Source organism: Paraburkholderia sp. GAS32, from assembly GCF_050434225.1.
Taxonomy (GTDB): domain Bacteria; phylum Pseudomonadota; class Gammaproteobacteria; order Burkholderiales; family Burkholderiaceae; genus Paraburkholderia; species Paraburkholderia madseniana.
Genome location: NZ_JBNPVS010000050.1, coordinates 1 through 57,671 on the forward strand (window position 1 = coordinate 1; position 57,671 = coordinate 57,671).

55 protein-coding genes and 2 pseudogenes (1 of these 57 running past the window's edge) are annotated in these 57,671 nt (G+C 58.8%); 17 read left to right on the plus strand and 40 right to left on the minus strand.

The genetic code is table 11. From position 1 onward, the window contains the following. Positions 1-105 precede the first annotated feature (105 nt). The 9 genes from P3T25_RS39095 to P3T25_RS39135 form a co-directional block, all read right to left on the minus strand. Positions 106-243 (minus strand): hypothetical protein, encoded by a 138-nt coding sequence (locus tag P3T25_RS39095; RefSeq protein ID WP_429362609.1) that lies wholly within the window; start codon positions 241-243, stop codon positions 106-108. Positions 244-442: 199 nt separating this feature from the next. Continuing rightward, positions 443-1,504, minus strand: a complete 1,062-nt coding sequence (locus P3T25_RS39100; RefSeq protein WP_429362603.1) for a HoxN/HupN/NixA family nickel/cobalt transporter — start codon at positions 1,502-1,504, stop codon at positions 443-445. Between the two features lie 716 nt (positions 1,505-2,220). Continuing rightward, positions 2,221-3,945, minus strand: a complete 1,725-nt coding sequence (locus P3T25_RS39105) for a methyl-accepting chemotaxis protein (RefSeq protein WP_429362478.1) — start codon at positions 3,943-3,945, stop codon at positions 2,221-2,223. A gap of 96 nt (positions 3,946-4,041) precedes the next feature. After that, complete coding sequence (locus P3T25_RS39110; protein WP_429362480.1) at positions 4,042-4,368, minus strand: nitrile hydratase accessory protein; 327 nt, start codon at positions 4,366-4,368, stop codon at positions 4,042-4,044. Between the two features lie 9 nt (positions 4,369-4,377). Then, positions 4,378-5,016, minus strand: coding sequence for a nitrile hydratase subunit alpha (gene nthA, locus P3T25_RS39115; protein WP_429362482.1), 639 nt, complete (start codon positions 5,014-5,016; stop codon positions 4,378-4,380). Positions 5,017-5,033: 17 nt separating this feature from the next. Next, complete coding sequence (gene nthB / locus P3T25_RS39120) at positions 5,034-5,768, minus strand: nitrile hydratase subunit beta (protein WP_429362484.1); 735 nt, start codon at positions 5,766-5,768, stop codon at positions 5,034-5,036. 23 nt (positions 5,769-5,791) lie between these two features. After that, positions 5,792-6,793 carry a CobW family GTP-binding protein gene (locus tag P3T25_RS39125; protein WP_429362486.1) on the minus strand — a complete coding sequence of 334 codons (1,002 nt, stop codon included), beginning with the start codon at positions 6,791-6,793 and terminating at the stop codon, positions 5,792-5,794. Between the two features lie 41 nt (positions 6,794-6,834). Beyond that, positions 6,835-8,448, minus strand: coding sequence for an MFS transporter (locus P3T25_RS39130; RefSeq protein ID WP_429362488.1), 1,614 nt, complete (start codon positions 8,446-8,448; stop codon positions 6,835-6,837). A 30-nt stretch (positions 8,449-8,478) separates the two neighbouring features. Continuing rightward, complete coding sequence (locus tag P3T25_RS39135; protein WP_429362490.1) at positions 8,479-9,324, minus strand: alpha/beta fold hydrolase; 846 nt, start codon at positions 9,322-9,324, stop codon at positions 8,479-8,481. Between the two features lie 197 nt (positions 9,325-9,521). On the opposite strand from P3T25_RS39135, the gene P3T25_RS39140 reads away from it, so the two are divergent. Beyond that, positions 9,522-10,874: a sigma-54 interaction domain-containing protein gene (locus P3T25_RS39140; protein ID WP_429362492.1), complete on the plus strand. Its 1,353-nt coding sequence runs from the start codon at positions 9,522-9,524 to the stop codon at positions 10,872-10,874. Positions 10,875-11,573: 699 nt separating this feature from the next. Continuing rightward, positions 11,574-11,828, plus strand: a complete 255-nt coding sequence (locus P3T25_RS39145) for a 2Fe-2S iron-sulfur cluster-binding protein (protein ID WP_429362494.1) — start codon at positions 11,574-11,576, stop codon at positions 11,826-11,828. Between the two features lie 171 nt (positions 11,829-11,999). On the opposite strand, the gene P3T25_RS39150 is transcribed toward P3T25_RS39145, so the two are convergent. From P3T25_RS39150 to P3T25_RS39195, 10 genes are all read right to left on the minus strand, one after another. Further along, a complete protein-coding gene (locus P3T25_RS39150; RefSeq protein ID WP_429362496.1) occupies positions 12,000-12,950 on the minus strand; it encodes an NAD-dependent epimerase/dehydratase family protein in 951 nt (316 codons plus the stop codon). Next, the gene (locus P3T25_RS39155; protein WP_429362498.1) at positions 12,947-13,951 is read right to left on the minus strand and encodes a fumarylacetoacetate hydrolase family protein; all 1,005 of its coding nucleotides are present in this window, start codon (positions 13,949-13,951) and stop codon (positions 12,947-12,949) included. The genes P3T25_RS39150 and P3T25_RS39155 overlap by 4 nt, the downstream gene beginning before the upstream one ends. Next, a complete protein-coding gene (locus tag P3T25_RS39160; protein ID WP_429362500.1) occupies positions 13,948-14,544 on the minus strand; it encodes a cupin domain-containing protein in 597 nt (198 codons plus the stop codon). Before P3T25_RS39160 ends, P3T25_RS39155 begins: the two co-directional genes overlap by 4 nt. Next, entirely contained in the window at positions 14,541-15,344 is an 804-nt protein-coding gene (locus tag P3T25_RS39165; protein ID WP_429362502.1) for a cyclase family protein, read from the minus strand. Before P3T25_RS39165 ends, P3T25_RS39160 begins: the two co-directional genes overlap by 4 nt. Beyond that, entirely contained in the window at positions 15,341-16,546 is a 1,206-nt protein-coding gene (locus P3T25_RS39170) for an MFS transporter (RefSeq protein WP_429362504.1), read from the minus strand. The genes P3T25_RS39165 and P3T25_RS39170 overlap by 4 nt, the downstream gene beginning before the upstream one ends. 17 nt (positions 16,547-16,563) lie before the next feature. Next, positions 16,564-17,691, minus strand: coding sequence for an FAD-dependent oxidoreductase (locus tag P3T25_RS39175; protein ID WP_429362506.1), 1,128 nt, complete (start codon positions 17,689-17,691; stop codon positions 16,564-16,566). A 96-nt stretch (positions 17,692-17,787) separates the two neighbouring features. After that, positions 17,788-18,192, minus strand: coding sequence for a Rieske (2Fe-2S) protein (locus P3T25_RS39180; RefSeq protein ID WP_429362508.1), 405 nt, complete (start codon positions 18,190-18,192; stop codon positions 17,788-17,790). 14 nt (positions 18,193-18,206) lie between these two features. Further along, entirely contained in the window at positions 18,207-19,172 is a 966-nt protein-coding gene (locus P3T25_RS39185) for a VOC family protein (protein WP_429362510.1), read from the minus strand. Positions 19,173-19,200: 28 nt separating this feature from the next. After that, the gene (locus tag P3T25_RS39190; protein ID WP_429362512.1) at positions 19,201-20,361 is read right to left on the minus strand and encodes an alpha/beta hydrolase family protein; all 1,161 of its coding nucleotides are present in this window, start codon (positions 20,359-20,361) and stop codon (positions 19,201-19,203) included. Positions 20,362-20,381: 20 nt separating this feature from the next. Further along, entirely contained in the window at positions 20,382-21,269 is an 888-nt protein-coding gene (locus P3T25_RS39195; protein WP_429362605.1) for a SphA family protein, read from the minus strand. 349 nt (positions 21,270-21,618) lie between these two features. On the opposite strand from P3T25_RS39195, the gene P3T25_RS39200 reads away from it, so the two are divergent. From P3T25_RS39200 to P3T25_RS39225, 6 genes are all read left to right on the plus strand, one after another. Further along, positions 21,619-22,542 (plus strand): LysR family transcriptional regulator, encoded by a 924-nt coding sequence (locus P3T25_RS39200; RefSeq protein ID WP_429362514.1) that lies wholly within the window; start codon positions 21,619-21,621, stop codon positions 22,540-22,542. Further along, positions 22,539-23,504, plus strand: coding sequence for a LysR family transcriptional regulator (locus tag P3T25_RS39205; protein WP_429362516.1), 966 nt, complete (start codon positions 22,539-22,541; stop codon positions 23,502-23,504). The genes P3T25_RS39200 and P3T25_RS39205 overlap by 4 nt, the downstream gene beginning before the upstream one ends. Before the next feature lie 103 nt (positions 23,505-23,607). Continuing rightward, a complete protein-coding gene (locus P3T25_RS39210; RefSeq protein WP_429362518.1) occupies positions 23,608-24,618 on the plus strand; it encodes an ornithine cyclodeaminase family protein in 1,011 nt (336 codons plus the stop codon). A 29-nt stretch (positions 24,619-24,647) separates the two neighbouring features. Then, positions 24,648-25,667 carry a dihydrodipicolinate synthase family protein gene (locus P3T25_RS39215; protein ID WP_429362520.1) on the plus strand — a complete coding sequence of 340 codons (1,020 nt, stop codon included), beginning with the start codon at positions 24,648-24,650 and terminating at the stop codon, positions 25,665-25,667. Between the two features lie 11 nt (positions 25,668-25,678). Further along, entirely contained in the window at positions 25,679-27,148 is a 1,470-nt protein-coding gene (locus P3T25_RS39220; protein ID WP_429362522.1) for an NAD-dependent succinate-semialdehyde dehydrogenase, read from the plus strand. Between the two features lie 83 nt (positions 27,149-27,231). Next, positions 27,232-27,942 carry an EthD domain-containing protein gene (locus P3T25_RS39225; protein ID WP_429362524.1) on the plus strand — a complete coding sequence of 237 codons (711 nt, stop codon included), beginning with the start codon at positions 27,232-27,234 and terminating at the stop codon, positions 27,940-27,942. Positions 27,943-28,263: 321 nt separating this feature from the next. Here P3T25_RS39225 and P3T25_RS39230 read toward each other — a convergent pair. The 5 genes and pseudogenes from P3T25_RS39230 to P3T25_RS39250 form a co-directional block, all read right to left on the minus strand. Continuing rightward, positions 28,264-28,494: pseudogene (locus tag P3T25_RS39230) on the minus strand (DMT family transporter); the annotation flags it as partial. 482 nt (positions 28,495-28,976) lie between these two features. Further along, positions 28,977-29,756 (minus strand): aldolase, encoded by a 780-nt coding sequence (locus P3T25_RS39235; RefSeq protein ID WP_429362526.1) that lies wholly within the window; start codon positions 29,754-29,756, stop codon positions 28,977-28,979. A 184-nt stretch (positions 29,757-29,940) separates the two neighbouring features. Beyond that, complete coding sequence (locus tag P3T25_RS39240; protein ID WP_429362528.1) at positions 29,941-30,420, minus strand: transketolase-like TK C-terminal-containing protein; 480 nt, start codon at positions 30,418-30,420, stop codon at positions 29,941-29,943. A gap of 229 nt (positions 30,421-30,649) precedes the next feature. After that, on the minus strand, positions 30,650-31,528 hold the full coding sequence (locus P3T25_RS39245; RefSeq protein ID WP_429362530.1) for a LysR family transcriptional regulator: 879 nt from the start codon (positions 31,526-31,528) through the stop codon (positions 30,650-30,652). A 212-nt stretch (positions 31,529-31,740) separates the two neighbouring features. Further along, positions 31,741-32,502, minus strand: a complete 762-nt coding sequence (locus P3T25_RS39250; protein ID WP_429362532.1) for an aldolase — start codon at positions 32,500-32,502, stop codon at positions 31,741-31,743. A gap of 530 nt (positions 32,503-33,032) precedes the next feature. Here P3T25_RS39250 and P3T25_RS39255 point away from each other — a divergent pair. From P3T25_RS39255 to P3T25_RS39265, 3 genes are all read left to right on the plus strand, one after another. Next, on the plus strand, positions 33,033-34,238 hold the full coding sequence (locus tag P3T25_RS39255; protein WP_429362534.1) for a trans-sulfuration enzyme family protein: 1,206 nt from the start codon (positions 33,033-33,035) through the stop codon (positions 34,236-34,238). Positions 34,239-34,312: 74 nt separating this feature from the next. Then, the gene (locus P3T25_RS39260; protein ID WP_429362607.1) at positions 34,313-35,530 is read left to right on the plus strand and encodes an amidohydrolase; all 1,218 of its coding nucleotides are present in this window, start codon (positions 34,313-34,315) and stop codon (positions 35,528-35,530) included. A gap of 154 nt (positions 35,531-35,684) precedes the next feature. Continuing rightward, positions 35,685-36,980, plus strand: coding sequence for an MFS transporter (locus P3T25_RS39265; protein ID WP_429362536.1), 1,296 nt, complete (start codon positions 35,685-35,687; stop codon positions 36,978-36,980). 182 nt (positions 36,981-37,162) lie between these two features. Here the strand turns inward: P3T25_RS39265 and P3T25_RS39270 are convergent, their stop codons facing one another. After that, on the minus strand, positions 37,163-38,053 hold the full coding sequence (locus P3T25_RS39270; RefSeq protein ID WP_429362538.1) for a LysR family transcriptional regulator: 891 nt from the start codon (positions 38,051-38,053) through the stop codon (positions 37,163-37,165). Between the two features lie 106 nt (positions 38,054-38,159). Between P3T25_RS39270 and thrC the strand changes: the two genes are divergently transcribed. Continuing rightward, positions 38,160-39,578 (plus strand): threonine synthase, encoded by a 1,419-nt coding sequence (gene thrC / locus P3T25_RS39275; RefSeq protein ID WP_429362540.1) that lies wholly within the window; start codon positions 38,160-38,162, stop codon positions 39,576-39,578. Between the two features lie 74 nt (positions 39,579-39,652). Here the strand turns inward: thrC and P3T25_RS39280 are convergent, their stop codons facing one another. The 6 genes from P3T25_RS39280 to P3T25_RS39305 form a co-directional block, all read right to left on the minus strand. After that, complete coding sequence (locus P3T25_RS39280; RefSeq protein WP_429362542.1) at positions 39,653-40,183, minus strand: DinB family protein; 531 nt, start codon at positions 40,181-40,183, stop codon at positions 39,653-39,655. Positions 40,184-40,336: 153 nt separating this feature from the next. Beyond that, on the minus strand, positions 40,337-40,657 hold the full coding sequence (sugE, locus tag P3T25_RS39285) for a quaternary ammonium compound efflux SMR transporter SugE (RefSeq protein WP_429362544.1): 321 nt from the start codon (positions 40,655-40,657) through the stop codon (positions 40,337-40,339). Between the two features lie 139 nt (positions 40,658-40,796). Then, complete coding sequence (locus P3T25_RS39290; protein ID WP_429362546.1) at positions 40,797-42,023, minus strand: trans-sulfuration enzyme family protein; 1,227 nt, start codon at positions 42,021-42,023, stop codon at positions 40,797-40,799. Between the two features lie 549 nt (positions 42,024-42,572). Beyond that, complete coding sequence (locus P3T25_RS39295; RefSeq protein ID WP_429362548.1) at positions 42,573-43,988, minus strand: aldehyde dehydrogenase family protein; 1,416 nt, start codon at positions 43,986-43,988, stop codon at positions 42,573-42,575. After that, positions 43,985-45,133, minus strand: coding sequence for a homoserine dehydrogenase (locus tag P3T25_RS39300; RefSeq protein ID WP_429362550.1), 1,149 nt, complete (start codon positions 45,131-45,133; stop codon positions 43,985-43,987). Before P3T25_RS39300 ends, P3T25_RS39295 begins: the two co-directional genes overlap by 4 nt. Positions 45,134-45,148: 15 nt before the next feature. Continuing rightward, positions 45,149-45,634 carry an Lrp/AsnC family transcriptional regulator gene (locus tag P3T25_RS39305; protein ID WP_429362552.1) on the minus strand — a complete coding sequence of 162 codons (486 nt, stop codon included), beginning with the start codon at positions 45,632-45,634 and terminating at the stop codon, positions 45,149-45,151. A gap of 612 nt (positions 45,635-46,246) precedes the next feature. Here P3T25_RS39305 and P3T25_RS39310 point away from each other — a divergent pair. Together P3T25_RS39310 and P3T25_RS39315 are read left to right on the plus strand one after the other, a co-directional pair. Then, positions 46,247-46,925, plus strand: a pseudogene (locus P3T25_RS39310) (FMN-binding negative transcriptional regulator). A gap of 72 nt (positions 46,926-46,997) precedes the next feature. Next, positions 46,998-47,318 carry an antibiotic biosynthesis monooxygenase family protein gene (locus tag P3T25_RS39315; RefSeq protein ID WP_429362554.1) on the plus strand — a complete coding sequence of 107 codons (321 nt, stop codon included), beginning with the start codon at positions 46,998-47,000 and terminating at the stop codon, positions 47,316-47,318. A gap of 287 nt (positions 47,319-47,605) precedes the next feature. On the opposite strand, the gene P3T25_RS39320 is transcribed toward P3T25_RS39315, so the two are convergent. From P3T25_RS39320 to P3T25_RS39345, 6 genes are all read right to left on the minus strand, one after another. Then, positions 47,606-48,373 carry an ABC transporter ATP-binding protein gene (locus P3T25_RS39320; RefSeq protein ID WP_429362556.1) on the minus strand — a complete coding sequence of 256 codons (768 nt, stop codon included), beginning with the start codon at positions 48,371-48,373 and terminating at the stop codon, positions 47,606-47,608. 21 nt (positions 48,374-48,394) lie between these two features. Beyond that, positions 48,395-49,108, minus strand: a complete 714-nt coding sequence (locus tag P3T25_RS39325) for an ABC transporter permease (RefSeq protein ID WP_429362558.1) — start codon at positions 49,106-49,108, stop codon at positions 48,395-48,397. Further along, complete coding sequence (locus P3T25_RS39330) at positions 49,105-49,794, minus strand: ABC transporter permease (RefSeq protein WP_429362560.1); 690 nt, start codon at positions 49,792-49,794, stop codon at positions 49,105-49,107. The genes P3T25_RS39325 and P3T25_RS39330 overlap by 4 nt, the downstream gene beginning before the upstream one ends. Positions 49,795-49,856: 62 nt before the next feature. Then, entirely contained in the window at positions 49,857-50,639 is a 783-nt protein-coding gene (locus P3T25_RS39335; RefSeq protein WP_429362562.1) for an ABC transporter substrate-binding protein, read from the minus strand. Positions 50,640-51,154: 515 nt separating this feature from the next. Beyond that, positions 51,155-51,904, minus strand: a complete 750-nt coding sequence (locus P3T25_RS39340; RefSeq protein ID WP_429362564.1) for a B3/B4 domain-containing protein — start codon at positions 51,902-51,904, stop codon at positions 51,155-51,157. A gap of 89 nt (positions 51,905-51,993) precedes the next feature. Further along, positions 51,994-52,593, minus strand: coding sequence for a helix-turn-helix domain-containing protein (locus P3T25_RS39345; protein ID WP_429362566.1), 600 nt, complete (start codon positions 52,591-52,593; stop codon positions 51,994-51,996). 526 nt (positions 52,594-53,119) lie between these two features. Here P3T25_RS39345 and P3T25_RS39350 point away from each other — a divergent pair. The 3 genes from P3T25_RS39350 to dapA all read left to right on the plus strand — a co-directional run bounded on the left by P3T25_RS39350 (position 53,120) and on the right by dapA (position 55,564). After that, positions 53,120-53,827: a hypothetical protein gene (locus P3T25_RS39350; RefSeq protein WP_429362568.1), complete on the plus strand. Its 708-nt coding sequence runs from the start codon at positions 53,120-53,122 to the stop codon at positions 53,825-53,827. Then, positions 53,817-53,984, plus strand: a complete 168-nt coding sequence (locus tag P3T25_RS39355) for an EamA family transporter (protein WP_429362570.1) — start codon at positions 53,817-53,819, stop codon at positions 53,982-53,984. The genes P3T25_RS39350 and P3T25_RS39355 overlap by 11 nt, the downstream gene beginning before the upstream one ends. A 674-nt stretch (positions 53,985-54,658) precedes the next feature. Beyond that, entirely contained in the window at positions 54,659-55,564 is a 906-nt protein-coding gene (dapA, locus tag P3T25_RS39360) for a 4-hydroxy-tetrahydrodipicolinate synthase (RefSeq protein ID WP_429362572.1), read from the plus strand. Positions 55,565-56,095: 531 nt separating this feature from the next. Here the strand turns inward: dapA and P3T25_RS39365 are convergent. The 3 genes from P3T25_RS39365 to P3T25_RS39375 form a co-directional block, all read right to left on the minus strand. Next, on the minus strand, positions 56,096-56,338 hold the full coding sequence (locus P3T25_RS39365) for a hypothetical protein (protein ID WP_429362574.1): 243 nt from the start codon (positions 56,336-56,338) through the stop codon (positions 56,096-56,098). A gap of 303 nt (positions 56,339-56,641) precedes the next feature. Beyond that, positions 56,642-56,944, minus strand: coding sequence for a hypothetical protein (locus P3T25_RS39370; protein WP_429362576.1), 303 nt, complete (start codon positions 56,942-56,944; stop codon positions 56,642-56,644). A gap of 88 nt (positions 56,945-57,032) precedes the next feature. Further along, positions 57,033-57,671 carry the 3' portion of a GntR family transcriptional regulator gene (locus P3T25_RS39375; RefSeq protein ID WP_429362578.1) on the minus strand. 57 nt of this gene lie beyond the right edge of the window, so only the last 639 of its 696 coding nucleotides appear in the window; its start codon lies off the right edge, out of view — the gene reads right to left on this strand; it ends in the stop codon at positions 57,033-57,035.

Genomic DNA, 57,671 nt, shown 5'->3' on the forward strand with positions numbered 1-57,671 from the left:
AGCACGCTCGCGGACTTCAGCAGAAAATTTGTTCGACTTGTTCATAGCTCCATTTTCTCAAGAATTGGAGCCTCCACCAAATCCGGGGCGGTTCAGTTGTCCGTTCTACATGCTGTCGTGCTTCAGTTGTAGTCCGATGCTCGCCATGTTGATATCTCGTAATTTGAGTATCGCACCTGCAGGAATCTCGCCGTGTTCGAGATAACGCCACAGCGCCATTGCGAGACGCAGTGCGAACGCCACGATACTGATCAACGCTGTTACAAAGTCGCTCGAAATGTTCTTGCAACCACCCGCAACCCACGCCTCATCATCGGCGTACGCGTGTGGGAGTTAGCCGGGAGCCCCGCCGATGCGCACTATGCAGTGACGCTGTGCCCGAAACCGTATATGCCCCGAACGGGTGTCGCATCGATGATACGGGATTCGCGCCGTTGTTCGGTCAAACCTGGGAACCTCTCTCTGCCTCATCGAAGCGCCTCGTCCGATAAATCGCGATCGAGGTGATCCAGCTGAGAACAAAAATACCGATGATGATATAGCCGAGCATGCCAAAGTTAGCGTTGAGCAAGCCAATCGCGTTCCAGACCGGCCCTGTCAGACTGAACTGCTTGGCAAGCAGACCAAGCGCCTCGATGCCGCCAATAACGACGGCGACCACAATCGAAACGAGTGTGATGGTCATGTTGTAGTAGATCTTGCGCAGCGGCTTTTCGTATGCCCAGCCATAGGCGCCAAGCATCAGGTGTCCGTCCACGGTGTCAATCAGCGACATGCCGGCACTGAAAAGCACCGGAAACACCATAATCGCCCAAGGCGACAGGCCCTTTGCCGCCTGCGTAGCCGCGATGCCAAGCAGCCCTATCTCGGTTGCGGTGTCGAAGCCGAGGCCGAACAGGAAGCCAATCGGATACATGTGCCAACTGCGCGTCACGAGAAGAAAGAGCGGGCGAAAGAGCCTCGCAATAAAACCGCGGCTGGCCAGGAGCATGTCGAAGTCCTCGTCAACGTACTCGCCCCCATTGCGTACGCGACGCCACGCACGATAGATGCCGCGCAGGATCAGCACGTTCATTAGCGCGAGGGCAAACAGAAAGAAGGACGAGACAATCGTGGCAACAATGCCGCCAATCTCCTTGAAACTGTCGAAGCGGCCCTGCATAGCGGTAGTCGCAAGCGCGATGGCGCTGGACGCGAGCACGACGACTGTCGAGTGGCCGAGCGAGAAGAAGAATCCCACGGCAACGGGCCGTTTACTTTCCTGCATGAGCTTGCGCGTGACGTTGTCAATGGCAGCAATGTGGTCCGCGTCGACAGCGTGACGCAGGCCGAAGCCATATGCGAGCAAGGCGGTACCAAGCAGCACGGGGTACGTGTGGAAGGCGGTAATTGCCCACACCCAGGCCAGGACGTTGATGGCGATCAGCATGCCATATATGCCGGACAGTTTACTCCGGACTCTTGAATCGGAGTCGCTGAAAATCTGGATGAGCCGATCGTTCATCATGAATCTCCCGGAAATGAACGTTCCGTGTCAGATGGAAAAGACCTCTGACGGAGTAACTGTCCCGTCGTGAGGCGAAAGCGGAGTTCCGCATACATCACAACGTCCGAGCAGTGTGAACTCAGTAATGCGGCGAAGGATGTGCTAGATGCATCGATCGATTTCACCCGCATATACCGTTTCGGCAGACGACAGTGAATCGTCCAGATTGCCTCACGCCTGACCGCAATCGTCCGAATGGTGCGCTGCAAGCGCTATGCAGGACTGTCAATTGGCACGCCATGCCAGAAGCTTTACCTTGGCGATCCCCAAACGCCCGGACAACGCACCCCTCAAAAGCGCGACGAGTGCGGACGTAAGATCGGCGAGCAGAGTCGATGGGAAGAGGACGACATTCCCCGCTGAACAGCAGGCCCCCGAAGACTCCATAGCCTTAAATCAGCCGAAATATGCCATTGCATAAAGCTTTTCATTTCCGGTGTACCCAGGTGGACATTGGTCTGCTCCAGCAACGTTGTGCGATGAGTGCTCGGCACCACGCACGGTTTCTTCGAGGCCTCGCCCGAACAGCCTGCCAACATGCCCGCATTGGCTAGCCCCTCGATTGCAGCCATCCAGCGGCGGCGAACTTGCATAGCGATAAAATCGGGTATGGTTTCGCGAAACTGCGTCGTTGATCTCTCCATCAGCCACTCTCTTTGCTTGTCGAACTCCCGTCAGAACGTCTCCCATTCGTTGGCCGTCGATCCATGCGATACCGCCGCCGCAACGCCGGCCGCCCTGTCAGCCGTCCACTCGACTGCTTTCGATTCTTCTCGTGCTAGCGAAACTTCGTGAACCGGGTTCCGAAGCCTACTTTGCGGGACGACCGCTCGTGACAAAGACGGTCCCGTGTCGGTAAGCCTGAACACCGATACACTTTCTTTCAGGTTCTGCGCTTGCTCTTCAAGCGAATGCGCCGCGGCCGCCGCCTGCTCGACCAGCGCCGCATTTCGTTGCGTCACTTCGTCCATCTGGATTACCGCCTGATTGACCTGCCCGATACCCTGGCTCTGGTCTTCCGATGCCGACGTGATCTCCCCGACGATGCCAGACACCTGCTTGATCGCCTGCTTCACTTCAACCATCGTCGCACCTACATCGGTCGCCTGCTTCGCTCCGTCCTGAATCATGGCTACCGACGAGTTGATCAACTCCTTGATTTCCTTAGCAGCTGATGCAGAACGCTGAGCCAGACTACGAACTTCACTGGCAACTACAGCGAAGCCCCGCCCCTGCTCCCCAGCCCGTGCCGCTTCGACAGCGGCGTTAAGCGCAAGAATATTGGTCTGGAATGCAATGCCCTCGATGACGCCGGTGATTTCAGATATCTTGCTCGAACTCCCGCTGATCCTTTCAATCGTTCCGACCATATCCTGCACCGCGTCGTTGCCAGCTTCGGCCAGGTTGGTTGCACGCGTGGCGAGCGCATTGGCCTGCCGAGCGCTGTCCGCGTTCTGCCGAACCGTCGAAGTCAGTTCCTCCATTGACGAGGCGGTCTCCTCTAGCGAGGCAGCCTGCTCTTCAGTCCGTTGCGACAGATCCATGTTGCCAGCCGAAATTTCCTGTGCGGCGGTGTTAATCGACTGCGAGCCCACTCTCACCACACTGATTGTTCGAATCAGCTTACTTTGCATCGTTTGCAGGCCGCTCATCAATTGCCCCATTTCGTCGCGCGAGTGGACCTCGACGCGCGTGGTCAAGTCGCCGTCTGCAATTGCTCGGAAATGGTCAATCGCTTGACGAAGTGGTCTGCCGATCGCCCGCTGCAGCGACCACCAAGCAAACACCGCCGCACCACTCGCGGCCAGAAAACCGGCAATGGCTATTGCAACGAACCGGTGGAAGCGGGTCTGCGCAGAATCAAACGTCGCGCGCGCAGTCGCGATCTGGATCTGACCGAGTACATCCATGCCAGTGGACACGTCGATAAACAACGACAGCGGTATTTGCAACCAGACTTCGCGGATCTTTGCAGCGTCATGGGAGGCGATCGCGCGGAACATCGGTTCAAGGCCATTCGCGACTAGCGTCTCCAACTTCGTATTCGTGTCCGCCGCACGGCGCCCTTCGTCGGATTCAGCGAATGGCAGCGTTCGATACGCATCCCACGCGTTCTTGGACGCGTTGAGCAGATCACGCGCTGTCTGTGTTTCTTTGGGAACCTCTGGGCTGGTTGGATCAAGCGCGATCCGATACAGAAACAGACGGGTCCTTGACAATGCTACGTTTGCATCTGCCAGGGCCTTTGAAGATACAAGCCGGCTGGAATACAGTTCGTTCACATCGCTGTTGCTCATTAAGACACCGCTGATCCCCATGGCACTGCAGGCTACCAGTAGTATTCCGAAAAAAATCATTACAAGGGCCAGGCGGATACGGATGCTGAGGTTCTTGAACATGGTGAGAGCAAGGGGAAATAAATTGGAAGGAGATGGCCTCAAATGCTCAACACGCAGAATTTCTGAAATGTTCCGTCCTTCAGGTAGACGTATGAGTCATTCACCGATACGTAAGCCAAGCTCCGCGACATCGAGGATGCCATGTTCGGAGAGCACCTTTTCGAAGGCCTTCAGGTAACACTCGTAGTACTGCCAGTTCGGTTGCCCTTCACACGGCGCGCGCTCCCATCCCGCTATTGTTTCGATAAGATTCTGTCGGAACGCTTCCCACTCAAAGTGTCCTTCCTTGGCCATTGCCATCGCCAGCCCATAGATCTTCCGTTCCCAGGCGCGAGAGAAGTACAATTTACCGTCGCTGCGCGGCGGCGAATCGGGATGTCCCAACATGCTGTTTGCCGCGTACTCCTCGAAATTGGTGAACATGGTGGTTCCTTAGTCCTGAGCGACGTCGTTCTTTCCATTGCCTGCAAGCGCGACACCCATCATCGACTCAGGAGTGACCAACCCTGCCAACTGCTCTTCGGTCCATCCACCTGTATGGGCGGGGCGCTCTGGCACGACAAACCAGCGAATCTGCGCACTGCTATCCCACACCTGGATGTGAGTACTGTCGTCCACTTCCACACCGAACTCTCGAAGGACCGCCCGCGGCTCCCTGACACCGCGGGCACGGAATACCGGGTCCTTGTACCAATATGGGGGAAGACCGAGGATTGGCCAGGGATAACATGAGCACAGTGTGCAGATGATGAGGTTGTGGATGCCCGGCTCGTTGGCCACAGCCTTCATATGTTCGCCTTCGGCACCATTCATCCCCTGCGGGAGCCCCATTTCAGCTATGGCCGCCGGCGTATCAGCGATCAACCGTGCTTTGAATGCGGCATCGACCCATGCCCGGGCAACGAGTCTTGCACCATTGAACGGCCCGGCGACAGTTTCAAAATGTGCCAGAACTGTGTCAACCGAATCACTACCAATCAAGCCTTTTTCAATCAGCAACGACTCGAGCGCCCTAACTTTGGCAGCGTTCTTTTCTTCACGATCATCGTCGTACGCGAATAGGTTACTCATATATTCTCCTCCGGAACTCAGGCCAGATACGCTTCAAAAAGGTCTGCATAGACCACCACGTCGGGTTCGCCTTTTCCTCGCCCCCAAAGGACCTCGCCGTCAAACGAGACACGATAGACGGGCATCGGATCCCCGATTCCGTCCAGCCCGGTATTGACAAAGTAACCATACGCGCCGGGATACACCTCGACCACTCTCCCACTCTTATTCCGCAAGTAGCCTGGCAGGCGGGTGTGGTCTACGGCTTCAGGATTCCGAACGCTTACACTGTCACCAACTGCGAAGCGTGGACTCGTCGCCCGCACTTTTAAGGGCGAGTCACCTTGCTCGAGATACCGAACAATCTGGCTCTTGAGCGCAGGATTCGGTGCGTCCGGCAGCGACACCTCGGGAGCGCTCCGGCAGTGATCAGTGCGACTTGCAAGCTCGGCCGGCGAGATGTATCCGTGGTCTACGAAGAATTGCGAAATCCCCATCAACCACTTCTCGTAGTACCGGTATTTGAAGTATTCGAAGGGTTGCATGCCCTCGGCCCCTGTCCGCAACGATGCCCATGACCAGTCCTGGCGAAACGCAGTCGTAAGAGACGCGACGGGGTAATTCGGGATCGCGCTGGCCAAATGTGCACTCTCCGCCATCATGACGGTGTGAATGCCGAAGATTCGCTTTTCCCACTCTTTCACAAAAACGCGCTTCTCAAGATTGAGGGGCCCGAGGTTCTCCAGTCCGCCCAGATGATGCTGCAACTTCATAAACGACTCCCTGATAGCAAACGTCAAACATTCAGCATTGCCTCGGCGGCGTCGGACGCGCTCGAACACGTGTGCCACCGCTCCAACAAGGCAGCACGATCCAGATGACGCCCGATGAATACCAGCTTGCTGGTTCGCGGCTCATCATCGCTCCACCGCGATCCCGGCACCGATTCCAGGAGCATATGAACGCTATGCACGTGAAATCGGCGGCGCTCCCCCCGAAGATGCAGCACCCCCTTCATTCGAAGCAGATCCTTCCCGCTCTCCTGGACAAGTGAACCCAGCCATTTCGCAACACGGCCGGGATCCAGCGCTTCGGCCGACTCCACCCCAAAGGCCTCGATGGTCTCGTCGTGCTCATGATCGTGAACAGCATCTTCATCAAGGAGGTCCGGCTCTATTTCAAGCAGATTTGCGAGGTTGAAACGGTCCACACCAAATAGCGCGACATTCAGAGTGTCCCGCTTCAGTCTCGAGATCACGGCCGTTGGATTGGCCGCACGGATGGCACGCTCCATCTCATCAACAACCACGTCGCCCACCAGATCCAGCTTGCTCAGCAGTAGCAGATCGGCGAACGCAATTTGCTCTGCAGCGATGGCGTCCGCCCTTTGCAACGCTGCGTGCGCAGCATCGACAACAGTAACGACTGACTCAAGTCGCACTCGCTCTCGCAACGATGGATCGGCGAGGAAGCTTTGGACGACCGGCGCCGGATCAGCAAGTCCTGACGTCTCGACGACGATCCTTTCAAGCGGTCGAGGCGCCTCGTCTATCAGCTTCAGAACACTGCCCACCAGGTCTGTCCTGACCGTGCAGCAGATGCATCCATTGACAATTTCGATGACAGCTTCGGGCTCGGACTCAATGAGATCCCCATCGATTCCGATTTCCCCAAACTCGTTCACTACGACACCGATGGCAATGCCGGGATTGTCTGAGATCAGTCGATTGACCAGTGTTGTCTTTCCGGCGCCGAGGTAGCCCGAAACGATCGTGACCGGGATTTTCTTAGAAGACACGAGTGATTCTCCTGGAACGGTTGACTCGACCAAACGAGCACCTAATTCTGAATGTCTCGCCCGCGCGTCTCGCGAACCAGTAGCGCACCAATGATGAAGGTCGTGGCAGCAACGCCCACCGTGTACAGCAAACCAGCAAAGATGTCGCCTGTTCTGAGTACGACGGCCGTCGCGATGAATGGAGCAAAGCCACCAATCCATCCATTGCCGAACTGCAACGACACCGACACTCCGCTATAGCGAAGGTGTGTTGGAAACAGCTCGACCAGGAACGCACCTAGTGGGCCGTAGACCATCGTTGCAAGAACGACCAAGGCGAATAGAAGCGCCACCATTGCTGGCGCATTTACTCTGGAAGGGTCCGCCTTTGTCGGCAACCCTGCCCTGACAAGGATGGCCTTCAACTGGGCCTCGTCAAAACCCGGCACTCGCGCTCCGTTGACGACTACGGACATTTCACTGCCGCCTTGCGCCACGGTGTAAGGCACCGCATTGGCCGACAGCAATGCTTTAGCGCGCTCACAGGGCTTCGTGGCCTTAGGGTTGAAGATCTGACCAATCAAGGACTGTGTTGCGTGACAATCGCCGCCTTCAATCACAACAGACGTATGCTGGCGAAACTCGGTCAGCGCCGGATTTCCGTAAGCGGCCAATCCGTGGAAGATCGGTACGAAGAGCACGGCGGACAGCAAGCATCCCGACAACATCACCCACTTGCGGCCGATCCGATCCGATAGCGCTCCGAATATCACGAAAAACGGGGTGCCAAGAACCAATGCGATGGTCAGGTAGAGATAGGCTGACTGATAGTCCAGTTTCAGGGTCGCCGTCAGGAAGTAGAGGCTGTAGAAATGGCCCGTGTACCAAACAACTGCTTGGCCTGATACCGCACCAAAGATTGCGACCAGGACGAGTTTCAGCGTCTTCCTGTCACCCAGGGTATCGCGGATCGGATTCTTCGATTGCCTCCCGTGAGCCTTCATTTCCGCAAAGACAGGAGACTCTCCGAGCTTGAGACGGATATAGAGTGAGAGCACCAGCAGCGCGATCGACAGCAAGAACGGAATACGCCACCCCCATGCAGCAAACGCTGCATCGGGCATCAGAGAACGAAGACCCATGATTACAAGCAGCGAGAGAAGCAACCCGATAGTGCCGGTTATCTGCAACCAGCTTGTCATGAGGCCACGATTGTGGACCTGCGCATGCTCAGAGATGTACGTTACGGCGCCGCCGAATTCGCCCCCCACGGCCAGGCCCTGCAGCAGGCGAAGAATGACGAGGACAACCGGCGCTACCCATCCGATCGCTTCGTACGTAGGCAACAGGCCGACCACTGCAGTCGACAGACCCATAATGAGCATGGTCACGAGAAACGTGTACTTGCGCCCGATCGTGTCGCCAAGCTTGCCGAATACAATGGCACCAAAGGGGCGCAAGACGAACCCCGCGCCGAACGTCGCGAGCGAAGCGAGGATTGCGGCAGATTCATTCCCCTTGGGAAAAAAGAGTGTCCCGAAGAAGACGGCAAGACTGCCGTAAATGAAGAAGTCGTACCATTCGAACACGGTACCCAGCGCTGCAGCCAGAACAACCTGGCGCAGCCTTTGAGTCCCAGTCTCAACCGGCTGGCCGGCAATGACTCCAGTGGACATAGTGAGAGCTCCGATCGCGTGATGCCGGCTTTAAGCCGGGGAACCGAGAAATGTCCGAAGCGCGGCATTGAACTCCGCCGGCTTTTCGAGCATAGGGAAATGCCCGGCACCAGGCATGAGTAGCAGCGACGCGTCTGGTATGCCTTTGGCCAAGGCGCGGGATTCACTGGGAGGGGTGATGACATCCTCTTCGCCGCATACGACCAAAGTGGGGACCCCGATGCGTTCCAGACTGTCCCGAGTGTCGGCGCGATTAAGCGAAACAATGGCAATGCGAGCCACATGCCCCGGCGTTTGTACAACCTCCCGTCGAGCGAACTCCAGGAGCGCAGGACTGGCTTCAGCGGCGAAGGATCGATCGATGACGTCCTGGCTCGCCTTTTGAACGCCGTGGAGGGCAATGGCATCCAGCACATTGCTTGCGTCAACGTCTGCGCCAAGCCCGTGCGGCGTCGCTCCGACGAGGACCAATTTCTTCAGCAAACCACCATGCTTCAATGCAAAGCGTTGCGAGATTGTCCCGCCCATGGATAGCCCGACCAGAACGGCATCATGCAGCCGCAACGCGGCAAAGATATCGTGCAGGTCATCAACAAACGCGTCCATCGTGTATGCCCGCTCCACTGGAGCAGGCGAGATACCATGACCTGGGAGGTTTACGGCGACCACCAGAAAGTCCTTGGCGAAGACCTCGACCTGCTCGCGCCAGAACTCACTTGTGGTAGTAAACCCGTGGCAAAAAACGAGAGGAGTACGAGATTCGCCGTCGTCCCACACCCATACTCGCGCATCTCCAATTGCGACCAGCTTTCTGCGGATCATCTTGCTTGCACCTCGTTGTAGCGCCGCGTGGCGCGTTAAAACAAATCCGGCCATTCATGCACCGAATGTCTCCGGCCAGGTTTTCGCAACGAATGTGCCATGAGCGCGATTTTTGTACGGGATCCACTCAAGCGACTGAAATTAAAGGGAATTTTCTCGAAAATCAATCAATGATCTCGGTTGCGGTTCGCCGTTCCGAAGCCTAAAATCTCAAAGCTGAGACGGCAGGCGTCTCACAACTGAGAATTAACATGCCATTCCCTCACCTAACCGGATCGAGCCTGGATAGGGCTACGTTCCTTGAACTCGTTTTGGACCATGTTTCTGACTGCCTGGTGGCGGTGGATACGGAGGGACTGGTCGTCCTGATAAACGCACCGTACTGCAAACTTCTTGGTGGAAACCCGGACGACTTCATCGGTCGGCACATCACTGAGGTGGTGTCGCCGCACACCCGCCTGCACCGGGTTGCTCGTGGAGAGGAAGTCGCGGCCGCTGTCCCATTGGAGGTCCGGGGGTGCAAGCTGATAGCACGGCAGGTCCCTGTGCTCCAGGAAGGCACGATCGTGGGTGCGGTGGGGCTCGCGCTGTTCTCGAACTATGAGTTGCTGAAGAAAACGTACACCATGGCGTTTGACTCCAGCATTGCCCTCCAGAACAGTCGGACGGGCTGGAGCGCGCAGTACAGGATGGCCGATATCCTTGGCACCGGCCCGGCGATGGAAGCGCTGCGCGCTGAGCTCGCACTAGCGGCCAGCCACAGCCTCCCCACGTTGATCGAAGGCGAGACGGGTACCGGCAAAGAACTCGCAGCGCAGGCAATCCATAACGCGTCAGATCGGGCTCGTGGCCCCTTCGTTTGGATCAATTGCGCGTCGATACCCGAACAGCTCATCGACGCCGAGCTTTTCGGCTATGAAGCAGGAGCGTTCACGGGTGCATCGGCAAGAGGAAAACCCGGCAAGTTCGAGCTGGCAGCGGGCGGCACCATCTTCCTTGATGAAATTGGAGACATGCCCATGTCGCTGCAAGCGAGCCTGCTCCGTGCCCTGCAGAGTCAAAGCATCGTCAGGGTTGGGGGTACGTCACCCATCGGAATTAACGCCCGCGTCATTGCCGCAACCAATCGTCAACTCAGCGAAGCCGTACGGCAAGGCAAGTTCAGGGAGGACCTCTATTATCGGCTCGCTATGTTCACCGTTTCTATCCCACCACTCCGCGAACGGGATGACCTTGAAGCTTTTATTGATCAGCTCCTGCCAAAGCTTGCGTCACGGCATGGGCTGCATCGTCGGAACCTGCCGCCTGCCCAGCGCGCAGCGCTTGCCGAATACCCATGGCCCGGCAATGTGCGGCAGCTTGAAGGGGTATTGTTAAGGCTACTCATGACCGGAAAGGTCACGCTGCCGGAGCTGCCTGACGATCCAACCAATGCCTCTTCCTTTCAGGGCAGAGGTGCCACTAGCAATCTGAATCTGAGCGAGCACCTCGCTCAGGAGAAGAAACGCCTTATTAAAGAGGCATTGGAGCGCTGTGACCACGATCGCACTCGGGCAGCAGAACTGCTTGGTATCAGTCGGGCGTCGCTCTATCGTGAGCTTTAGACAGCCGCATCACTCGTCAAACCGTAAGTGGCTTGTATCGAGCCACGCTCTTCGATTCTGCCTGCGTGGCCGTGCTTCGCTTTTCGTAACGTAACCCGCGCACCATCAACGGATCAATTAACCTGGATGCCCGATGGTTAGCCTCGGTGAAATTCCAGACTTTGGGCTTGCCCCTGCGGGTCGAGGAACGGAATCCAGGTGGAATTTGTAGCGGTCGATTCTGGCTGCCTCAAAAACGCATCAACTTCACCGCGTTTGCGTATAAGCTATCGCTGGCAAGGCCATCAATCGAAGTCGATCTTCGTGATAAAACGTCTACTTCCATGCCGGTATTGGAAGTATTCGCCTGTCGGGTTACAGCAAGCGCCTGCACTCGAGTATCCCTAATTCCTGCATTCGCGAGGAAGCTCGCAGTGCAAAACGACCCGCCTCCGAACTCAAGCCCCCGGCCACGGGCTTTGAAATGTGGCCGCGATACTGTGCTGAATGGCAGCCTCCGGCTACTCTGCCTTGATCCCCGAAGCCTGAACGAGGCGGAACAGTTGCCGCACCATTTGTTGCGCATTGGATCGCCTGCGCACCGCCCGCTGCCCGGGGCATTCGCGGCCTGCTGTCAATTGTGCAGGCGTAATGTCCCCAAGCTTCATCTAAACGTGTGGCGACGTGTTCGGAAGGCCGACAAACGAACGACGCCGCGCGGTGCAGTTCGCCTTCGACAGCAAACGCTATGAAGGACTTGAGGGGGACACTCTAGCGGCAGCCCTCCTCTCCAATGGAATCGATATTGTCGGACGCGGCTTTGTGCTGCAAAGACCGCGCGGCATCGTAGGAGCTGGCGTCAAAGAGCCGAATGGCCGCGTGCAACTCGAGGCATGGGAGTTCGACGACCCCAACGTCCCCGCGACGATGACGCCCCTGTCTCCGGGCCTGCACACGACCAGTCAGCACGCGTAGTCGTATGCGCAACGTGATGTAGTCGGCATCATGGACTACTTCACCGGTCTGCTTCCGGCTTCGCTCCACAAGTCAGTGACGAAGCCGAACTGGCGTTTCTACAAGCGTTGCCGACTGCCTGTTCAAACAGCTATTCCTGAAACATCCCACTCTCCATCCAGGTGTTGCGGTTCAATCGTCGGCCAGCGCGCGCGTGATCAGCGCGTCAATAGTGCCGTCGTGCCGGAAGCCACCCTCGACTGCGCGATGGTCGATCAACGGCGGCTGACGGCCAAACAGCTGTTCAATCGCCTCGTCGGGGGCATAGTCGATAGGCGCCGCCCCGAATCGATGAACCAGCGCGCCGACAATCGCCCCGACTTCCAATCGCAGCATGGGAGGCGCCCAGACGCGCTCGGCGTGCAGGCCATCGGCAGGTATACGCGCGGCATGCAGCAGGTTGTCGACACAACAGGCACGCGACATCCACCATGCAGTCGCCGACGGCGACACCGGACACGTATAAGGCTGGCCGAGTTGCGCCGCACGAAAGATCGCGCTCATGAAGGCCGAGCCATGCCCGGTCGACAGACCCGGCCGCGCCACAATCCCCGGTAGGCGCAGCGAACGGCCATCCAGCCTGCCGCGGCGCGTCCAGTCGGAAAGGATCTGCTCGCCGACCAGCTTGTGCACGCCGTAACTGGTCGTCGGCCTCGGAAGCGTCTGCTCGTTCATCTGCGGCGGCAGCGACGCACCATATACGCCCACACTGCTGGCGAATACGACCTGTGCCACGCCCGCATGCCCTTTTGCCTGTTGCGCGAGCCGCTCGAACAGCGCCAGTGTGGCGTATAGATTGATGCGGTCGCCCAGCGCATGGTCGGCTTCGGCCTGAGCACCGGGCACGCTCGCCAGATGAAAGACAATGTCGATGGTTTCCGACAGCAATGAGTCGAGCGTATGCGGCGCACCGAAATCACCGGCGATGGCACGGACGCGAGCGTCCGCAGGAACTGCGTCGACTTTCTGGTCGACGAGCAGCAGTTCCGTCACGTCGCCGGCGCAGGCGACGCCTTCACGCAATAACCGCCGAACCAGCGCGGCACCCACGAAGCCGTCGGCGCCCGTTACCAGAACTCTCATGGTTTCGCCTCGCCTTTGCTCGCAATCGCCGCTGGCACAACACGCTGATCGATTACACCGAAGGGCACCTCACCGTCCTCGTCACGCGCTGTCATCCTGACCCGATCGCCGAAGCGCATAAAGGCAGTTCTGGCTTGTCCTTCGTCGAGAATCTCGATCACCCGCCGCTCGGCAATGCACGCTGACCCTGCCTTGCGGTCGACATTTGACACCGTGCCCGATCCGATAATTGTCCCCGCGGACAAGCGGCGCGTTCGAGCCGCGTGCGCGATGAGTTCGCCAAAGCCAAAGTTCATCTCGCCGCCACTCGGTTGTCCGAACCACTGCCCGTTCCACTCGACATGCAATCGCAGATGCACGCGCCCGTCTCGCCACTTCGTTCCCAGTTCGTCAGGCGTGACCGCAATGGGCGCGAAACTCGTTGAAGGCTTGGCCTGCAGGAACCCGAAGCCGCTCCTCATTTCCCGCGGTCCGAATCCGCGCAGGCTCCAGTCGTTGATTTGCACGACGAGACGAATATGGTCCAGCGCGTCGGTCGCCGACGAGCCCATCGGTACACCGTCGACTATCACGCCGAACTCCCCTTCGAAGTCGATGCCGTCGTGCTCGTCAGGTAGCGGGACATCGTCTGTCGGACCCAGGAAGTCGTCGCTTGCACCTTGATACATGACCGGCACCGTGTCGAATTCGGGAATCGGTGCCGTGTTGAATGCACGTTCCATCAGGCGACCGTGGTTCAGGAACGCAGAACCGTCGCACCATTGAGGACTGCGCGGCAATGGCGCGGCGCATGCAGCCGGGTCGAACGCGAAGACTTCAGCCGCATGGCCATCATTCAACTCTTCGTAGAGCGTTTGCAACCGCGGCGCCACCCCCACCCACTGTTCGATCGCATCGAGCAAGGTGTCGGCTATACCGCGCGCCTTCACGGCGTGACGAAGGTCCCGCGAGACGACCAGCAGCGTGCCGTCGCGATGACCACGCAGAGTGGCAAGTTTCATCGCGTTTCAGCCTCCACGGTTGTATTAAGAGCGGAAGCAACGGCGCTGTCATGGGCCCCGTCGACTAGGACGAACAACATCCGGCACACCCGGTTCGAGCGGTTGGCCCACGCGTGATTGGTCCCGCGTTGTATCACGACGCTGCCGGGCTGGAGCGTCACTTCCCCCTCGTCGAGAATCAGCGTCATTTCGCCGTCGATCACGACACCGTAGTCGATCGACTCGGTGCGATGCATGAGCGGATGCGGAGAATCCCGTTGCACCGTCGACACATTGGCGTCTCCCGTCTCGCTGAACGCGGCGTGCATCTTCGACGCGCCGTGCGCGAGAAACTCCTGCGTATCCGGTGGTATGTCGACAAAACGGAAGCGCGTACCCTGGTTCGGCGGCGGCAGCATCAGGGGGCCGGCGGTTGGGTCCGGCCCGTTGTCCACGCAAGCCGGGCTGCCTGCGGTCGACCAGACTTCATGGAATAGCGTGCCCGGAATGGCCTGGATTTCGACGACGGTCTGCAATGGACCATCCGACGCGACGACGGCGCGTCCGCGCGCGTCGTGGCCCGTGACGATCCGGCGAATGGGTGACAAGCTCATGTCGTTACCTCATCAAATATTGCAACGGCGCGGGTCCAGCCGGCCGACGCGCCACGAATCTTGTGCGGGAAACAACTTATGGTGAACCCATGCGGCGGCAGCGCTTCGAGGTTGTGCAGCTTCTCGAGATGGCAATAGCCGATGTCGCGGCCCGCTTTGTGGCCTTCCCAGATCAGCGAGACGTCGCCGGTCTCGGCGATCTTCTTCGCCGTGTAGGAGAAAGGCGCATCCCAGCTCCATGCATCGGTGCCTGTCAGCCGTACGCCGCGCTCCAGCAGATACATGGTGGCCTCGTAGCCCATCCCGCAACCGGCGTTGACGTAGTCGCGATGTCCGTAGCGCGAACCCGCGTGCGTGTTCACGACGACGATGTCGAGCGGCTCCAGTTCATGGCCGATCCGCGCGAGTTCCTTCTCGACATCGGCGGCGGTAGCGACATAGCCGTCCGGGAAATGTCGAAAGTCGAGCTTCACGCCCGGCTGAAAGCACCACTCGAGCGGGACCTCGTCGATAGTCGTGGACGCCTTCGGGCCACCGAGGCTCGCGTCCATCGTGGAATGGAAATGCCACGGCGCGTCGAGGTGCGTGCCGCTATGCGTCGTCAACGTGACCCATTCGGCCGCGGCGGCTTCGCCGTCCGGGAAGTCTTCGACCTTCGTTCCCGGCAGCATGGCCAGGAATTCGCCCACGGTGTCCGCATGTCTCTGGTAGGTGATTTTCGGTGCGAGCGGCGGCGGGTCGGACAATACGTCGTTTTCGAGGTAGATCGAAAGATCGATGAATCGGCGATTCGGTTTCATGCGGCACCCCTCGTGTTGCGTGCGCGCTGCGGAAGCCGGGAAAAGCAGAAGATCGCGATCGCAGCAACCGCGACCGCCGCCATACCGAGACTGCCGTAGCCGAAGTGCTTGACGAGGGTGCCGCCAAGAATCGGCCCGATGGCGGCGCCCGTCATGAGCATGGCGGGCGTAGCCGCAACGGCACGGCCGGTCCTGTCGAGCCGCGCGAGTATGCCGAACGCGAAGGTATGACTGAAGATCATCACCGCCGCAAATACCGAGGCGCATACCGCATACGGCGTGAAGGTGCTGCTCTGCGTGAGCGTCACCGCGATGACGGCCTGTGCCAGTGGTCCGCACTGCACGACTCGCACGCCGGGTAGGCGCGATTCGAGGAAGCCCGCGAGCGGCGCGGGTATCAGGTTCACGAGACCCAGGGCGATGAGCACACCGGTGACAGCGGAGAAACCAAAGCCACGATCGAGTCCGATGCGCTGCATGAAGGCAAACACCATGGCCTGCGTCAGTCCCATGCAGGCAACACCGATCATGCCGAACCAGACAGCCCGGTCGAGTCGCGACTCGGCGCTCGCCGCACCGGTATCGCGTGAGCGGGTCGCCGGGAACGCTGCCGCGGACATGAACGCGGCGACGGCCATGATGCCGGCGAACACGTGAAAAAGCGCCCTGCCGCCATGAGCCGCAATTAAGCCCGGCGTGATGCCGAGAAAAGCGACGGCGAAACAACCCAACGACAACCCAGCTATCGCGAAGAGCCGGTGCGGGTTAAGACTGCGGCCAATGGTTCCGTGCGTGACGCTCAGACTGCTTCCGACAGAAAGCCCGGCCACGAGATGCAGGCCGGCCATCAACTCGTAGCGTTCGATCGCCGCGGTCACGGCGAAAGCGACGGCGGCGACAGCAAAGCCGGCCAACGCAATGAAGCGCGCCTGCAGGCGGTTCAGGCGCGGTGAGAGGAACACGCTGCTCGCGACCGCGCCGACCAGAAACAGTGTGGCCAGCGAGCCGGCCTGCTGCGGGTCAAGATGATAGTCGCCTATCAGGGTGCCCACCCAAACCGGCAGAGCGACCAGGTCCACCATGCCGGCGCAGTGCGCAACCAGCAGCGCCAGCACGCCAAGGCCGCCGTATCGCGCCGCCACGGGAGCGCCAGCTTGCGCGGCCAGCGGTTGCGCGGCATCCGCTGTGATGTTCTGTACCATTGCTCGTCTCCTTCGCCTCAGATTGGTTGTGCCAGGCTCATGAGCGTCTCTCGCATGATCTGGGCGTGTTCTGCCTTGTCGCCTCCGCAAATCTCGATTTCGCCAAGCCGGCCGGAGTTTTCCACGACAATGCGGCATCGCTCCCAACGACGCGCCTGGAACGCACGCAAGGCCGCGTCGAGCGTCGCGCCGCGCCCCAGTTCCTCGGCGAGGACAATGCCGTCCTCGACGCCGATGCCCGCTCCGGCAGCCATATGGGGTGTCGTGGCATGCACCGCATCACCGACTAGCACCACGCGACCCGCAAACCACGGTTGCGGCACGAGCAACCGTTCCAGCGGCCGGTAGATGACCGTCGAATGCGGGCCGATCTGGTCACGGATGGCCTGCACCAGAGGTGCGCTGAAATGCGCCAGCAAATGGCGCAGCATCTGCGGCCAACACTGCGGGTCGACGCGCTCGTTGGTCGGACGATCCTCAGTGACGAAGACGTACATCTCGTCGTGAGACACGGGATTCACGCCAGCCTTTACCTTGTGCCCCATCCACATCGTGGCGCATGTGATCTCCGCCGGGCGCGGCACGACTGCCCGCCAGATGCCCTGACCGGTATAGCGCGGCTCAGGCGCGTCAGGAAACACGGCTTGCCGGACTTTCGAGTAAAGGCCATCGGCGCCGATGACGAGGTCATACATGGCCTGCGTACCGTCGGTCAGCGTCACCTCGACGCCGTCGTCCCGTTGCACGATTTGAGAGAACGTGCAGCCCAGGCGCACGTACACACCCGCCGCTCTCGTCGCCTCGGCAAGAATGTCGGCCAGTATCGGTCGCATGATCGCGCCGCCGCCCGGAACGTCCGGTCCCGCCACACGAGGCGTCGGCAGTTGCCCCAACGGAGCGCCGCTCGACGCAAAGAGGTTGACGCCGTCGCCGCAGTAGCCGCGCTCCATCACTGCTTCGACGACGCCGATCGTTTTCAGCGCACGCAGTGTCGGACCGCCGATGCTGATGCCGGCGCCATAGGCGCGCCACTCGCGATCGATCTCCACGAGATCGACCTTCAGCCCCTGCTTTGCGCACTGAATAGCAGTGGCCATGCCGGAAAAGCCGCCTCCAACTATGAGGACATGCCGAATGGAAGTCATGCTGACGTCTCCTGATTTCATCTGCCGCTCGCGATCGTCATACGCGGGCGCGTTTTCTGTTTTCAAATGTCGTGCGGCCGTCGTGCAGCCACGCACTCACGGTCGCACTTTTTCGCCCCCGGCTTCGTCGCACGTCGGCGCGGAGTCCGGAGGCATGAATACGTATACGTCGCCGTCTTCTGTCACTGCCGTATCAAACCGCGTCAACCGCCGGCCGAGGCACGGCCCCATCAGGCACTCACCGGTGGCAATGTCGAACTGCGCCCCGTGCGCGTGGCAGACGATTCGCGTGCCGTCGCCGTTCAGATAGGCGTCCTTGCGCCACGCCATCGGCGTGCCGCCGTAATGTGGACATGCATCCAGATACGCAAACACCCCATCGCCGCGGCGCACGAGCAGCAAGGTATCGCGCCCCTGTCCGCCGGGATCGAAGCCTCGCGACCCTGGGTCGTCGAGGTCATCGAATCGGGCGAGGCGAACCGGCAACACGGCAAGTGACATGACGGCGCCTCGTGCTAACCGGTAACCTTCGCGGCAGCCTCCGCCGGTGCAGCGGGAGGACCGCCCGGCGCCCATTTCTCGCGATGCTGGAACAGGAACAGTTGCGAAGCATCCGCACCCATCGGCACCGTCCGCGCAGTCCAGCCATCGTCGTGCAGGTCCATGTCCGCGTCGTACTCGACGTGGCAGCCCAACGGGCTGTTGAAGTACCAGAACCAGTTCGATCCGAACCGATGACGCCCCGGCCCCCAGAACGACTGGTAGCCCTTCTCGACGAAACGCGTGCCGGCTTGCAAGACCTCGGTGGGTCCGCCCATATGGAAAGTGAAGTGCTCGCAGCCTTTCATGAACGGCGGCGTCTGGATCATGAACAGCGTGTGATGATCGAGCGTGCCTGCCGGCCGCAGGAATGGCCCAACACCTGCGAAGCGGTCCGAGCAGCGAAAGCCCAGACGTTCTACGTAAAACGCTTCGGCCTTGTCAGCGTCGGGCACGAAATAGACGACGTGGGACAGCGAGCGAGGCGTAAGGTCTGCGTTCTCGTCGACGCCGACCACGTTCGGTCCTCGCTGCGCGGGCGCGCCGGGTGCATTGATGGGTTCCGCGGGCAACGCGAGCGAACGCCTGGCGGTGATCTGAAAGCCGAGTGCAAACCCCATGTCGTCGGCCGATTCGATCGACCCGTCCGGAAGCTGCCGTACTTCGCGGTCCCGCCGCAGTTCCACCGCGATGGCGTTCAGCGTTGCGGCATCGGCCACGCCATAGGTAGTCTTGCGCAGCATGCTCCCCGTGGCGAGCGCGGGAGGTAAAGCCGGGTCGTCGGCACGCCTGATTTCGATTGCGGTGCCATCGAGCGCTTCGAAGCGGCCGCCAGCCTCATCCGCACGGATCGGCACGAGACCGTAGTCGAGAAGGTACTGGTTGCAGCTTGCCACGTCGTCCACGCCGAAGACGAGCGTATCGGGTCCGATGATGTTCATGAGCGCGAGTTCAAGTTAAAGGAATGGGTCAGAGAGCGGTACGTCCGCCCAGCGTTTCGGCCACCCAGTCGGCGATGTAGTGGCCTGCGTTGATCGAGTTGTCGAAACTGGAGTGCTGGACGCCGCCTTCGCGATCGGTAAAGATCTTGAGTTCGCGCTTCGGACTATTGACGAGCTGCTCGTAAGTCCGGTGCGCCCACGTCACGGGGATCTGCGAATCTTTCTCCCCGTGTGTCACGAGAAACGGCACCTTGATGCGATCGAGCACATCGTCCAGGTGAACGTTTTCCGCGATCTGCATGAACTCGTCCACGTCCTTCGCACCCCACACCCAGCAAACGTGACTCCAGTAGTGCGGCACGGGAAAATTGCCTTCGCGCTGCAGGCGCTTTTTCTGAACGTCGCGCCAGTCGTGATTCGCACCCCACACGACACCGCAAGCGAAGCGCGGCTCGAACGCGACGGCGCGCGGGCAGTAATAGCCGCCGAGTGACACGCCTTCCATGCCGATGCGCTTGTGATCGATGTCGTCGCGCGTCTCGAGCCAGTCCACGATCCTGCTCGCCCACACCTCGGTGTTGTACACGGCGTGCAGGCCTTCGAGGCGCAGCGCCTCGCCCGTGCCGGGCTGGTCCACGATCAGCGACGACACGCCGCGCGCCGCCAGCCACGCCGGCAGCCCGACGAGGTATTTCATTTCCTTCGTGGAATCGAGTCCGTTGACCTGAACCAGCAACGGACTACGCGCGCTGGCGCCCTTCGCCTTCACAAGCAGGCCGGAAAGGTGGCCGCTGCCGTACGGAATCGCCACGCGCTCGCAGTTCTCGCCGAGGAGTTTCACGCCCTTCGCGAACGTCTCGAGCGAGCGCCGGTAAAGATCGATACGCGCCGGAGCATCATGCGCCAGCAGCCGTTCGGCGGTAATCAGATAGATCGCAGCCCGCTTGAACTTTTCACCGGCCGATAGCAGCCGGCCGTGTGCCTCGTCTTCGCTCGCGAGATCGCAGAGGCGCTCGGCCATGCTCGACCACACCTGCCTGAAGGCGCGGGTTCCTTCGGCGTCGGGCTGCTTCGAGGCCTCCTGCAAGGGCGCACACATCTGTTCAATTTCACCGATACGCGCCCCCATCTCGATGGCGAGATCGACAGACAGGTTCCAGACGTAGTTCGTGGGAAAGTAGCGAAACATGCAAGTCCTTCAGAGTTCTATTAGTAGCCGGCAGCAGGTCCCGGCGGTTTGGCCCACAACGGAATCGCGATGTTCAGCCAGATCGCGTTGCTCTTCGAGGTGTTGGCCGCATAGAGGCCCTGCTGATAGTTGAGGTTGATGTTGAATTTGCCCGCGTCGTAGACGATCGAAGGACCGAGTGCGAGAGTCTTCGCCCGATTACCGCCGATTACTGAACCGTTCTGCCGGTCGTCCGTGTACTGGTTCAGGTATGCGCCGACAAGGCCCAGCTTCCATTTGCCGATATTCCATCCGGCCTCGAATTCGCCCACGTATGCCGTGCCGGACCGATAGCCCGTCTCGCCGTTTTCGCGATTGATCAGCAGGCGGTTGGCGACGCCCAGGTCGATACCGTTGGGATCGTTGTAGCGCAGCGAGACCACCGGTTGCAGCGACAGGTATCCCACCGACACGCTTGGCTTCGACGGGCTGTACGAACCTGTCTCGAAGGCAAAGTCAAAACCGCTGGTGAACGTCAGATGCCGCGCCAGGCTCCAGCTCAGAAGCACGGGAGTCAGCGTGATGTTGGACAGGCCATTCTGGGTGCCTTGCTGGCCGGCGATATTCGTATGCAGCGATACGACCGGCAGGACGAGCTGCGTGTACACATTGGCGCCGAGCACGGTGAACGGGTACGAGGCAAGCAGGCGCGTCGTCGCCGAAAACGCAGACGTATGAAACGGAACCGGCAGCTTCTCGCCGTTGTTGCCGTAAAGCCCGTTGGAAAAGCTGTAATTGAATTGCTCCAGCGCGAACAGTCCGGGGATGGGCGGCATCTCCGCGATGTTCGTGCCCACCGCGCCTGCCGGATAAGGAGAAACCCCGCCTTCGAGAGCACAGGCGTTATTCGAACCGAGCGCAGCAAACATCGTGCAGCCTACGGAAGCGGCGACGGCCGCAGCAAATCTTCTACTCAATTTCGTCTCCTCATCGCCGACGCCTCATGGGCACGTCGGACATGTCTTTTATCGTTCAATGGGCGCAGCGAGACACAATTACGGTCGCGTCAGCACTGTCAGCATCCCGATATGCGCAACCTGATTCCGGTCGTGTTGGGATGGCGTTTAGATTAAGATGCACTCGTGTAGCACTCAAATGGATTGCATCCATTCGCTATATGGGCGGCCTGAATACTTTCGGGAGAAACCCTAATGCCGGCCCATGCAGCCGCGTACGGGTACCCGCATTGGGAGACGATATTGAACGGAGACGGCGCGCATGCGCTTCAACAAGCTCGATCTGAATCTGCTCGTGGCGCTCGATGCTTTACTGACTGAAGAAAGTATCAGCCGGGCGGCCGAGAAAATTCACCTGAGCCAGTCCGCCATGAGCAACGCGCTTGCGCGGCTGCGCGAATACTTCGACGACGAGTTGCTCGTGCAGGTCGGACGCAGGATGGAGCCGACCTCACGCGCCGAAGCGCTGAAAGACGCCGTGCGCGACATCCTCGTTCGGGTCGACGCGACGGTCGACGCTCAGCCGGAGTTCGTTCCCTCGCAATCGAACCGGCTTTTCCGGATGCTGGTTTCCGACTACACGATGATGACGCTCATGCCGCACGTACTGGAACTCGCCTATCGGCAGGCGCCAGGCATGCGCTTCGATTTGCGGCCTCAGGTCTCCAACCCGCAACGCGTGCTTGAGCGCGGCGAAGCGGACCTGCTGATCATTCCCAAGGACTTCTGCTCGACGGAACATCCGTCGGAAATGTTGTTTGAAGAATCGTTCTGCTGCGTGTTGTGGAACGAAAGCAACCTGGCGAGCGGCGACATGACAGCCGAACGATATATGGCATCCGGTCACGTGGTCGTCCATCCTGGTGACGGTATTGCGCTCGAAGATACGTTCATGCAACGACTCGGCATCATACGGCGCGTCGAGGCGAGCACGTTCAGCTTTCTGTCCCCGGCGCACCTCGTGGTCGGCACGCACCGTATCGCGACGATGCATATCCGGCTCGCGAGGCAAGCTGCGCGCTCCTTGCCGGTGACCATGCGCAGCATGCCGGTGACAATGCCGAAGATGGAGCAATGCGTCCAATGGCACAAGCATCGCACGTCGGACCAGGGAATCGGGTGGGTACGCACGCTTCTGAAAGAAGCAGTCCTCGCGATGGACAGCGCGTCGGCCACCGCGGCATGAAAACGATCGTCAGCAGAAAGCGCACAGCGAGCACGAAAGTGGACGTGCAGTCCGCTCCCGATGCGCCGTCCATTCTCGACCCACGATGGCTGGTATTCGTGCGCGTGGCTGATCTGGGCAGTCTCAGCAAGGCAGCCATCGCGCTCGACATGCCCCAGTCTCTCGTCAGCCGGAACATTGCGCTGCTGGAGCAGCAATGCCGCGAGCGGCTCTTTCGCCGCACCGGCCGCGGCGTCGTGCTCACCGACTTCGGCGAATACGTGCTGCCGCGCGTCTCGCATCTCGCTGAAGAGGCAGACGCGCTTGCCGACGACATCCGCGGCGCGCGCGGCCAGCCGACTGGCGAGGTGCTGGTGGGGTTGCTGCCGTCGGCTGTCGATCAGCTCGCCGGTTCGTTGTTCGCGTCAGTGAAAAAGGAACTGCCGGGCGTCAGGCTTCACCTTGTCGAAGGTGCGAGCGCCCAGCTCGAGGAGCAGCTCCACGAAGGCCGCCTCGACATGGCCGTGGTCCTGCGTGAGGATGAGGCGACCATCAAGGACGCTCATGTGCTTGCCAAGGTTCCGCTCAATTTGGTCGGCCGCCGCGAAGAGCCGTTGGTCGACAAGATGAACTTTCCGCTCGCCGGACTTTCCGGCATACCGCTCATCGTACCGGGCCGTCCCCATCCGTTACGCGGACGTCTCGATCGGCTGGCTATCGAGCACTCGCTGACGTTGCAAGTGGCCGTCGAAGTCGATTCAGTGCGTTTGCAGTACGAGATTGTCGCCGCAGGCGGCGGTTACGCGATTGCCTCGGTGCTGCCGGGCCGGCTCGATCCACGCCTGGCCTCTTCGCGAATAGTCAGTCCCATGCTGGAACGCTTCGTGGTACTCGTGGACACGCCACGCCGTCCGCACACGCGAGCCACTCGTGCGGTTCGGCGTTTGATAGAGCGCCTCGATGCATTTGCGCAGAATATCTGATCCTGTTATCGACAGAATGGATAACTGGTTTCGACGCTGAGCAGTACACGCAGCCGGACGTGGTCCCTATAGTGCGATGGTTATCAACACCAACGCCCACACCATGTCCGAGACCCGGTCGAGCGACGCCCTTCCCCCGACCCTTTTCCTGAGCGATGCGGATGTCGCGTCCCTCGCCGACTGGCCCTCGGCTGTCTCCGCGCTTGCAAACGCCTACGCCAACCAGGCATCGGACGCGATGGTCCCGCCACGTTCGATGGCTCGCGGCAACGGAATCTGGTTGCGCAGTCTGACGGCGATCTCGCCGGCGGGCGGTCACATGGGCTCGAAGCTGATCGCTGCATCACCCCGTGCACGCCGGGCCAGTTACCTGATTTCGCTGTTCGATCAGCAGACGATGGGCCTCGCGGCGTTGATCGACGGCAATCGTGTGACAGGGCTGCGCACAGCAGCCACCGCCACGCTCGCCATTGATCTGCTTGCTCCGCCACGACCGCTGCGGGTCGGCGTGATCGGCTCGGGCTTCGAGGCGCGCGGCGCGCTCGAGTGCCTGAAAGCGACACGCCCGCTCGAGAGCGTGCACGTCTTCAGTCCGAATCCGTTGAGCCGTGAGCGCTTTGCGCAGTCTTTCGCCGGCACCCTCGACGTCCTCCCGACCGACACGCCGGAATCTGCCGTGAGCGAGGCCGACGTCGTCATCTGTGCGGCACGCAGCCGCGACGAGTCACCCGTTCTACGCGGCGCATGGCTCGCCGCAGGTGCAACGGTGGTGTCACTCGGCTCCACCCTGCCCGAGCAGCGCGAGGTGGACGAAGAAACGATAGCCCGCGCCGCATGCGTCGTCGCCGACGTGCCCGACGAAGTCGCCCACGATACCGGCGACGGTATCGCCGCCACGCGCGCAGGCCTCGCGCTCGACGCGAAGCTGGTCTCTCTCGCCGCCCTCGTCTCGGGTGAGACGACGCCGCGGCGATCGGAAACCGAGATCGTGCTCTACAAGTCGGTCGGCTCGGCGCTGCAGGACGTCGTCATCGCGGAGATGCTGTTCGCACTCGCCAAAGCAAGGGGCTATGGCACCCCGTTGCCCGTGAACATCGTGCCGGTCGCCAAATAACATCCACATCAATCGAAGGATCCATTCTCATGCCTACATACAGGAAGACCGATGCCCGCGCGTGGGCAAAGGAACATCTGACGGGTTGCTCGGCTGTCACGATTCCCAGCTACAGCGCCGATCTGAAGCGCCTCAATGAACGCGGCATCCGCCACGACATCGAACTGGCGATCGAATTTGGCTTTCGCTACACGCTGCTATGCAGCGAAGTCGCAATCACGCCCGAGGAAAACGCGCAGTTCACCGCTTGGGCACGCGAGAGCGCGGCCGACCGGCTCGGCCTGTTCTTTCATGCGGCGTTCGGCACGCTTGCCGAGAATATCGAAGCGGTGAAACTGGCGGAGAAAGCCGGCGCGGACATCGTCCTGTTGTCGTACCCGCCGCAGTTCTGGCCGACAACGGAGCAGGAAATCTACGATTACACGAAGACCTTCTGCGATGCGACCGATCTGGCGGTGATGCTGTTTCCGATACCGCTGTGGGGTTTCGAGCGCGTGCACCCGGCGGGCATGCAGGTGCAGCTGGTGCGCCGTCTTCTGAACGACTGCCCCAACATCGTTGCGATCAAGTCGGAGCAGGGTTTCCCGTTGCCGGCCGGCATCTGCGAGATGTACCACCACTTCCGCGACGAGGTGGTGATCAGTTGCCCGATCGAAGGCGATGCGATCCCGCTGATGAGCCTGATGAAACTCCAGTTCTCCGGCACCAGCAATACCGCGTGGATGGGCGACTACTACCCGAAGGCCTTCGAACTGGCGCGCAGCGGTCGATGGGAAGATGCCATGGCGCTGTACTGGAGCGTCAACCCCGCGCGCAATGCCAACGGCGCTGCTGCGCAGAGCTATGCAGGCGGTACGGGCGTGCTCAACCGCACCATGTGGAAGTATCAGGACTGGCTGGCCGGCTTCAACGGCGGCCCGCTGCGCGCGCCGGCGATGCGCGTGCCCGACCGCCTGATGAAGACCTTGCGCCAGGGCCTGGCAGGCTCGGGGCTGTCCGTCACCTCGGACCCGGATTCAGCGTTCATCACAGGCCGCTTCCCCTGCTAAGGAATACGTCGATGAGACATCTACTGAAGGACGCAGCCCTGTGGCGCGAAGCCGCTTTCATCGCTGGCGAATGGCTGGGTGAGACGCCGCACGGCCGGTACGCAGTGCGCAACCCGGCGGACCGCTCGGTGCTTGTCGAACTACCGCGTTGCCAGGAAGCAGAGGTGCGACGCGCAATCGACGCAGCACGGAAAGCCTTTGTCTCATGGCGCCGCGCCACTGCGAAGCATCGTGGCGAAGTTCTGCGCCGCTGGTATGAGTTGATGGTAGAACACCGCGAGGACCTCGCCACGCTGATCACCCTTGAGGAAGGCAAGCCTCTGGCCGAAGCGCGCGGCGAAGTGGACTACGCCGCATCGTTCCTGCGCTGGTTCGCCGAGGAGGCAACACGCGTGCGCGGCGACGTGCTCCCGGGTGTCAAGGAAACGCAGCGCATTGTCGCGTTGCGCGAACCGATCGGCGTATGCGCCGCCATCACGCCGTGGAACTTTCCGGTGGCGATGATCACGCGCAAGGCCGGCCCGGCACTTGCCGCCGGCTGCACGATGGTGGTCAAGCCTGCAAGCCAGACCCCGATGACGGCACTCGCGCTCGCTGAACTGGCGCAACGCGCCGGCGTTCCACCTGGTGCGTTCAGCGTAATCACCGGCAACGATACGCGTGCGATCGGTGGCGAACTAACGGCCAATCCGATCGTACGAAAGCTAACGTTCACCGGTTCCACCGAAGTTGGCCGCGTGCTGCTTGCACAATCGGCGCAGACCGTGAAGAAATGTTCGATGGAGCTTGGCGGCAACGCCCCCTTCATTATCTTCGACGATGCGGACCTCGATGCCGCTGCCGACGGTGTAGTGGCGGCGAAATTCCGCAACACTGGCCAGGCCTGCATCAGCGCGAACCGCGTGCTGGTGCAGGCAGGCATTTACGACGCGCTCTCCGAGCGCATCGTTGAGCGTGTTGCGCGCCTGCGCGTGGGGAACGGCCTGGAGCCCGATGTGCAGCTCGGTCCGTTGATCGACGACGCGGCCGTGCTGAAAGTCGAAGAGCACATAGCCGATGCGCTGAGTAGAGGCGCCCGGCTGCTGCACGGGGGGAAACGGCACGCCCTCAGCGGCGGTTTCTTTGAACCCACCGTGCTGGCAGACGTCACGCCGGCGATGCTAATTGCGCGTGAGGAGACGTTCGGTCCGGTGGCGCCGCTGTTCCGTTTCGATACGGACGATGAAGCTGTTGCGATGGCCAATGACACCGAGTATGGCCTCGCCGCCTACCTGTATAGTCGCGATGCGGCACGCATCTGGCGCAATGCCGCACGCATCGAATCAGGCATGGTTGGTATCAACTGCGGTCTGATCTCTAACGAGGTTGCACCGTTTGGAGGCGTGAAGCAGAGTGGCCTTGGACGTGAAGGTTCGCATCTTGGCATCGATGAGTTCCTTGAGGTCAAGTATCTTTGCTGGGACGGGCTCGACATTTCGTGAGCTGGACGCTGAATGAAACTTCTGTAGGAGATCTGTGATGATCAAGATGATGGCTGCCATCTGCCATCTGCCGTCGTCCCGGCATGACACATGCCGAGTATGTAGCGTATGTGCAGCACGTGCACGGCGCGATCTCGAACGAAAACCCGGTGACGCTTCGGCGCTACGTACAGAACCATATTTTTGATGCCGCCTTCGGATCGGCCGCCGAGCGAACGCATACAGTCGCTGTCGCGCGCGACTGGATCACCGAGCTTTACTGGGACAGTCCCGAGGATATGGGCATTACCTTTGCGCATGAGCACGTGCGTACGAAAGTCGGACCCGACGCCGCGAATTTCGCCGACATGAGCCTGTCGCTGAGTCTCGCAGCGGAGGAGGCCGAGCAACCGGTCGCCCAACCGTCCCGAGCTTGCGGCGCGAAGGTACTGCATTACCTGCGTGCGGCCGAGGGACTGGCGCTGCCAGAACTCTTCGAACGCTGGGCGGTGGCGCATCAGCGCGCACTGGACGCGGAGCCGGTTGCCGCGGCTGCACTGCGCAGGTGTGTGCACAACCGGCAGGTTCCTGACTTCAATGCAATGCTCGCGTATTTCAACGCGAAGGACGTACCGATTTACGAAGGCGTGGCCAGCCTCTGGTTCGACGACGTCTCGTCAGTGAGTGCGTTCCGTGTCTACGAGCGCGCGCTGCTTTCGATCAATGCCGATGCCGCCACCGCATTCTACTGCCCCCGTCAATCGTTCTTCGTCTACGCAACCGAAGTGCCGATCTACGAGCGCACTAGCGGATAGCTACCGGATAGCCGCACTGATCATGGCCGAGCGCCTGGGGAGTCCCGGCACCTCGTTCGAGATGCACTACTGCACGCGTTCAGCAGACCGCATTGCCTTCTCTGCGCGTATCGGCGTTGTCACATTAAAGTGTTCGCGTCGTAGTAGTGCGATGAACAGAGCTTCTCTCAAAAACCGGACGGATTTGGGCTAAGCTCGGTGAAACGATATATGAGGCGATGGACCGCGAAATTGCGATTGGGTGTTGATGGATCACGAGACCGGCAACGCCGGCCTAGTATGCGCACGTTGTGGCATCTCAAGGCCGACACCGCGTATGTGCTACGCCCCGGAAGTCAGCTTGAGTCCGACAATTCCGAGCACGATCAACGTAGCACTCGCCACGCGCGCAATACTTGCCGCTTCGCCCATTACGAAGATGCCGAGTACAAATGCGCCCACGGCGCCGATGCCAGTCCATACCGCGTACGCAGTGCCAAGCGACAATTGACGCACGGCTAGTGCAAGGAGCCAGAAGCTACTAAGCGCAGTTACGATTGTGAACACCGAGGGCCAAAAAACTTTGATACATCGCATTTGCAACGGTCAGTTCAACCTATCCGCTCTCGGAATCATACATACCGCTGCAATCATCGTCTGGAATGCCGCCCCGTTCAATCAACAAGCCTTAACATCGGACCGGAGGAGCGGGAGCGAGCCATGGCGTCTGCTACCCAGCAGATTGCGACACTCAGCGTCTGAAGGAAAAAGGACGTAATGAAGCCGCGCGCGATCACGTAGGTGTCGTCGGTAACACATCGTACATACTTCGTGATAGCGTCATGTCTGGCTCCCGTTGTCCACGGAGTTCTTCGAACCCCATTGAACTTCGAGCTCGTACATCTCTGGGCCTGGACCAGCCTGCTCGACGGGAGTCACCTTACACCCCCCCAAGCGACGCAGCCACCCATGCCACTCGTCGGTCTGAGGCAGGGCCTCGTTAGACCTTCGAGGAAAGGGAGAAAGACCGCAGATCCGCAGGCGTTCTCTTCCGGCTATAAACAGTCGGCATGGCGATGCAACGCGCAACGGGCATAGTAAGAAAATGCGACATGATTGCGTTTGGGACGATTTATCCAATCCCGAGCCTCGCGTCCAAGCACTGGGTCGAGCGGTCGAATCTTGCCAGCGCCCATCGCAATAAGCTGCATCCTCGCGGTACGCTCTATCGCCATGGAAAGGACGCATGCTTCCTCAACGGTCCGCGCGGCCACCAGAAGACCATGATGCGAAAGCAATAGCGCATGCTTGCCACCCAAAGCCGCCGTGATGAATTCGCCCTCCTCATTGCCTACCGGAATACCAGGCCAGTTCCGCGCAAACGCTACATCGTCGTACAGGATACAGTTGTCCATGTGAGCCACCTCCAGCGGCAGCTCGAGCATACTCAACGACGACGTGTAAATGGCATGTGTGTGAATGATGCACTGGACGTCCGGTCTGGCGCGATACACCCAGGAATGAAACCGGTTAGCAGGGTTAGCCATGCCATCGCCACGTAGAACGTTCAGGTCCTCGTTGACAAGGAGTAGGTTTCTCGTGGAAATTTCGTTGAAGCCGAGGCCCAGGCGCTGCGTGTAGTACGTTCCCCGCTCCTGCGCCCGCGCAGTGATCTGCCCCGATAGGCCTGAGTCGTGTCCAGCGTCATACAGGATGCGGCACGTCAAAGCCAGTTTCTGCTCAAGGGTGAAATCGCTGTCCTCGAGCGCATGGTCCATCTGAGCCGTGGAACGCCTGACCAACTCGTCTTTGTCCAGACCGAATGTGTCGTACATTGAAAATCTCCTTAATCAAACACCGAAGAGAGAGTTTTGTGCCGCCACCCGCCGATCGCAACTTTCGGGATGGCAGAGGACGCATTTGAACCGGATGCGCAGATACTGTCCCTGCCGGGTGTTGCTTTGGTTTCGGCCCGCTGCATGCTACAGCCAACCCCATGCGAGCGCATGCCTCCTGCTCTCAGACGGTCCACGGGTCGGGGGTTACGTCAGTCCGACCACAAGCCTGAATTACTTGAGTCATGACGACATCGTCCAGCTTGCCTTCAGCGTGAAGCGCGTGAGCCGTTGCAAGTACTAGGGAATCACGGTCAACCTCGAAGAACGACCGAAGCGCGCGCCGGGTGTCGCTGCGACCAAAACCGTCTGTACCCAGGGTTACGTAGCGGCCGGGTACAAATGCACGTACCAGCTCCGGCACCGCGCGAACATAATCCGTTGCAGCAACGGTGACCTGCGCGCCATTATTCAGGGCGCCCGTGACGTAGGCGACTGACTTTCCGCCCAGTCGGTTCCGCCGCTCGATAGACAATCCTTCCCGCTGCAGTTCGCTGAAGCTGGTAGCAATCCACACTGTTGCCGATATATTCCACTTCGACTCCAGAACTGCTGCAGCGGCGATGACCTCAGGGAGTATCGCACCGGCGCCCAGGAGGTTCACCGACGGCGCCTTTGCTGTATGTTGCGGTAGCGGATATCAAACGCGGCGAACGCCGTTCCGAGCGGGATACACTCATGCAGACGAGGCCGAGTTTTTATACCTTTGGCGTACTTCCTGCATTTCCATCAAATGCACTGAGCGCCAGAGTGCCGGCTTGAACGAAGTATGCGCAATCCACTGGCAGCAAGCCATGCAAGTTCTTTCATAGCAGATATGAAAGGGGATTGAGCTAGCTAAGGATGCTTTTGGCAATATCCAGAACCAATGTACAGAGAGTGGATGGTGTGCGCCCGCGCCGCGTGATAACCACAATGCGGCGGGAAAGCTTGGGATTTTCGATGCTGACACGCCGAAGGTCGTATTCGTCAAGCAATTTTGTCGGCATCCTGGACGGTAGAACGCACTGTCCGGATGTCAGGGAGGCCAACCGCAGCATCGCATCCACGGTGTCCACCTCTGCGGCCACCTGGAGGTTTTTAACACTGCCCGACAACATGCGGCGCAGCGCATAATTGGGTGGGAACACAATCAATGGCACATCGTTTTCGCAAAGGGAGATGCTCTCCAACAAGGCCAAAGGGGAGGAGCGATGTACGACCAGGCACATCTCCTCATCAAACAGTGGAACAATGTCGACCGCGTCGGACGCCACTGCAGTGTCGTAGACAAATCCAAGGTCGGCCTTCCCCGTCTCAACAAGCTCGACCACTTCTGGCGAGCTTCTCCCGAGAAGTGTCATGTTGACCTTGGGGCGTTGCCCCATGAACTTGGCAAGGACGTGCGCGACGAAATAATAGCTAAGGGTATGTATAGTCGCTACCCGCAGCGTTCCCTCAGTAACGCCCTGCTCCTCACGCATTTGAGACACGCAGTTGTCGATGAGCTCATAAGCCGGGCGGGCGACATCTTGCAGCTTCGACCCGGCATCGGTCAGTGCAACGCCTCGACCATGACGGTCAAACAGAGGATGCCCAATGTAGGACTCCAGCGTGCTGAGCTGCTTGCTTAGACTCGATTGCGTGAGGTCAAGAGCTTCGGCTGCCGCTGAAAGCGAACGCGCTTTGGCAATCGCGAGGAAGAGCCGGAGTTGATGGTCGAGGAATTTCATCAAGGGGTGTGATAACAACCGTTACGGTCGAGTCACAGCCCCATGGCCAGAATTGCTGGCTGGCCTCAGATAGGGAAGCGCTGCGCATCGACCGGCGGGACACCACACATTCATAGCTGAATGATGGGCCGTTTGCCAGGCGAATAAGCTCTTTGTTGATCCTATCACGAAGCGTTCCGCTTTCTTCCGGAATGTCGTCCCGAACCGGCAAATCAGCGATACAACTTATCGGCTTGCCGGCACCAGTAGTCGAACGTGCCTTTGACGATAGACGGCTTGAGCAAATAGTCGTGGGCCTCACTTGCCAGCTCGTCCGAAAGTGGAGTCGTCGGGCCAAACACCTGCGCCCGGAGCTGCATACGGGCTGCCCGCTCGAGGTACACGGAAAGGTACGTAGCTTCCTCCACGCAGTTCCCACTTGTCAGTTGACCATGGTGGGCAAGCAGAATTGAGCGATTCTTACCCAGGGCTTCCGAGATAATGACGCCTTCCTGGTCAGCGATAGGCACTCCTGGCCAGTCCGCGAGAAAGGCACAGTCATTATGAAACGGCGTCATATCCATTTGCGAGACAACCAGCGGCTGTCGGGCCGCAACCAATGCCGAAACGTACGGCGAATGAGTGTGGATGATGCTCTGGATGTCAGGGCGAGATTCATACACCCAAAGATGGAAACGAGTGGCCGGGTTCGCCATACCTTCGCCAGACAAGGTATGAAGGTCCTTGTCGACCTCGATGAAGTCATCCGCAGATGCCTCGTCGAAGCCCAAGCCGAAGCGCAGCGTCCAATATGCGCCGGGGCGTTCTGAACGAGCGCTAATTTGCCCGGCAAGACCTGCCTCCTGGCCGGTCATAGCAAGAATCCTGCAAGCATTTGCCAGGGTTTCCTGGAGGCTCCGGCTGGCACCCTTGAGATGCTCCTTCATTTCCCGGGTTGCCCGCTCGTCAAAGTACTGCTTTTCCCGCAGATTCATACTGTTCTCGCAGAAGGTAATATTGGCAAGAAGAGCGCACTGAAATCACTGTCCTTAAGCTATGTCGCGCGATTCACGCTCATCCGAACGAGTTGCAATAGTAGTCTCCCCGCCAGCTCACAGTCTTCATAACAGGTATGAGTTTCTCGCCATAGGAAATTCAACAATGTCTGTCGATACTGGTGAACACTATCGGCGATAGATAACGGTTAAGACATGTGCTGATGTGTTGACCTGCCTGCCCGGGCAGATGTGGGGCCACTGCTCGAAGCGACAGTTCAGGCCAGTTCGCCCCTTTGTCTTCCCCCGTTTGGACGCGTGCCCAGTCATCCTGTATCTGATTCCGGCGACTGACCGCCGGATGCACTTCGGAGTTCAGACAGGCATATGGAGCGAATTATCAGACTTATGGAGACAGGTCACCCTCTTCTTTCCCTTGCGCGGGGAAGAAGCGCCGCGAGTTCCGTGAAACGCAAGATTGACCTGCTCGCGGCCTTCGAAATCCCAGAAACTTATTTTAGAACCTGCTGATGAAATCCATCCCCACCAGTAAAGCGCGCGGATTCTCCACCAAGGCAATCCATGACGGATACGACCCTCAAAGTTCACACGGCTCGCTGAATGCGCCCGTGTACATGACATCCACCTATGCGTTTGAGGATGCGGCAGCAGCCGAGGCGGTGTTCGCCGGCGAAAGCGACCGCTATGTCTACGGTCGCCAGCACAACCCGACTCAAGCCCTGCTCGAAACCCGAATCGCGTCCCTGGAAGGAGCAGGTGCCGCTTTGGTCGTGGGTTCCGGTATGGCTGCAATCACTTCGACACTGTGGACGTTTCTCCAGTCTGGAGATGAAATTGTCTGTCATCACACAATTTACTCCACAGCGTCAATGTTCTTTGGGGAGTTAGTACGCTTTGGCATTTCGGTAAGAAAGGTCGACGTGAGCAATACGCTGGAGTTGCAGCAAGCCGTTTCGTCGAAGACAAAGTTTATCTACTTCGAAAGTCCAGTGAATCCCACCGGCGAGCTTATCGACATCGCGAGGGTGGCCTCCGTCGCGCATGCATCTGATGCGAAGGTCATTATCGACTCCACGTTCGCATCGCCGGCACTCCAGACGCCGTTGAAACTCGGCGCAGACATCGTCATTCACTCCCTGACCAAATATATCAATGGGCACGGCGACGTGCTTGGAGGAGCGGTAGTCGGGGATGCCGACACGATAGCCGAAATTCGGGCAGCCGGTCTCCGATATATGACCGGGGGCGTGATTTCACCAATGAGTGCTTTTCTGATTCTTCGGGGGCTCAAGACTTTGAAGGTGCGAATGCGGCAACACGGAGACAACGCTCTCGAAGTTGCCGAAATGCTGACGGCGCACCCCGCAGTGAAAAGCGTGTGCTATCCATTTCTGCCTCGAAGCCCGCAATACGAACTCGCACAGCAGCAGATGTCGGCCGGCACGGGCATCATTTCATTCGAGCTAAAGAGCGGTTACGAAGGCGCACGACGCATGATGAACCGCCTGGAAATCATCACGTGTGCCCTGAGCCTCGGGGACACCGAGTCGCTTATCACACATCCGGCAGCACTGATCGAAGCTCGCAAAAAGATTAAGCCCGAAACACAGCTGGCAAGAGGCGTGTCGCGCGAGATGATTCGTCTTTCGGTCGGTCTCGAAGACGTCCAGGACCTGATTGCCGATCTGGAGCAAGCGCTCCAGGGTGAACAGTAATCTCCTCCCGGAACAAAGCGCCGCTCAACGCAGCGGCGTCTGCAATGCAGCTCCAACAGATATTTGAGAAAATTATGCAATCAGAACTAGAAGAAAATGGTGCAACCATACTCGCGGATGGCCTGAACCTCACGAGACTCATCAATCTGCGTCAGGATTTGCATGCCAACCCGGAGTTGAAGTTCGAAGAGAATCGCACCTCACGCACGATTGTGTCATTTCTTCAGGCGCTTCACATCCCTGTGAGGGTTGGTCTGGCGGGGACCGGAGTCGTCGCTTCCATTTTTGGCGCTGGCCGTGGTCTCCACAATCCAGGAGCGACGATCGGTCTACGAGCCGACATGGATGCGCTCCCGATTCACGAAGAAAACACATTCGCGCACGCGAGTTCGTGCGCCGGAAAGATGCATGCTTGTGGTCATGACGGCCACGTTGCCATGCTGCTCGGAGCCGCCGAATTGCTTGCTCGCGACAGGTCATTTGACGGCACGGTCCATTTAATTTTCCAACCTGGCGAGGAAGGCGGCGCCGGCGCACAGAGAATGATTGACGAGGGACTTTTTAAAGAGTTTCCCTGTGACGCCGTTTTCGCGCTTCACAACTGGCCTGACATGCCAGTCGGTCAAATGGGCGCCCGACCTGGACCGATTATGGCTGCAGCAAGACGCTTCGAGATTCAGGTGACCGGCCGGGGAGGCCACGCCGCTCAGCCCCACCTCACCATCGACCCAGTGCCTGTTGCCTGCGCCATTGTTGAACAACTGCAAGTACTGGTGTCACGCCGCACCAATCCTCTCGAAAGCGCTGTTCTCACCGTTGGTCGGATTGAGGCCGGCTCCAGCTTCAACATCATTCCCGAAAAGGCCATCATCCATGGAACCTGCCGGACACTAGGAGACGAAACTGCAAGAACCTTGCATCAAGGCGTAGAGCGAATCGCCCGCAATATCGCCAAGGCTCATGAAGCCGAAGCGGAGGTCATGCTTTATTCTGGATATCCCTGCACAGACAATGAACCCAAAGCAGCAGAGTTGATGGGGCAAGTGATGATGGAGATAGTTGGAGATATAAATACCCATCTGGATGTTCCCCCGGCGATGACAGCCGAAGATTTCAGTTTCATGCTCCAGGAGGTGCCCGGCGCGTATGGGTTCATAGGGAACGGACCGTTCGGTGGCGGTGGCATCTCTCTGCATAGTGCCGACTATGATTTTAATGACACGAATCTGTCAATCGGCCCCAGATTCTGGAATCTGCTCGCCCGAAGATGGTTTGTTGCTCAAGGCCGGTGAATAAGGGCAATCGCCATGAACAAGCTTTGCCATGACTAAAACGTAGATAACACCATAAATAATGGCGAGGAGGTGGGAGGAGACAGCTTCCCGTACGCCATAAAGACAACTACAGAACCACTCCCAATAAATAGGCATACTAAGGAAGAACATTGTGAATAATCGGAAAAGATCCCCATGGAAGACAGTCATCGGCTCGACGATTGGCAATGCGTTAGAGTGGTATGACTTCCTGATTTTTGGATACCTCTCGGTCCTCATCGCCAAACAGTTCTTCCCAAGCGATAACCCGTTGACATCGATTCTCCTGACCACGGCAACCTTTGGTGTCGGCTTCATATTTCGCCCGCTGGCAGGCATCTGGATTGGCATGTACGCGGACCGGCGAGGAAGGAAGGCTGCGCTTTCGTTCATTATCCTGCTGATGTTTATTTCAACGGCGATGCTTGCCTTCGCGCCGACATATCAGCAGGCGGGGATTTGGGCACCAGTCATTGTTGTCATTTCACGTATTCTTCAGGGCATTTCGGCGGGTGGCGAGTTTGGTAGCGCGACGGCGTTACTCGTTGAGCTTGCACCGAAAGACCGAAAGGGGTTCTATGGCAGTTGGCAGATGTTTGCGCAAGCCATTGGTTCGTTCCTGGCAACCCTCGCTGCGGCCATGCTTACGAGTTGGTTTACCACGGAGTCGTTGTCTCACTGGGCGTGGCGACTTCCCTTTATCGTTGGCCTTGTCATCGGACCGGTCGGCTACTGGATTCGCCGGAATATTGACGAGTCTGAAGAATTTGAAGAAGCTCAAAAGCAACCTTCGGTCCCCTTTCGGGAGCTTTTAACAAACTATCCGACCGCGATGCTGATTTCTTTCGCGCTCGGCGGCGCCACCAATGTGATGGTATATGTGCTGGTTGGTTATCTACCGATATATGCCGTCCACACGCTCCGACTTCCCATCAACACACCGTTTATTGTGCTTGCGGCCACAATGCCAGTCCGGATGCTCTTTGTGCCATTCTTTGGCCACCTGTCCGACAAAGTCGGTCGAAGAAGAGTAATGGGGTATGCGTTGGTGCTGTTTATTGCCCTGGTCTATCCCGCATTCATGTGGCTTACCCACGCTCCCGGTCTTGCCAGCTTATTGGCAATGGAACTGGTGTTTGCCATCATTATGGCTGCAGTCCTGGGTCCCTTTGCAGCCACCGCGGCCGATCTGTTCCCCACAGGAGTGCGGTCGACTGGCATGTCTCTCACGTATAACCTGACCGCCGCCCTACTCGGGGGATTTTCGCCGTTCATCCTGACCTGGCTCGTCGACAAGACTGGCGACATCATGATGCCAGCGCATTATATGGTCATCTTCCTCTCGCTGGGCGCCTTGTCCTTATTGTGCTACAGGCAAGGCGAAGCTCAGGAGCCGACAATACCTCGCACACTCGTACGGCGAAGCTGAGGAGCGCTGGTGCGCGGCAATTTCGGCACCGCGCACACGTATCCCTTGTTCTTGAGGCGGTAACGCCAGGTTCGACGCGCTCCTCATCGCAAGTAAATGCGCGAAAGGAACAAAGCGACGAAATTCTGTCTGCGGGGACCGCCCGGAGTGCAATGCGTCCCTGCGGGCACCGCCTGGGTGTGTCAGGCAGGAGATCTGCCGCACGCACGCAGAACGTCAATCACCATCTTCAGCGGCTCGGGCGTAGATCGCGAGGTCTTATATACGAGGAACGTGTGTCGCTTCATAGGAGGCGAGATATCGCAAATCTGAATGTCCGCAGATATCCCTTGCGTTGCCGACTCACGCGGCAGGATCGCTGCCCCATAACCCGCAGCAACCAGACTTTTGAGTGCTTCTCCGTTGTTCAGCGTGATCAGCGCCCGTGGCAGGAATCCGGAGCCAGCGAACCATTGCAGGGTCTGGTGATGAAGCGCGCTTCCCGGTTCGTTCATGAGCAATGGCTGACCCTGTAGCCACGCGGGCGTGACACGCCGCGGAATCAACCAGCTGGCGGGCAGGTATGCAACGAGAGGATCTGCACTCCAACGCGTGAACGTCAGACCAGCTTGCCGCTTCGCGCTACCGACGAGCGCGAGGTCCAACTGCCCGCCGAGTAGCCTCTCCATCGCCATCGCCGTCGTCGTGACGGTCAGTTCGACACGTACTGCGGGGCTACGCGCCGCGATCTGCTGGAGCACTGCAGGCATATGATGCGCAATCAGGCCCGCCGAAGCCCCGATCCTCACCACACCGACCGCCCCATCCCGGTAATCCCGGATGGCATCGATGGCTTTGTCAGCGATCCCGAGCAGTTCCCGTGCGTACGCGACGAGAATCGTACCCGCAGGCGTCACTGCCACGCCTCGCCTGCCCCGCTCAACGAGCCGCACCTTGAGCCTGGATTCGAGCTCCTTGAGATGCAGCGAAATCGTTGGTTGCGCCAGATTCAGCGCGGACGAGGCGCCCGAAAAGGACCCCAGGTCCACCACTGCCAGGAGCGTGCGCAGATGGTCAAGGTTGAATTCACGCATCAGAAATCCTGATGTTTATCCATATTACTTTTAATTTTACTTCGCGGTGGCGGGAAGAGACAATTCCATCCGTTCAAGCGAAATCCCCATCCCATAGAGAACCATCATGAGATACATTTCTACCAGAGGCGGCAGCAACGAGCGGCGCTTCTGCGAAATCCTGCTGGAAGGCCTGGCTCCCGACGGCGGACTGTACATGCCGGCTTTCTATCCAAGGATTGACGAAGGCACCTTGCAGAAATGGCGTGGTCTATCGTATCCGGACCTTGCATTCCAGATCCTGTCGCTCTATATAGACGACATCCCGCCTGGAGACCTTCGCCGGATCGTTGAAAAGACGTACACCGTCGAGATATTCGGTTCGCCCGAAATCGTTCCGTTGAAACCACTGGGCGAAGGCCTTTCGCTGCAGAAGCTCTCAAATGGTCCCACGCTCGCCTTCAAGGACATGGCGATGCAGTTGCTGGGCAACCTGTTCGAATATGAGCTGCAACGCCGTCGCGAGACCCTTAACATCCTCGGTGCCACCTCGGGCGACACCGGGAGCGCAGCCGAATACGCGATGCGTGGCAAAAAGGCAATCCGCGTTTTCATGCTCAGCCCGCATGGACGCATGAGCGCTTTCCAGCAGGCCCAGATGTACAGCCTGCAGGACCCCAACATCCACAACATCGCCATCGAGGGCGTGTTCGACGACTGCCAGGACATTGTCAAGGCGGTGTCCGCTGACCTGGAATTCAAGCATCGGTACCGCGTCGGCACCGTCAATTCAATCAACTGGGCGCGTCTGCTCGCACAGGTAGTCTACTACTTCGCCGGCTACCTGCAGGCAACAGGGAGCAACCACGAGCGCGTGAGTTTCGCGGTGCCTTCAGGCAACTTCGGAAACATCTGTGCCGGCCATGTGGCTCGCATGATGGGGCTACCGATCGGGAAGCTCATTCTCGCGACAAATGAAAACGACGTACTCGATGAGTTCTTCAGAACTGGCGACTATCGTGTGCGCAAGAATCATGAAACCTTCGAGACCTCCAGCCCTTCAATGGACATCTCGAAAGCGTCTAATCTTGAACGGTTTATCTTCGATCTGTCGGGCAGAAATGCCACGCGCACTCGCCAGCTATTCAGCGCAGAACTGGGACGCCACGGGCGCTTCAGCGTGACGCCCGAGGAGTATGCCCGGATCGCTGAATTTGGCTTCGTGTCCGGAAAGAGCACACACGCCGAGCGCGTCGCGACCATTCAAAACGCCTCGCGGCACTATTCTGTCACGATCGATCCACACACTGCCGATGGTCTGAAAGTCGCGTCCGAAAGACTGACCCCAGGAGTACACACAATCGTGCTCGAAACTGCCCTGCCAGTTAAATTCGCCGACATGATCCGCGAAGCGACCGGTTGCGATGCGGTATGCCCACCGTCGCTTGCGGGCCTGGAGCAGCTTCCGAGGCGCTACGTGGTATTGCCATCGAGCGTAGATGCCGTCAAGGCGTTGCTGATCGATCGCTGCAACGCATTCGTGTAAGTCTGCCGGAAATTGCACGTCCATATGGTGGCAGTCGCCAGTTGGCATCGAGTCAGACGAAGAGGCCCGTCGCCTCACGTGCCCTGCCGCCGACGTACGGGTTCGCTTCTGTGGAGATAAACAGCGTACGTGTCCCACGGCAACGCGATATCCTGCCCGGATCTCGTAGACGCCTGAATCATAAGCCGCCCTACTTCGCCTCGGTGATAACCGCCATGGGTGACAACGTGAGTCAGCATCTCCTCACGTGTCATATACCCGTTATCGCCGTCCGTAAACACAAACGGAACGGATTGATCCAGTAGTGCCGGCGCGACTGTCTTTATATAGTCGAGATACCAGCGGTCAACGATCGCCAGTTCTGTACGCAATTCCCCCAGCTCCGGAGTCCCGGCGGTATTGGCTGAAGAAAAGCCATGATCGCCCCCAGCAAGATGGGCGGCAAAGATCCTGTTCACCACGAGACAATGGTTCATCAGTCGAAGGGCAAGGGAGCGCTCCTCGGCATGACGCCCGGCATCAAGTCCCTTCATCGCTTCCAGAACTTCTCCGTTCGCCCACGCCTGATAGCGCAGCATCCTGAATAGCAGTTCGCTTACACCCATGGTGACTGGTTCCTCCTTTCTGAAGATGTGCCTGTACTCCTGTGGCCTGCTAATGACAGTCAATGCCCATCAATGCGTGCGATCAAGGTGTTCTCGGGCGCCTTGATCACGCCCCACCACAGCCTTAACGGTCGCTATGTGGCAACGAACGTGTTACGCACCCGAAGTCAGCTTGAGTCCGACAATTCCGAGTACGATCAACGTAGCACTCGCCACCCGCGCAAGACTCGCTGCCTCGCCCATCATGAAGATGCCAAGCACGAACGCGCCCACCGCACCGATGCCAGTCCACACCGCATACGCAGTGCCAAGTGGCAATTGACGCATGACTAAAGCAAGGAGCCAGAAGCTGCCAAGCGCAGCCGCGATAGTGAACACGGAGGGCCAGAAATGCGTGAACCCTTCGGAAAGTTTAAGACCTGTGGCCCAGGCTACTTCGAGCAGGCCAGCGATAACGAGAAGAAACCAATGCAAAGAGAGTGCTCCGTTCAAAACGAGGTGTCCCCAAATCCGGGATCAGGCACAGGGGCGCCAGTTACAGTGAGACGTCAGGGATTCGCCCCGCCTTTACGCCGACACAACAAATGGCGGGGCACCATGACAAGCAGCGCGACTACGAAGCAAACGTCGCATCCAGCGCGGCCGCAATGTCTGCCACAAGATCATCCGGGTCCTCCAGCCCGACAGACAGACGCAGATGGCCGTATTTCTGGAACTCCCTGGGATAATTTTCTGCCCCGCCTCGTCCATCCGCGCCGACATGGACAATGAGCGTCTCATCGTGTCCGAGGGACACGGCAGAGGTAATCACACGAAGATTCGACACGAAGCGGTTCTGGATGTCCGGCCCGCCTTCGACAGCGAACGCCATCATGGCGCCAAAGTTCGAACCACCAAACTGGCGTACCGCGACCTCGTGCTGCGGATGTGACGGCAGCCCCGGGAACAGGACATAGGCAATGCGCGGATCGGCATCCAGGTAGGCAGCGACCTTCTTTGCCGACGCCAGCTGGCGTTCAAAACGCAATGGCAACGTGACGGAGCCCCGCATGATCAGCCAGGCGTTAAATGGGGAGATCGTAGCGCCAAGGTCAACCAGCGCGTTGTGCTTCAGTTCGCGAACCAGTTCCGATCGTCCGATCACCGCGCCGCCCATTGCATCGCCGTGACCGTTAATGTACTTGGTAAGCGAGTGGACGACGAAGTCGGCCCCATGCTCAACTGCGCGGTACATCGGCGCCGGCGTAAATGTGGCATCAACTGACAGCATCGCCCCGCCGCGGTGCGCTATCTCCGCCACAGCGGCAATGTCCGCGACCTTCGTTGTCGGGTTGGCGATGGTCTCGGTATGGACGAGTTTTGTATTCGCGCGCATTGCCGCCTGTACGGCGGCGAGATCGCCCATGTCGACAAATGTCGCCTCGATCCCATACCGCTCAGGGAGCAGTTCCGCAAACAACCGCCATACCGCCTCGTATGTCACATCGCCGAGCACGACATGATCGCCACTCTTGAGAAAGGTGAAAAAGATAGCGTGCAGTGCCGCAACACCGGTCGCAAAAACTGCCGCTTCTTCGCCATGCTCCATCGCTGCGAGCTTTTTCTCAAGACAAACCTGATTGTGCCCGGCGTTTCGCGTGTAGGTCAGGCCATCCGGACTCGACCAGTCCATCGTCGATGGATCCTCCGGCAGAAGATACGAATTGGCCATCACAATCGGCGTACGAACCGCGCCAGTCGTCGCATCTGCGACATTGCCACCATGAACTGCCTGGGTCGCAAACGAGAGGGTCGACAGATCCCCCTTGTCCGGGCGTTGCTGCTTGTTGCTGGTCGACATGTTCCACCTGTTACACAATGAATGGGAAAGGATTTCCCGGGTTGGTCATTTGATGCCAATGCGTGCGCACCACACGCACGATGCGTTCCGGCAGTCCTGCTGCCCCGCCATTCGCCCCTTGCAATGGCCTTGATTCGTATGGGCACCAGGTACCCGCCGAAGACCTGGACGGCTGCGCCGTACGCGGGGACCGACGCGATTGAAACGTCCCGGCTGGACGTCGACGACAAACCATCCACTGTTACCGTCGTCGTCGCGAGAGATGCGTCTGCTCCCATAAGCAACCCGCTCCGGATTGCGCGACAGTTTGCACGCAGTCGCCGCGGGTTCATTGTTTCCCGGCAGCCCTGGCGTCGCTCCCAGGAGGACTGTTTGAACCCACCGGATGACCGATTTCAGCGCGCGAACGAGGAACACATGTATGCGAAGTCACAGACGCAGTCCCTCCGCCATGTCTGCGGATCTGAACGGAGCTACCAGCCGCGTACCCGCGCAAGCAAAACGATTCACTGTAGAACGCGGGCCCTGTGCAAGGCCCGCGGCCCCGAATCAACCCCCTGTCCTGCGAATACAGACCACCTTCGGTTGCGTCATGTCTTCATACGCAAACCGGACACCTTCGCGCCCAAGGCTTCCGTACTTGAAACCGCCGAACGGCATCGCGTCAAAACGATAGTCTGACGAATCGTTGATCATGACGCCCCCGGCTTCGAGCGTGTCAGCCGCCTTCAACGCAATTTCCAGATCCTTTGTGAAGATGCCTGCGTGCAGGCTGTATTCAGGACGATTCGCCAATTCCAGCGCTTCTTCAATGGTGTTGATTTTCTGAAGAACAACCACCGGGCTGAAAATCTCCTGAGTCCAGAGATCGCATTGGAAACTCACATCTTCGAGAATCGTCGGGCTGTACACCGAGTCGTCACGCACGTTGCCGCACAGCAATTTCGCGCCCTGACGAATCGCATCGTTGACAACGCCCTCGGTGCGCCGTGCAGCCTGAGCCGTGATCATCGGACCGACGTCAGTGTCCGGCAATGCCGGGTTACCCAGTTTCAGGCCTCGGGTAAGCGCAACGAAGCGCTCCTTGAATGCATCGTAGATTCGTGCGTGAATCAGAATGCGTTGTGTACCGATGCAGTTCTGACCGGCGGCCCAGTATGCGCCGGATACACACGATTCAACTGCATCCTCGAGGTCGCAGTCGTCCATCACGATCACCGGGGCATTGCCGCCGAGATCCATTGCGAGCTTCTTCAAACCAGCACAGCGTGCGATCTTCTCACCCGTCACAAATCCACCGGTGAACGAAATCATCCGGACGTCTCTTGCGGACACAAGAGCTTCGCCGAGTGCGGCCCCACCGGTTGCAATCGAAACGACACCGTCCGGCAGACCCGCGATATTCAGGTAATCCACCAGCTTGATCGCAGACAACGGCGCCAACTCGGACGGTTTGAGCACGATCGAGTTGCCGCCAGCAATGGCCGGTCCGAGTTTGTGGGCGACGAGATTAAGTGGGTCGTTATACGGCGTGATTGCCACAATCACGCCAAGGGGCTCGCGAGTGAACCACCCTTGACGGTTCTCCGATCCCGTGTACGAATCAAACGGCACCACTTCACCGCTGTTATGACGCGCTTCGTCGGCCGACAGTTTAAGTGTATTGACGCAGCGAAGGACCTCTTTCTGCGCCTGCTTCAGAGTCTTACCGGCCTCCGCCACGATGAGACCGGCGAACGCCTCCCTGTCGCGTTCAACCAGAACTGCACAGGTCTCCAGAATGCGAGCACGCTCGTGACGCGGCAGCCTTCGAGACACCCGTGCACTATCCCGGGCGATCTTGATCAGCGAATCTGCGCTGTCTGCAGGCATGTTCACCACGGACCCAACCTGACTACCATCAAATGGGTTATTGACCGCGATGACGTTGTGCAACGCTGAGACGGGAAACGTAACGTTGTTCATGCCTGTTTCCCCTGTGCAGATTTCGCTTTGTGGATGCCGATGATGTCCGCGAGCGTCGCATACGCGGTCTCCACTCGTCCAGCCCCCGGACCTCGAACAGTCACATCTCCCAACAGCCCTGTCGTGAACGTCACCGCATTGATGGCGTCACCGACTCCAGCCAACGAATTCTCCAGTGGCAGCAATTTCGGCTCCACGCTCGCTCGCACGGTACCGTCAGCCATCCTGGATGCGCTGCCGATCAGCTTCCACCGCGCATTCGCCGCTGCGGCGTCCTGAATGCTCTGCAGCGTCAGGCCACTGATGCCTTTGCAGGGTACATCTGCAGGCTTGAGTTTTGCACCAAGCAGTTCATTGGCCAGAATCACAACCTTCAGGCGAACGTCGTGCCCCTCAATATCGGCAGTCGGGTCTGCCTCTGCAAAGCCCAGACGTTGCGCCTTCTCAACTGCTTCCGCGAAACTCAGGCCAGATTCCATATTCGTCAGCACAAAATTCGAAGTCCCATTGAGAATCCCTTCGAATCCCTTCAATTCCGACCCAGCGAGCAACTCCTTTGCGAGGCGAATAACTGGCGTCCCACTCATGACAGCGCCTTCGTACTCGAAATACACACCTTTGGCCGCAGCTTCACGCTTCAATGCCTCGGCGTGAAATGCCACGGGTCCCTTGTTGGTGGTGACCACGCTGATACCCTTGCTGAGCGCAAGGCGACAATATGAAGAGGCGGGCTCACCATTGACTGCGTTGGTGAACGTTGCTTCGGCCACAATGTCTGCCCCGGAAGCCTCAATGACTTCTTCAGTCGCCGCCTCTGCGTTACCGCCGGGCAGCTTCCCCAATGCCCCTTTCTCCGTAGAGAGTTCGCGCAGCGCCTGCAAGTCAAGACCATCCGGGCAAACAACGGAACCCAGATGCAAGTCACTGACACCAACGATCTTCAACTGGAACCCCAGCTCGCGTTTCCACTTGGCGTTGTTATCCGCCGCAAGCTGCGCAAGCGCCCGGTTCACGCCCCCAAACCCGATCAATGCAACCTTGTACACGCTCATTTCAGTACCTTCGTCCTGGTGGAAAGATGACGAAAATGTTATCGAACGTGACTGCCATTCCCAATATGGCAGCTTGACCAAAATAGCGAGCAAATTGCTCGCGAACGTTCACATTGCCTCGTCCGCACGCGAGCATGGCCAGGATGCTTGTGGAGCATCCTTCGCGCGGGTTAGAACAAAGGACGTGACGGTGTTAAGAACCTCGGGAAGAGCAGATATTTCGTCCCATAATTTGTGAATCCGGTCAACACTCGCTGCCTCGACATGCAGGACAATATCGATGTCGCCACTCATGACGTCGCAAGTGACCACCTCTCGCACGGATCGCACATACCTCAGCACATCGCCTCCGCGCATACGGTCCTTGCGGTAAACGAACATCAACGCCCGAATAGGCTCTGACTCCGGCGTTGCTGCCCCTTTCCTTATCGTGTATCCACGAATGAAGCCATCCCGCTCCAGCCTCTCGATTCGCAAACGCACGGCATTGCGCGACAGGTTGACTGTGATAGCAATATCGTTATGAGACAGCCGGGCATTTTCGGCTAGCTGTGCGAGGATCCTGTCATCTACCTTGTCGAGAACACGCTTCATTGACCCTCCCCCCCAACAACCCGAAACCACTTGATGCTTACCAACGCAGCACCCTCGACGTTCGCTCGTTGAGCAGCTGCCGCGTGCGCGTCGTGACCCAAGCGCAGGCCACCATGCGACACATCGACAGTTCAATATACAATCCATTATAGAACAATATATTGAACTATGCTAGCATCATGGCAATCGTGGTCGACGCCGCAGATCCAGCTGCCCACCACCCACATCCGGGCGTCGCGTCCGACGGGGTGGTGGCGGGCACCGACCATTCAGCGTGCCCCCTGCAAAGACCTGCCTATCGTTGTTAGCTGATTTCATTCACCGATAACTGCAGAAGGGTATTGTGCGACCACCATTTCTCACGCCCCTCTGCCGCAAGAAACACGTCAAACCGACCCGACCGGAGCAATCGTCAGGGCGCAAGATGCTCACTGTGCGGTCCGGCATGCTGGTCGAGCATAGGGCAGCGATTCGGGTCGCAACTACTATGAATCTGGTCCGATGAAAATGTTTGACACTGGCTCTTTGGTACAAACCAGTTTTTCCCCAGAATACGATCGAACGGAATACGAATCAGCGATCGTCGATACCTGTCCACCTGGTAACGTCAACATGTACATATCAGCCCATTTCCAACGAATCTTGCCCCGAAATTCGGCATGCACAAATCTCGGAGCATCCGTCTCCTTTTGGCATGCTGAATACACAACGGAAGCACGGGTTGGACGCCTGCCACCTTCCCTTTGGACTGAAGACGGGAGAAGGGGGTTGAGTATGTCGCACGCACATGTCGCGCGGGCCACCCCCGGTATGGCAAGAAGTCACGAACAGCGACGAGGTTTCTGTCATCGTTCGTACGGGAGAAGCCTGTATTGCCCCGAGCTGGTATCCCGGCAGGTACGAATTCCACAAGCATGCCAACCCGGAACGACATGGTCGTCCACGCGTGCGGACGCATCACCATTCGCGATGACAAGCGATACGAATGCGAACTGGTCGGTCGGCTGACCCGGGCGCACGAGGCATCGCAACCCAAGCCGCGGAAGATGGCGGACGCACCGAGGGCTACATGGAACTTTGCCCAAGCCGATCGTCTGCTTGCAGATTGACCTCGCCCGGCTCGCCGGTAAAAGTAGCAAGGAAGATTTGTGGTGCAGGCCAGGCGCCGAGAGCGCGCGAGAATTTCCAGATTGGTGACGCAATGCCAGCTCATCCCGCGAAGAAGCCGGAACAGGATGAGCCGTTCCCTGTCTGTGAGTTCGCCACCTGCTCGTTCGGCCCTTTCTGTTGACAATACGCCGGTTATCTCGACTGGTCTCACGACTCTCCAGGTTCTAAATTCTTTCACTCCCCAGGAAGCAAAATGTTTTCTTCTACTTTCATTTTCAAGGCCGGACAGTATGACGATGAATTCCATCGTCTGGATCAGCAAATTGCCGAAGTCGCGCGGACTACCCCCGGGTATCTTGGCGAGGAAACCTGGGAAAATCCCGGCGCCGGGTTGATTCAGAACATTTACTACTGGGAATCGGAAGAGGCGTTGCTGCAATTGATCAAGCATCCAGCGCACCTCGAAGCAAAGTCGAAACAGGCACGGTGGCTGGACGGCTATCGGGTCGTCATTGCACAAGTCCTCCGTGAATATGGAGACGGCGGCCTGACAATGCAGAACCCGCCGGCATGACTGAAGGGGTACCCCCAATCGTGCCAGGAGTCGAAAGGAATACAGGCGTGGCAAATTCCTATGTTCTGGGGGCAAAACCACGCTTCTCGCTAGCGCCACTGGCTTGCCTCCCTCCATGAGCGCGCCAGGGAGGTGACATTTCCGCCACCTCCTTCGGGCATGAACAGGAGTCCTGAAATCCAGGAAAAAGCAGCATTGTTCTCGAACGCCCCTGGCATGCCATGCACGAAAGTACAAGTCTCCTGCACTTTCATGCCCGTATCAGCCAGGGACTGCAAGACTTAATATCATTTCAGACGGCCAGACAGAAATTGCCCCAAGCGTTCACTCTTCGGGTTGACAAGAATCTCCTGCGGATGCCCTTCCTCTTCAATCTTCCCCTGATGCAGGAAGATCACATGATTCGACACGTTCCGTGCGAATCCCATTTCGTGCGTGACGACAACCATAGTCCGACCTTCCTCGGCTAGCGCCTGCATGACCTTCAACACTTCGCCGACGAGCTCGGGATCGAGCGCCGACGTCGGCTCGTCGAACAGCATCACCTCCGGCTCCATCGCGAGTGCCCGTGCGATCGCAACCCGCTGCTGCTGTCCACCCGACAGATGCGTTGGATACATCCCTTCGACCCGTGCCGGTAAACCGACCTTCTCGAGGTACTTGCGAGCACGCGCCACGGCCTCGTCCTTGCTGACCCCGAGCACGGCCATCGGCGCTTCGATCACATTCTCGAGCACCGTCATGTGTGCCCAGAGGTTGAAGTGCTGGAAGACCATCGCGAGCTTCGTGCGCATCCGCTGCAGCTGCTTCTGGTCAGCGACGCGCAATGCACTGCGCTTGTCGTGCGTCGTCTGGATCGGCTCGCTGCCGATCGTGATCTGCCCCGAGCACGGCTGCTCGAGGAAGTTGATGCAACGGAGAAACGTGCTCTTGCCCGAGCCGCTCGACCCGATGATACTGATGACGTCCCCTGCCTTTGCCTTCATGGAGACGCCCTTCAATACCTCGTTGTCACCGAATTTCTTGTGAAGATCCTCAACGATAAGCTTGTACATACGTAGTTCCTTCCAGATTCACTATTTGCCGCGGGGCGCGAGGTACGCAAGCCAGCGTACTTCCAGCTTACGGAACGCCCAGATGAACATGAATACAATTGCTGCATACAGCACCGCTGCAAGGCCGTAGGCCTGGAACGACATGTAAGTTGCGGAATTCACATCGCGCGTGACCTTGAGGATGTCCGGTACGGTCGCCGTGAACGCGAGCGTCGTCGCATGCAGCATCAGGATCACTTCGTTGCTGTAGCTCGGCAACGAGCGGCGCAGCGCGGACGGCAGGATGATTCGCGTATAGAGCTTGAAGCGCGACATCCCGTACGCGACGCCGGCTTCGATTTCGCCTGACGCCGTCGACTTGATCGCCCCGGCGAAGATCTCAGTGGCGTATGCGCATTCGTTGAGCACGAACGCTAGCAGCGTGCAGTTCATCGCATTGCGGAAGAACGCGTCGAGCATCGCGTGGTCGTGCACGACCTGCAGGCTGTAGATACCCGTGTAACACATCAGCAGCTGCACGTAGAGCGGCGTGCCGCGGAACACGTATGTATAGAGCCACACCGGCCCCGATACCCAGCGCTTGGACGACACTCGCGCAATCGCGAGCGGCACCGCGAGCAGAAAGCCAAGCACAACCGATATAACAAGCAGCCACAACGTGATCGCGAGCCCACTAAATCTGAAGCCATCGGTGTATAGATAGTTCTGCCAGTACTGACCGAAGAGACCAATCACAATGCAAGCCTCCGGACACCGACCGAGTAACGCTTTTCGAGGTGGTGCAGAACGACATTCGACACTGTCGTGATTGCGAGATAGATTGCGCCTGCCACAAGCGTGAAGAAAAAGAAGTCCAACGTGGTCTTACCAGCATCCTGTGAGGCTTTCACAACGTCGGCAAGCCCGATGATCGACACGAGGGCAGTCGCCTTCACGAGCACCTGCCAGTTGTTGCCAATGCCTGGCAGCGCGAAGCGCATCATCTGCGGGAACAGGATGCGACGAAATACGCGCCAGCCGCTCATCCCGTACGCGAAGCCGGCTTCAAGCTGGCCGCGGGGCACCGCGAGGAACGCGCCACGGAACGTTTCCGTAAAGTACGCGCCATAGATAAAACCGAGCGTCACGACTCCAGCCACGAATGGGTCGATGTCAATCTGGTCCCAGCCGACCAAGTCGGTCGCGTTGTTCAGCAGAATCTGCATCCCGTAGAACAGCAATAGCATTAGCACGAGGTCGGGTACTGCACGAATCAGCGTCGTGTAGAAGGTGCCGAGTGCTGCACACACACGGTTTGACGACAATTTTGCGCCAGCGCCAGCCAAACCCAGCACAAACGACGCCGCGAGCGACAGTACCGCAAGCTTCACGGTCTCGACTGTGCCGGCCCACAGCAGCGGACCAAATCCTTGGAAAAGCATGTCAGAGTATCCAGAAAGACAGGCGGCGCGATACGATACGAGCCGTGCGCGCCGCAGAAAGGTCAGTTACCGTAGATATCGAATGCGAAATACTTCTTCTCGATTTTCTTGAATGTGCCGTCCTTCAGCATGTCGGCAATCGTCTGATCCAGCTTCGCCTTCAGGTCGCCGTCCTCCTTGCGCAGCCCTATACCCGAGCCTTCTCCGAGTGTCTTCGGATCGCTGATGTCGCCGCCAGCGTACTGGTATCCTGCACCACGTGGCGTGCTAAGGAAACCGATATCAGCCTGCACTGCGTCCTGCAGCGTAGCGTCGAGACGACCCGAGAGCAGGTCGGCATAGACCTGGTCCTGGTTCTGGTACGCCACCACATTCACGCCTGCTGGTGCCCAGTAAGTTTTTGCGTAGGTTTCCTGGATCGTACCCTGCTCAACGCCCACTGACTTGCCCTTCAGCGAGTCGGTCGTCGGCAGAATCTTTGAACCCCTTTTTTCGACGAGGCGCGTCGGCGTGCTGTACAACTTCGCCGAGAACGCAATCTGCTCGGCTCGTTGCGGCGTAATCGACATCGAAGAAAGCACTCCGTCAAATTTTTTCGCTTTCAGCGCAGGAATCAGCCCGTCAAAATCATTCTCGACCCACACGCATTTCGCCTTCAGGCGCGCGCAGATTTCGTTTCCGAGATCGATGTCAAAACCAACGACCTTGCCATCAGGGCTCTTCGATTCAAATGGTGCGTAGCTTGCATCCACACCAAAGCGAATCGTTGACCAGTCTTTGGCACAGGCGCCGGATGCAACCACCGCAAGCGTGACACATATAGCGAGCTTCTTTAGCTTCTTCATCACTGTCTCCAGAATAATTTTACTTTTTTAAAGCACGTCACCATAAAGGCGAACGACTACACAAACAACTTCGCCGATTTCATAAAATTCACACTACCTTCGCACACCTAATCAATCTATTAAAGATATGCTCACGTGACTACACGATAAAACTAGGCCTCGTGACAATTCAAATACATTTCAGTTGAGGCCACGCCCCATGGCAAAATGGCCGGAACCGTTTAGCCTGGAGAGAGCGCTTACCCCCAGCCAGCAAACAGAACGACCTCCCTAACCTCTTCCAAAGATGGCAAAGCCTGCCTCCGGGTGCCTTCCGCCCGCCTTCGTCTCGTGTTGATATACAACGCGATATTACTGTCGCTGCCCGTCAACCTCGATCCAGATGCGGGGGAATTAGCCTGAACGCCGACAACCGGAGCAATGGCGCGAGGGACGAAATATGGACGAAACCCTGCAAGTATCGTGCGCCCCGTCCATCCGGTTCGCCCGGTCGTCATGCCCCGTCTTTTCGACTATTAAACCGGAGGATTGCCGACCTTTATGAGCCGATAGCCAACATGGCGCGCTTGGGCATGCACTCGAAGGATATCGATGAGTTCGTTGACGATCTGGCCAATCTCTTTGCCACCGGTCGACGGAGCCGCAGCATCAATAATGAAGTAGGCGTTCTGTGTTGACTCCGTCAGTCTCGTGCGTCTCCCCTGACGCCAGTTCCAGCGTCGGCAAGTGACGCCGACGTCATCCGTCCAGACAACCTCCCCTTCAGGAACGGTGACCGCCTCGGATGTCGAATCGTCCGCGATATCGAAGCTCTCACGACCAGTTGCCAGCCGAAATTCGAGCCGACCTTGAAGCGTATCGAGATCCTCACCGCCGATAGGCACAAGGTGGCGCAAGCTTAATGCGTTATAGAAGTCGACCAGACAGTTGATGCCAGGGACCGAAGACTCTGGTCGAAGTGCTCGTCGAGCGAGCGACTCTACCGAACACGGGTACTTGCGTGGTTTTGCGTTGAAGCGCTTATAGATGTCGTGCCAGCAAGCAATTTTGGGGTGGTCGCGCAACTCGTTTGCATCGACAGTCTCGCGTAAGGCCGCGGCAGCGTCGGCGAGAGCACTTGTGCTCGCACTACTCGATGGACCGTTACTCAGCCCAAGTGCTACGACGACGGCAACAGTCGCCTCCGGGAACGCATCTTCAATCGCGTCCGAGACGCGGAATTGTTCTAACGCTATTGCGACAGGATCTTCGGTTTCAACAGACACAGCACACTCCCAAGTACACACTGAGAACGACTATAGCCCGAAAAAAACGAAAGTACAATATATTTGCCTGTAAGTTCATTTTAATGACATCAGCCGAACACCCCGGCACCCGCTCGCACGGCTGTCCGAGGCTCGACGACCACCATCATGAAAACGACCTCGTGGTCGTGGTCGTTTGCGTACCGGTGCGGCACGTCTGCAGAGAACACCAATGCCTCCTGCGAAACCACTGTTTCGCATACCGGTCCGGCTGTAACCGTGAGTGCTCCAGAGTTGACGAACAGAAGCTCCTTCGTGCCCGAAGGATGCGCGATTCCATCATAGGATTCGTGCGGACTCAGACGCCATTCCCAGAATTCAAGTACGGACGGGTCGTCAAAGCCAGTGATAAGCCGCCCACGGCCACCCGCCACTCCACGCCAGAGTTCCGATGCCTCGGACAGCCTGGTTTTGTAAGCCGCTGGGCGAGAGTCGGCCTCTATTAACTTCGAGATGGGAACGACGAGCGCATTCGCGAGCCTGCATAGCGTCGCGACACTCGGGTTGGTCTTACCTTGCTCAATCTGGACAACCATTCCGCGGCTAACACCCGACGCCAGCGCCAGTTGGTCCAGCGTCAGTCCGCGCGACTTACGTTGCGCGACCAGATTTCTTCCGACGGTTGTGTTGATGGCGTCGACATCATTCATGTGAGAATCGGTCCTTGTTGTGAGATCAATATAATGTATCACGCGCGCAAATTACTGTTGGTCCTCCTGCGCCGGTCTGGCATGCATGGTGACCCAACAGCATCCATGGCCCCCTAGGTCATCCGCAGACCGCGCGTTGCATGTGCCTACTGCTTTCCGGCACGCCAAGCCCGGGTCTAACCGCTCTCGGCCTATGTGCACAGTCCACTGATCGCAAGCAGGCCACGTAGACGTGCCTCCAGACCTCCACTGACGTCAACATATTCAGCATACTTATTGCCAAAGACACTCCATCTCGGACGAGATACCTACGGGCTCATCGCTCGCGCCCCATGTCCCGAGCCCTCTCTCTTTAGCGATGACGATCGGACTCATGCCTCGACCACGCATCCGTCAGCGTATTTAATTTGAGAACTTTTATTTGCCGACAGTTCAATATATTGTACTATAGGCTCAATACGATCACTTGTTCAGTTGCGCCCCACGCCGGCCGCTTCGTACTCCTTCATTACACTCCTGACAAAAAATGGGTTCGATTCTCGCGCTTATCTCATCAGTTTGTTACGGGTCAGCCGACTTCCTGAGTGGCTATTCGGCACGCCGGGTATCGATTGGATATGTGATGCTCTTCAATCAGGTTCCTGCGCTGGCAATCACGGGCCTGCTTGCGTTACTGGTTCACGGACACATGACAGGTGTGGCCGATTGGTGGTGGAGCGCAGCAGCTGGTCTGAGCATTGCGATATCTCTGCCGGCTCTATGTATGGCACTTGGCATCGGCCCCATGGCGGTTGTCGCACCCGTGACAGCGCTGATTGTCATCGTTCTGCCGGCTCTATTTGGCGTGCTTGTTACGCACGAAAGGGCGCCCCTTCACGCCTACCTCGTTTTTTTGCTTGGAGCCGTGGCCGTCGTCATTGTCAGAGGAGCCGAGCATGGCACAGGCAATATCGAAGACAAGGGCCGTCTGGGCAAGGGCTTGCTTCTTGCCGTGGTTGCAGGAAGCGGTATCGCAGCGACGTACATATGCCTGAAGCAGGTATCCGGGCAGACGGGATTGTTACTGTTGATCATCGCGCGGTCGGTGTCCCTCGCCGTCCTGACGATCATCGCCCTTATTAGTCATCGCGAACGCTGGAAACGCAACCTGACCTTCGCGCGCCGTCTTTATCACTGTCGCCGGATGCCTGGATGCATCGGGTACGATCCTTTACAAGTCCGCCTTGATCTATAGTGGACAACTGTCAATCGTGGCAACGTTGGTCTCGCTCTACCCTCTCACCACTGTGGTACTGGCCACGACCACATTGCGTGAGCAACTCACCTGGCAGCGCGTTTTAGGCGTCCTGCTGGCTTTGTCAGGCATCGGCCTGTTGGTCAGCGGCTCGTAAAACCCTCGCGCGGATCAGATACCTCCGTAACGTGGATAACGAGGCTTGCCACCGTTGCTGTGGGCAAACACTTTTTCACGCTGCATAAGCTTCGACCCAAGATACCTAACAACATGACGCCGCCGATGTATTCCGCCCGCGTCGGTGTCCCCAAAGGCGGGGATCGCGCCGATACCATCGATAGATACAGCAAGCACCGGTATAGCCGGCCAACCATTGCGTTGAGCGGAGGTGCGACGCCATGTTCCAGGCTGCCCGCAGCAACGTTCGCCGGCCCACGGCAGCCCGTATCGCCTTACAAAAGACGTAGAGGCCCCCTCCAGCCTCCGGTCGGTGTACTACGTCGCGTCGCGCCGGTACATAACGCCAGAAAGGAGAACGCGCTACGAGGAGAGGAACCGTGTGGCGCACTGAAGGCGCGCGGCATCAATGTGCATCTTGCAGCAGGCGGCGCTAATGTCTGGAGATCGCTGAACAAAAATGCGAAACAAGTCGCGCTTGACCTTGCGAGAACGGGATGGCTTGTTCCCTTTGACGGGAGGGACCGGACTCAAGCAATTCGCGTCGCTATCTCCCTGTTGCAGGACGGTCAGGCACAGCGATTTGCGTCCGATCTGGCATCCAGAATTTCACACTGAAAGCGCAACCCATCAACATTTTATGAGAGTAGAAGTATGGCAAAGGAAAATCAGGTACCGCATTGGCTTCACGGCAGCATCCCTGCAATCGTCACACCGATGCATGAGGACGGCAGTCTCGATCTGCAGGCGTTTCGAAGGCTGATCGACTGGCATGTGGAAGCTGGCTCGAACGGTCTCGTTGTCGTAGGCACGAGTGGAGAATCGGCCACCTTGTCGGTGGAGGAACACATCCTGATGGTGAAGACGGCGGTCGAGCACGCGGCCAAGCGATTCCCGATCGTCGCCGGCGCGGGCGCCAACTCCACCACCGAAGCCATCGAATTGTCGGAGCTGGCAAAAAAAGTCGGAGCTGATGCGACGCTTCAGGTCGTGCCGTACTACAACAAGCCGACACAGGAAGGCATGTACCGGCATTTCCGCGCGATCGCCGAAGCCGTCAATCTGCCCATGATTCTCTACAACGTCCCAGGCCGTACTGTCGCCGACATGAGCAACGAGACGATCCTGCGTCTCGCTGAGGTGCCAGGCATCATCGGCGTGAAGGACGCGACGGGGAATATCGACCGCGCAGCTCATCTCATCAAGCATGCGCCCGCACAATTCGCAATCTATAGCGGCGACGACCCGACAGCGGTCGCGCTGATGCTGCTCGGCGGCCATGGCAACATCTCCGTCACGGCCAACGTCGCACCCCGAGAGATGAGCCAGCTCTGCCGCGCCGCGCTCGAAGGCGACGCCATCACAGCGCGACGTATCCACCTTCGCCTGCTGTCGTTGCACAAGCAACTCTTCTGCGAAGCCAATCCGATTCCGGTCAAATGGGCGCTGCAGGCGCTCGGACGCATTAAAGCCGGCATCCGGTTGCCCCTCACTCCGCTCGACGAGCAGTATCGCGATGTCGTGCGCTCTGCACTACAGGATGCCGGTCTGCTAGTGTGAGAAACACGCCTTCCCGTAGGGCGGATTGGTCTGAGGCGGGGGCGTACCCCCGCGTCAACCAATTTGCAAGGCGTGGTTACACGCAGTCTGCGTGGCCCATTGATCGCGTTGAAAGGGGGCAGTCCCCTCTAACGCACGCCGCCCGGAATCCCCGGTTCGGCGCGTTCCCGCTGCACTCACGTTACAGATTCGGCGGCTCCGGCTGCCTCCATCGAGGCGACCCCATTCTCCGTACGCGCTCTTGGCCAGCGCGTCTGCGTCGAAGATCTGCTCTGAAACGACAATAAGGCGTCATTGCCCCGATTTGTTTCGCTATCCGAACATTAACTAATTTTTCACCGCCCGATCGAGTTGTGTGCTCGCGTTCAGTCTCTTCGAGATCCGCCACCACAAGGTCACATGATGAGCCGCGTGCAGGTGGCACGCGCATCAAGATTTCCCCGCCGCCAGGAACCCGACGCACTGCAAGCGCGGCCAACGATCAGACGGGATCGGCTCTCACTGCTTCCTTTCCGAGGGTTCGTCGACGGCTCAGATACGGCCGGCGCGCTCCAACGTCGCATGCAGCAGCGCATCCGCGCCACGGCCAACGTCGTCAGGCAAGATGCCCTCCGCTTCGTTGCGACTGATCCCGTCCACGCAGGGAATGAAGATCATTGCAGCGGGACAATATTTCGCGAGGTGAATGGCGTCGTGGCCTGCGCCGCTCACGATGTACTGACTCGCATAACCCGGTTCGCACCGCGCGTTGCACGGCGTAAACGCAGCCGGCATCGAAAACCGCGAACGGGCTGGCCCAGTGGTCCGCGATCTCGACGGTCAGTCCGCGCCGACTGGCAATGGCTGCAAAGCGGGCAAGCACGAAGTCGTGCTTGCCCGCCCGCTCCGCGTCGCTTGGATTGCGTAGATCCACAGTGAAGTGCAACTCTCCGGGAATCGTGTTGCGCGAGGTGTTCGGGATATGGCCCTCGCCTATCGTCGCGGGACCTTGCGGTGCGAACTCGCCTGCGATCGCCTCCAGTTTCGCGACCAACTCGGCGGCGGCAAACAGGGCATCCTAGCGATATGGCATCGGCGTCATGCCAGCGTGCGCGGCACGTCCCACGACACGCACGTCGAGCCGGCGGAACGCCTGACCGCCGGTGACCACGCCCATCGACACGCTGCTCGATGTGCGTTTCGAAATACGTATCGAAGATCGTCCCGGGCACTGCGCGTGCCCGCGTAGCCGCTTTCCCGCAGCGCGTCGGCGACCGTCACGCCTACCGCGTCGCGCCAGGCAAGCACCGCGGGCGTGAAGCGCGCGCCTTCCTCGTTGGCCCACACGACGATCTCGATCGGCTTGCCAGTTTCAATGTCCGTATCATCGAGTGTGCGCACCACCTCCAGCGCGGCGAGCACACCGCATACGGCATTGAAGCGGCCGCCCTCGAGCTGTGTTTCGAGAGCGCTGCCGCTCAGTTGTCAATCAAGCAGACGGTTCTCCAAACGTCTGTCGTAGCAATTCCGCCGCAATATCCGCGACTCGGGCCACGTGAGCTGTGGCTGCATCTCGCGCGCGGTGCGCGTCGCGCGCACGGATCGCATCGAGAATGCGGTTCATCTCCTGCACAGCCTGCCGGCCGCGGTCGTCGGAGGCGATCGTCATCGCGCGCAAACGGTTGATCCGTGCATTGAGCGTCTGCACGATTTCCCACGACACTTTTTTTCCGCCGCCATGGAACATAACCTCGTAAAACATGGCCGTTAGCTCCAGCACCGTCTCATGCGCGTGCGCTTCGAACGCCTGCTGGATTCGGGTGATGCACTCGGCCAGCAGCACAATCACCGTTTCATCCGCATGCTGCGCGCAAGCCATCGCCGCATCGCCTTCAAGCAGCGCGCGGATCTCGTAGATTTCGGCGGCCGTCCCGGCATCCAGTCTCGCGACGATCGGCCCCTGATTCGGGATCGAATCGACCAGTCCTTCCGTCTCCAGATGCCGTAGAACTTCGCGCACGACGGTGCGGCTCACACCCAGTTCTTCACACAGCGAACGCTCGACCAGCCGCTCGCCCGGACGAAAGTGAGCCTCCAGAATCGCCGTGCGCATTTTCTCGAGCGCGAG

What these genes read in the sequence shown, in the direction of transcription:
- P3T25_RS39205 (WP_429362516.1), top strand. Translation starts at nt 22,539, where the DNA reads ATGAAAACGATCGTCAGCAGAAAGCGCACAGCGAGCACGAAAGTGGAC.
- P3T25_RS39150 (WP_429362496.1), bottom strand. Translation starts at nt 12,950, where the DNA reads ATGAGAGTTCTGGTAACGGGCGCCGACGGCTTCGTGGGTGCCGCGCTG.
- P3T25_RS39215 (WP_429362520.1), top strand. Translation starts at nt 24,648, where the DNA reads ATGCCTACATACAGGAAGACCGATGCCCGCGCGTGGGCAAAGGAACAT.
- P3T25_RS39315 (WP_429362554.1), top strand. Translation starts at nt 46,998, where the DNA reads ATGTTTTCTTCTACTTTCATTTTCAAGGCCGGACAGTATGACGATGAA.
- P3T25_RS39105 (WP_429362478.1), bottom strand. Translation starts at nt 3,945, where the DNA reads ATGTTCAAGAACCTCAGCATCCGTATCCGCCTGGCCCTTGTAATGATT.
- P3T25_RS39255 (WP_429362534.1), top strand. Translation starts at nt 33,033, where the DNA reads ATGAAATCCATCCCCACCAGTAAAGCGCGCGGATTCTCCACCAAGGCA.
- P3T25_RS39210 (WP_429362518.1), top strand. Translation starts at nt 23,608, where the DNA reads ATGTCCGAGACCCGGTCGAGCGACGCCCTTCCCCCGACCCTTTTCCTG.
- P3T25_RS39160 (WP_429362500.1), bottom strand. Translation starts at nt 14,544, where the DNA reads ATGAGCTTGTCACCCATTCGCCGGATCGTCACGGGCCACGACGCGCGC.
- P3T25_RS39100 (WP_429362603.1), bottom strand. Translation starts at nt 1,504, where the DNA reads ATGAACGATCGGCTCATCCAGATTTTCAGCGACTCCGATTCAAGAGTC.
- thrC (WP_429362540.1), top strand. Translation starts at nt 38,160, where the DNA reads ATGAGATACATTTCTACCAGAGGCGGCAGCAACGAGCGGCGCTTCTGC.
- P3T25_RS39165 (WP_429362502.1), bottom strand. Translation starts at nt 15,344, where the DNA reads ATGAAACCGAATCGCCGATTCATCGATCTTTCGATCTACCTCGAAAAC.
- P3T25_RS39180 (WP_429362508.1), bottom strand. Translation starts at nt 18,192, where the DNA reads ATGTCACTTGCCGTGTTGCCGGTTCGCCTCGCCCGATTCGATGACCTC.
- P3T25_RS39235 (WP_429362526.1), bottom strand. Translation starts at nt 29,756, where the DNA reads ATGTACGACACATTCGGTCTGGACAAAGACGAGTTGGTCAGGCGTTCC.
- P3T25_RS39130 (WP_429362488.1), bottom strand. Translation starts at nt 8,448, where the DNA reads ATGTCCACTGGAGTCATTGCCGGCCAGCCGGTTGAGACTGGGACTCAA.
- P3T25_RS39225 (WP_429362524.1), top strand. Translation starts at nt 27,232, where the DNA reads ATGACACATGCCGAGTATGTAGCGTATGTGCAGCACGTGCACGGCGCG.
- P3T25_RS39270 (WP_429362538.1), bottom strand. Translation starts at nt 38,053, where the DNA reads ATGCGTGAATTCAACCTTGACCATCTGCGCACGCTCCTGGCAGTGGTG.
- P3T25_RS39170 (WP_429362504.1), bottom strand. Translation starts at nt 16,546, where the DNA reads ATGGTACAGAACATCACAGCGGATGCCGCGCAACCGCTGGCCGCGCAA.
- P3T25_RS39350 (WP_429362568.1), top strand. Translation starts at nt 53,120, where the DNA reads ATGGGTTCGATTCTCGCGCTTATCTCATCAGTTTGTTACGGGTCAGCC.
- P3T25_RS39320 (WP_429362556.1), bottom strand. Translation starts at nt 48,373, where the DNA reads ATGTACAAGCTTATCGTTGAGGATCTTCACAAGAAATTCGGTGACAAC.
- P3T25_RS39195 (WP_429362605.1), bottom strand. Translation starts at nt 21,269, where the DNA reads ATGTTTGCTGCGCTCGGTTCGAATAACGCCTGTGCTCTCGAAGGCGGG.
- nthA (WP_429362482.1), bottom strand. Translation starts at nt 5,016, where the DNA reads ATGAGTAACCTATTCGCGTACGACGATGATCGTGAAGAAAAGAACGCT.
- P3T25_RS39290 (WP_429362546.1), bottom strand. Translation starts at nt 42,023, where the DNA reads ATGTCGACCAGCAACAAGCAGCAACGCCCGGACAAGGGGGATCTGTCG.
- P3T25_RS39345 (WP_429362566.1), bottom strand. Translation starts at nt 52,593, where the DNA reads ATGAATGATGTCGACGCCATCAACACAACCGTCGGAAGAAATCTGGTC.
- nthB (WP_429362484.1), bottom strand. Translation starts at nt 5,768, where the DNA reads ATGAAGTTGCAGCATCATCTGGGCGGACTGGAGAACCTCGGGCCCCTC.
- dapA (WP_429362572.1), top strand. Translation starts at nt 54,659, where the DNA reads ATGGCAAAGGAAAATCAGGTACCGCATTGGCTTCACGGCAGCATCCCT.
- P3T25_RS39135 (WP_429362490.1), bottom strand. Translation starts at nt 9,324, where the DNA reads ATGGCCGGATTTGTTTTAACGCGCCACGCGGCGCTACAACGAGGTGCA.
- P3T25_RS39295 (WP_429362548.1), bottom strand. Translation starts at nt 43,988, where the DNA reads ATGAACAACGTTACGTTTCCCGTCTCAGCGTTGCACAACGTCATCGCG.
- P3T25_RS39185 (WP_429362510.1), bottom strand. Translation starts at nt 19,172, where the DNA reads ATGAACATCATCGGACCCGATACGCTCGTCTTCGGCGTGGACGACGTG.
- P3T25_RS39250 (WP_429362532.1), bottom strand. Translation starts at nt 32,502, where the DNA reads ATGAATCTGCGGGAAAAGCAGTACTTTGACGAGCGGGCAACCCGGGAA.
- P3T25_RS39200 (WP_429362514.1), top strand. Translation starts at nt 21,619, where the DNA reads ATGCGCTTCAACAAGCTCGATCTGAATCTGCTCGTGGCGCTCGATGCT.
- P3T25_RS39260 (WP_429362607.1), top strand. Translation starts at nt 34,313, where the DNA reads ATGCAATCAGAACTAGAAGAAAATGGTGCAACCATACTCGCGGATGGC.
- P3T25_RS39190 (WP_429362512.1), bottom strand. Translation starts at nt 20,361, where the DNA reads ATGTTTCGCTACTTTCCCACGAACTACGTCTGGAACCTGTCTGTCGAT.
- P3T25_RS39140 (WP_429362492.1), top strand. Translation starts at nt 9,522, where the DNA reads ATGCCATTCCCTCACCTAACCGGATCGAGCCTGGATAGGGCTACGTTC.
- P3T25_RS39155 (WP_429362498.1), bottom strand. Translation starts at nt 13,951, where the DNA reads ATGAAACTTGCCACTCTGCGTGGTCATCGCGACGGCACGCTGCTGGTC.
- P3T25_RS39305 (WP_429362552.1), bottom strand. Translation starts at nt 45,634, where the DNA reads ATGAAGCGTGTTCTCGACAAGGTAGATGACAGGATCCTCGCACAGCTA.
- P3T25_RS39245 (WP_429362530.1), bottom strand. Translation starts at nt 31,528, where the DNA reads ATGAAATTCCTCGACCATCAACTCCGGCTCTTCCTCGCGATTGCCAAA.
- P3T25_RS39365 (WP_429362574.1), bottom strand. Translation starts at nt 56,338, where the DNA reads ATGCCGGCTGCGTTTACGCCGTGCAACGCGCGGTGCGAACCGGGTTAT.
- P3T25_RS39110 (WP_429362480.1), bottom strand. Translation starts at nt 4,368, where the DNA reads ATGTTCACCAATTTCGAGGAGTACGCGGCAAACAGCATGTTGGGACAT.
- P3T25_RS39220 (WP_429362522.1), top strand. Translation starts at nt 25,679, where the DNA reads ATGAGACATCTACTGAAGGACGCAGCCCTGTGGCGCGAAGCCGCTTTC.
- P3T25_RS39175 (WP_429362506.1), bottom strand. Translation starts at nt 17,691, where the DNA reads ATGACTTCCATTCGGCATGTCCTCATAGTTGGAGGCGGCTTTTCCGGC.
- P3T25_RS39280 (WP_429362542.1), bottom strand. Translation starts at nt 40,183, where the DNA reads ATGGGTGTAAGCGAACTGCTATTCAGGATGCTGCGCTATCAGGCGTGG.
- P3T25_RS39330 (WP_429362560.1), bottom strand. Translation starts at nt 49,794, where the DNA reads ATGCTTTTCCAAGGATTTGGTCCGCTGCTGTGGGCCGGCACAGTCGAG.
- P3T25_RS39335 (WP_429362562.1), bottom strand. Translation starts at nt 50,639, where the DNA reads ATGAAGAAGCTAAAGAAGCTCGCTATATGTGTCACGCTTGCGGTGGTT.